52 protein-coding genes and 1 tRNA gene (1 of these 53 running past the window's edge) are annotated in these 57,671 nt (G+C 62.1%); 19 read left to right on the top strand and 34 right to left on the bottom strand.

The window, feature by feature from the left end; translation table 11 throughout:
* The 4 genes from ACFCU0_RS04715 to ACFCU0_RS04700 all read right to left on the bottom strand — a co-directional run.
* Positions 1-160, bottom strand: part of the annotated coding region (locus ACFCU0_RS04715; protein ID WP_434972513.1) for a tetratricopeptide repeat protein (this coding region is incomplete at its 3' end). The annotated region extends 502 nt beyond the left edge of the window; 160 of its 662 annotated nt are in view.
* Between the two features lie 64 nt (positions 161-224).
* Positions 225-581: a hypothetical protein gene (locus tag ACFCU0_RS04710; protein WP_434972512.1), complete on the bottom strand. Its 357-nt coding sequence runs from the start codon at positions 579-581 to the stop codon at positions 225-227.
* 454 nt (positions 582-1,035) lie between these two features.
* The gene (gene holB, locus ACFCU0_RS04705) at positions 1,036-2,199 is read right to left on the bottom strand and encodes a DNA polymerase III subunit delta' (RefSeq protein WP_434972511.1); all 1,164 of its coding nucleotides are present in this window, start codon (positions 2,197-2,199) and stop codon (positions 1,036-1,038) included.
* A gap of 53 nt (positions 2,200-2,252) precedes the next feature.
* The gene (locus tag ACFCU0_RS04700; protein ID WP_434972510.1) at positions 2,253-3,719 is read right to left on the bottom strand and encodes an alkaline phosphatase D family protein; all 1,467 of its coding nucleotides are present in this window, start codon (positions 3,717-3,719) and stop codon (positions 2,253-2,255) included.
* 245 nt (positions 3,720-3,964) lie between these two features.
* Here ACFCU0_RS04700 and ACFCU0_RS04695 point away from each other — a divergent pair.
* Positions 3,965-4,038: transfer RNA gene (locus tag ACFCU0_RS04695), tRNA-Met, on the top strand.
* A gap of 204 nt (positions 4,039-4,242) precedes the next feature.
* A complete protein-coding gene (locus ACFCU0_RS04690; protein WP_434972509.1) occupies positions 4,243-5,103 on the top strand; it encodes a recombinase family protein in 861 nt (286 codons plus the stop codon).
* A 6-nt stretch (positions 5,104-5,109) separates the two neighbouring features.
* Here ACFCU0_RS04690 and ACFCU0_RS04685 read toward each other — a convergent pair whose 3' ends face one another.
* On the bottom strand, positions 5,110-5,244 hold the full coding sequence (locus ACFCU0_RS04685) for a hypothetical protein (protein WP_434972508.1): 135 nt from the start codon (positions 5,242-5,244) through the stop codon (positions 5,110-5,112).
* Between the two features lie 368 nt (positions 5,245-5,612).
* Between ACFCU0_RS04685 and pyrR the strand changes: the two genes are divergently transcribed.
* From pyrR to ACFCU0_RS04665, 4 genes are all read left to right on the top strand, one after another.
* Positions 5,613-6,209: a bifunctional pyr operon transcriptional regulator/uracil phosphoribosyltransferase PyrR gene (gene pyrR, locus ACFCU0_RS04680; RefSeq protein WP_434972507.1), complete on the top strand. Its 597-nt coding sequence runs from the start codon at positions 5,613-5,615 to the stop codon at positions 6,207-6,209.
* Positions 6,210-6,277: 68 nt separating this feature from the next.
* A complete protein-coding gene (locus tag ACFCU0_RS04675) occupies positions 6,278-7,240 on the top strand; it encodes an aspartate carbamoyltransferase catalytic subunit (RefSeq protein ID WP_434972506.1) in 963 nt (320 codons plus the stop codon).
* 123 nt (positions 7,241-7,363) lie between these two features.
* Entirely contained in the window at positions 7,364-7,783 is a 420-nt protein-coding gene (locus tag ACFCU0_RS04670; RefSeq protein ID WP_434972505.1) for a hypothetical protein, read from the top strand.
* 119 nt (positions 7,784-7,902) lie between these two features.
* A complete protein-coding gene (locus ACFCU0_RS04665; RefSeq protein ID WP_434972504.1) occupies positions 7,903-8,847 on the top strand; it encodes an L-lactate dehydrogenase in 945 nt (314 codons plus the stop codon).
* 116 nt (positions 8,848-8,963) lie between these two features.
* Here ACFCU0_RS04665 and ACFCU0_RS04660 read toward each other — a convergent pair whose 3' ends face one another.
* Positions 8,964-9,743, bottom strand: a complete 780-nt coding sequence (locus tag ACFCU0_RS04660; RefSeq protein ID WP_434972503.1) for an SDR family NAD(P)-dependent oxidoreductase — start codon at positions 9,741-9,743, stop codon at positions 8,964-8,966.
* A 300-nt stretch (positions 9,744-10,043) separates the two neighbouring features.
* Between ACFCU0_RS04660 and xseB the strand changes: the two genes are divergently transcribed.
* From xseB to ACFCU0_RS04610, 10 genes are all read left to right on the top strand, one after another.
* Positions 10,044-10,277: an exodeoxyribonuclease VII small subunit gene (xseB, locus tag ACFCU0_RS04655; protein ID WP_434972502.1), complete on the top strand. Its 234-nt coding sequence runs from the start codon at positions 10,044-10,046 to the stop codon at positions 10,275-10,277.
* A gap of 405 nt (positions 10,278-10,682) precedes the next feature.
* Positions 10,683-11,222, top strand: coding sequence for a DUF421 domain-containing protein (locus tag ACFCU0_RS04650; protein WP_434972501.1), 540 nt, complete (start codon positions 10,683-10,685; stop codon positions 11,220-11,222).
* Positions 11,223-11,381: 159 nt separating this feature from the next.
* A complete protein-coding gene (locus ACFCU0_RS04645; protein WP_434972500.1) occupies positions 11,382-12,485 on the top strand; it encodes a CNNM domain-containing protein in 1,104 nt (367 codons plus the stop codon).
* Between the two features lie 293 nt (positions 12,486-12,778).
* A complete protein-coding gene (locus ACFCU0_RS04640) occupies positions 12,779-13,594 on the top strand; it encodes a sensor histidine kinase (RefSeq protein WP_434972499.1) in 816 nt (271 codons plus the stop codon).
* Positions 13,595-13,665: 71 nt separating this feature from the next.
* On the top strand, positions 13,666-14,220 hold the full coding sequence (locus tag ACFCU0_RS04635; protein ID WP_434972498.1) for a hypothetical protein: 555 nt from the start codon (positions 13,666-13,668) through the stop codon (positions 14,218-14,220).
* Between the two features lie 113 nt (positions 14,221-14,333).
* Positions 14,334-15,032, top strand: a complete 699-nt coding sequence (locus ACFCU0_RS04630) for a response regulator (protein ID WP_434972497.1) — start codon at positions 14,334-14,336, stop codon at positions 15,030-15,032.
* A 226-nt stretch (positions 15,033-15,258) separates the two neighbouring features.
* Entirely contained in the window at positions 15,259-15,993 is a 735-nt protein-coding gene (locus ACFCU0_RS04625) for a response regulator transcription factor (protein WP_434972496.1), read from the top strand.
* Positions 15,994-16,246: 253 nt separating this feature from the next.
* The gene (locus ACFCU0_RS04620; protein WP_434972495.1) at positions 16,247-17,515 is read left to right on the top strand and encodes a glycosyltransferase; all 1,269 of its coding nucleotides are present in this window, start codon (positions 16,247-16,249) and stop codon (positions 17,513-17,515) included.
* Between the two features lie 47 nt (positions 17,516-17,562).
* Positions 17,563-19,131 (top strand): exopolysaccharide biosynthesis polyprenyl glycosylphosphotransferase, encoded by a 1,569-nt coding sequence (locus ACFCU0_RS04615; protein ID WP_434972494.1) that lies wholly within the window; start codon positions 17,563-17,565, stop codon positions 19,129-19,131.
* Positions 19,132-19,303: 172 nt separating this feature from the next.
* Complete coding sequence (locus tag ACFCU0_RS04610; protein WP_434972493.1) at positions 19,304-21,760, top strand: GumC family protein; 2,457 nt, start codon at positions 19,304-19,306, stop codon at positions 21,758-21,760.
* A 49-nt stretch (positions 21,761-21,809) separates the two neighbouring features.
* On the opposite strand, the gene ACFCU0_RS04605 is transcribed toward ACFCU0_RS04610, so the two are convergent.
* The 15 genes from ACFCU0_RS04605 to hepA form a co-directional block, all read right to left on the bottom strand.
* On the bottom strand, positions 21,810-23,081 hold the full coding sequence (locus ACFCU0_RS04605; RefSeq protein ID WP_434972492.1) for a glycosyltransferase: 1,272 nt from the start codon (positions 23,079-23,081) through the stop codon (positions 21,810-21,812).
* Between the two features lie 3 nt (positions 23,082-23,084).
* A complete protein-coding gene (locus ACFCU0_RS04600; RefSeq protein ID WP_434972491.1) occupies positions 23,085-24,227 on the bottom strand; it encodes a glycosyltransferase family 4 protein in 1,143 nt (380 codons plus the stop codon).
* Positions 24,227-25,375 (bottom strand): glycosyltransferase family 4 protein, encoded by a 1,149-nt coding sequence (locus ACFCU0_RS04595; protein ID WP_434972490.1) that lies wholly within the window; start codon positions 25,373-25,375, stop codon positions 24,227-24,229. The genes ACFCU0_RS04600 and ACFCU0_RS04595 overlap by 1 nt, the downstream gene beginning before the upstream one ends.
* Positions 25,376-25,429: 54 nt before the next feature.
* On the bottom strand, positions 25,430-26,614 hold the full coding sequence (locus ACFCU0_RS04590; protein WP_434972489.1) for a glycosyltransferase family 4 protein: 1,185 nt from the start codon (positions 26,612-26,614) through the stop codon (positions 25,430-25,432).
* A 43-nt stretch (positions 26,615-26,657) separates the two neighbouring features.
* Positions 26,658-28,148, bottom strand: coding sequence for an O-antigen ligase family protein (locus ACFCU0_RS04585; RefSeq protein WP_434972488.1), 1,491 nt, complete (start codon positions 28,146-28,148; stop codon positions 26,658-26,660).
* A gap of 62 nt (positions 28,149-28,210) precedes the next feature.
* A complete protein-coding gene (locus tag ACFCU0_RS04580) occupies positions 28,211-29,320 on the bottom strand; it encodes a glycosyltransferase family 4 protein (RefSeq protein ID WP_434972487.1) in 1,110 nt (369 codons plus the stop codon).
* A complete protein-coding gene (locus tag ACFCU0_RS04575; protein ID WP_434972486.1) occupies positions 29,317-30,465 on the bottom strand; it encodes a glycosyltransferase family 4 protein in 1,149 nt (382 codons plus the stop codon). The genes ACFCU0_RS04580 and ACFCU0_RS04575 overlap by 4 nt, the downstream gene beginning before the upstream one ends.
* Before the next feature lie 50 nt (positions 30,466-30,515).
* The gene (locus ACFCU0_RS04570) at positions 30,516-31,313 is read right to left on the bottom strand and encodes a class I SAM-dependent methyltransferase (RefSeq protein WP_434972485.1); all 798 of its coding nucleotides are present in this window, start codon (positions 31,311-31,313) and stop codon (positions 30,516-30,518) included.
* A gap of 47 nt (positions 31,314-31,360) precedes the next feature.
* On the bottom strand, positions 31,361-32,518 hold the full coding sequence (locus ACFCU0_RS04565) for a glycosyltransferase family 4 protein (protein ID WP_434972484.1): 1,158 nt from the start codon (positions 32,516-32,518) through the stop codon (positions 31,361-31,363).
* Between the two features lie 51 nt (positions 32,519-32,569).
* Positions 32,570-33,343: a sulfotransferase domain-containing protein gene (locus ACFCU0_RS04560; protein ID WP_434972483.1), complete on the bottom strand. Its 774-nt coding sequence runs from the start codon at positions 33,341-33,343 to the stop codon at positions 32,570-32,572.
* Positions 33,344-33,579: 236 nt separating this feature from the next.
* Positions 33,580-34,728: a glycosyltransferase family 4 protein gene (locus ACFCU0_RS04555; protein ID WP_434972482.1), complete on the bottom strand. Its 1,149-nt coding sequence runs from the start codon at positions 34,726-34,728 to the stop codon at positions 33,580-33,582.
* A gap of 247 nt (positions 34,729-34,975) precedes the next feature.
* The gene (locus ACFCU0_RS04550) at positions 34,976-36,052 is read right to left on the bottom strand and encodes a sulfotransferase family protein (RefSeq protein WP_434972481.1); all 1,077 of its coding nucleotides are present in this window, start codon (positions 36,050-36,052) and stop codon (positions 34,976-34,978) included.
* Positions 36,049-36,891 carry a glycosyltransferase family 2 protein gene (locus ACFCU0_RS04545; protein WP_434972480.1) on the bottom strand — a complete coding sequence of 281 codons (843 nt, stop codon included), beginning with the start codon at positions 36,889-36,891 and terminating at the stop codon, positions 36,049-36,051. The genes ACFCU0_RS04550 and ACFCU0_RS04545 overlap by 4 nt, the downstream gene beginning before the upstream one ends.
* A 53-nt stretch (positions 36,892-36,944) precedes the next feature.
* On the bottom strand, positions 36,945-37,859 hold the full coding sequence (locus ACFCU0_RS04540) for a hypothetical protein (protein WP_434972479.1): 915 nt from the start codon (positions 37,857-37,859) through the stop codon (positions 36,945-36,947).
* Between the two features lie 71 nt (positions 37,860-37,930).
* Positions 37,931-39,745: a heterocyst formation ABC transporter subunit HepA gene (gene hepA, locus ACFCU0_RS04535; RefSeq protein WP_434972478.1), complete on the bottom strand. Its 1,815-nt coding sequence runs from the start codon at positions 39,743-39,745 to the stop codon at positions 37,931-37,933.
* 348 nt (positions 39,746-40,093) lie between these two features.
* Between hepA and ACFCU0_RS04530 the strand changes: the two genes are divergently transcribed.
* Complete coding sequence (locus ACFCU0_RS04530; protein WP_434972477.1) at positions 40,094-40,933, top strand: DUF1206 domain-containing protein; 840 nt, start codon at positions 40,094-40,096, stop codon at positions 40,931-40,933.
* Positions 40,934-41,052: 119 nt separating this feature from the next.
* Here the strand turns inward: ACFCU0_RS04530 and ACFCU0_RS04525 are convergent, their stop codons facing one another.
* From ACFCU0_RS04525 to ACFCU0_RS04470, 12 genes are all read right to left on the bottom strand, one after another.
* Complete coding sequence (locus ACFCU0_RS04525) at positions 41,053-41,727, bottom strand: hypothetical protein (RefSeq protein WP_434972476.1); 675 nt, start codon at positions 41,725-41,727, stop codon at positions 41,053-41,055.
* 141 nt (positions 41,728-41,868) lie between these two features.
* Complete coding sequence (locus tag ACFCU0_RS04520; protein WP_434972475.1) at positions 41,869-43,032, bottom strand: AI-2E family transporter; 1,164 nt, start codon at positions 43,030-43,032, stop codon at positions 41,869-41,871.
* Positions 43,033-43,200: 168 nt separating this feature from the next.
* Complete coding sequence (locus ACFCU0_RS04515) at positions 43,201-43,344, bottom strand: lmo0937 family membrane protein (RefSeq protein WP_434972474.1); 144 nt, start codon at positions 43,342-43,344, stop codon at positions 43,201-43,203.
* Positions 43,345-43,508: 164 nt separating this feature from the next.
* Positions 43,509-43,709, bottom strand: a complete 201-nt coding sequence (locus ACFCU0_RS04510) for a CsbD family protein (protein WP_434972473.1) — start codon at positions 43,707-43,709, stop codon at positions 43,509-43,511.
* A gap of 763 nt (positions 43,710-44,472) precedes the next feature.
* Positions 44,473-44,883 carry a DUF6567 family protein gene (locus ACFCU0_RS04505; RefSeq protein WP_434972472.1) on the bottom strand — a complete coding sequence of 137 codons (411 nt, stop codon included), beginning with the start codon at positions 44,881-44,883 and terminating at the stop codon, positions 44,473-44,475.
* A gap of 979 nt (positions 44,884-45,862) precedes the next feature.
* Positions 45,863-46,402 (bottom strand): GNAT family N-acetyltransferase, encoded by a 540-nt coding sequence (locus ACFCU0_RS04500; protein WP_434972471.1) that lies wholly within the window; start codon positions 46,400-46,402, stop codon positions 45,863-45,865.
* Between the two features lie 73 nt (positions 46,403-46,475).
* On the bottom strand, positions 46,476-48,110 hold the full coding sequence (locus tag ACFCU0_RS04495) for a potassium channel family protein (RefSeq protein ID WP_434972470.1): 1,635 nt from the start codon (positions 48,108-48,110) through the stop codon (positions 46,476-46,478).
* 920 nt (positions 48,111-49,030) lie between these two features.
* Entirely contained in the window at positions 49,031-49,393 is a 363-nt protein-coding gene (locus tag ACFCU0_RS04490; RefSeq protein ID WP_434972469.1) for a hypothetical protein, read from the bottom strand.
* A 98-nt stretch (positions 49,394-49,491) separates the two neighbouring features.
* The gene (locus ACFCU0_RS04485; RefSeq protein ID WP_434972468.1) at positions 49,492-49,866 is read right to left on the bottom strand and encodes a VOC family protein; all 375 of its coding nucleotides are present in this window, start codon (positions 49,864-49,866) and stop codon (positions 49,492-49,494) included.
* Positions 49,867-50,102: 236 nt separating this feature from the next.
* Positions 50,103-51,224 (bottom strand): serine hydrolase domain-containing protein, encoded by a 1,122-nt coding sequence (locus tag ACFCU0_RS04480; RefSeq protein WP_434972467.1) that lies wholly within the window; start codon positions 51,222-51,224, stop codon positions 50,103-50,105.
* Positions 51,225-51,316: 92 nt separating this feature from the next.
* A complete protein-coding gene (locus ACFCU0_RS04475) occupies positions 51,317-52,246 on the bottom strand; it encodes a DMT family transporter (RefSeq protein WP_434972466.1) in 930 nt (309 codons plus the stop codon).
* A 123-nt stretch (positions 52,247-52,369) separates the two neighbouring features.
* Positions 52,370-52,585 carry a hypothetical protein gene (locus ACFCU0_RS04470; RefSeq protein WP_434972465.1) on the bottom strand — a complete coding sequence of 72 codons (216 nt, stop codon included), beginning with the start codon at positions 52,583-52,585 and terminating at the stop codon, positions 52,370-52,372.
* Between the two features lie 833 nt (positions 52,586-53,418).
* Here ACFCU0_RS04470 and ACFCU0_RS04465 point away from each other — a divergent pair.
* Positions 53,419-53,541, top strand: a complete 123-nt coding sequence (locus tag ACFCU0_RS04465) for a hypothetical protein (protein WP_434972464.1) — start codon at positions 53,419-53,421, stop codon at positions 53,539-53,541.
* Between the two features lie 105 nt (positions 53,542-53,646).
* Here the strand turns inward: ACFCU0_RS04465 and ACFCU0_RS04460 are convergent, their stop codons facing one another.
* Positions 53,647-54,735, bottom strand: coding sequence for a hypothetical protein (locus tag ACFCU0_RS04460; protein WP_434972463.1), 1,089 nt, complete (start codon positions 54,733-54,735; stop codon positions 53,647-53,649).
* Between the two features lie 467 nt (positions 54,736-55,202).
* Here ACFCU0_RS04460 and ACFCU0_RS04455 point away from each other — a divergent pair, with 467 nt between their 5' ends.
* Entirely contained in the window at positions 55,203-56,987 is a 1,785-nt protein-coding gene (locus tag ACFCU0_RS04455; protein WP_434972462.1) for an SLC13 family permease, read from the top strand.
* The last annotated feature ends 684 nt before the right edge of the window (positions 56,988-57,671 follow it).

Here is a 57,671-nt window from a genome sequence, read left to right as displayed (position 1 = left end):
CGGCAATGAGTTCCGGCTTGAGCTCGGGGGACGCATCGATCTCGGACGGGTCGGGCGTCTGTGCCATCGACGTGCCCGGAGACGCGACCAAAGCGGCGACGCCAAAGAGAAGGAGGGTAATCAACCGCCCGAAACGGGCAGCGGTACGGTTTAGCATCATCGGAGGATACGGATCAGTGAGCGTCGGATGCACGCTGCCCGATCCGTGATGGGCGACCGACGGATCACGCAGCGATGTCATGGCGGGCTCCAACGCGCGGAATGGCGTCTTGTGCCAGAATGCTCTGGCCAAGCAGTTCGTGCAGCTTGCAGCTCCAGACGCCGGCACTCCGCAGCAACTGCAGCGGGACGGCTGCACCATCCTTCAGATGCAGCAGAAAGTTGACATCATTCAACACCGCCCACCACTGAAAACGGTCGATGTTGTCCAGGTCAATGCTCCGAGAGAAGCGGCCCTTCCAGTTCCATCCCGAAAGTTCGATGTGATCCTCGTGGAGATGGGCGCGGGTGAACCAGAGGCTTCGTCCTGGAAGCTTGCACCGCGTTGACAGGATCGGCTCCGCATCGTAGTTGGAGGGCATGAGGGACCGGGAATGATGAGACGAATGATCGGAGGACCGGACGAACACTGCGCGTTACACCGTTACAAGGAATGTGCCGGGCTTGCCACGACAGAAAACGTTGCCGCATCACCTGCGGTCCACGTTTCGATACTGTGGCGACGCGTACGCACTAACTGGCGGTCACACCCGTCGAAACAGCGTCGTCCACCGGGGGGACAAACATTTCCGCCCCCAGCGGACAGATGAAGCTCCGGTTCTTCCCATTTCTCTGTGCCAATGGCGCGTCAGCGACTCATCTTCTGGCACGATCGGCGGACCGGTTCGTAGTATAACAAACGGAAGAACAGATTATAAACTTCATTTTCTCTGCATTCGGGTTTTTCCTCACAACCCGGCCGTCTTTCGGCGATCAACGCTCTCTGCCGGCCCGTCACGCCCCTCCCCTGTGGCATGCCGATCCGCGGCGATCCGGTCAAGCCGTCTTGGCGTCAGGCATCGGCACGTACAGACGGGCATCGGCCTTCCCGCGCATGGCGTCCCCCAGACGGTGCGCGAGCGTGGTCAGCACGAGGGACAGACGAACGTTGCGTTCTGCGAGGTGGATGGCCTGCTCGACGAGATGAATCATCGCTTCCAGATCTGCATCCGGCACCCGGCGGACGAAGTTTTCGATCACCTCATTCTGATCTACGTTCACGAGGGGTGCCTCCTCTCCGAGCTCGCGATAGAGCATCAGGTCGCGGATCCACCGGAGCATTAGCTGTAACACGGACTTGGCGCGTTCCCGGCCCTGTGATGACACCTCGTTCACCTGGTCGCTCAGCTGGTTAACGTTCCGCGCATAGGAGGACCGGAAAAAGTCGATCACGAGGGATCGGCTCGTCATCAGGTCGTCGCTCTCCGCAAGTTCGAGAGCCCGTGTGTACGACCCGTCGGCCATCCGGGCGAGCATGGCAGCCCGCCCCGAGTCCATTCCCTCTCGCTCCTGCAGTGCATCCTCGATGGACTCCACCAGGAGCGGGTCAAAGCGAAGACGCTGGCACCGGGAGACAATCGTGGGAAGCAGTTGCTCGGGACGACTCGTCGTCAGAAGAAAGACCGTCTGCGGGGGCGGCTCCTCCAGGAGCTTCAGAAAGCCGTTGGCCGCCGACTCATTCATATGCTCCACGTCGGTGATGATCGCCACCTTATACGCTCCTTCGGCTGGGCGGTACGACATCGGGCGCAGCAGGTCCTCGTGCACCCGGCTGATGTGATACATGACCTGCTTGTTGGACGTCTCCGTCGGGTCGTTGAGCGACGGACGGCGGACGTAGTCCACGGCGGCGTACGGATCTTCCCCCAAGCGCTGGATACGCTGGGCAACGTCGTCCTCGTCGGTCCCCTTCGGATACGGAAACAGGACGTGGACGTCCGGATGCACCATGCGCCGCGTTTTCCGGCAGTCAGTGCACTCCTCACAGGGGACGGCCTCGTTCTGCGTGCATTCGAGCGCTCGCGCCATTGCCAGCGCGACGGCACGTTTCCCCACACCGTCAGGCCCGTGAAAGAGATACGCGTGCGCCACCCGGTTCTGCGTAAGCGTCCGGCGGATGGTTTCCACCACGCGATTCTGATCAATGATGCGGTCCCACATGACGGATTGTGGATGGAGAATGGAGGATGGAGGGTTGAGGATTGGACACCCGGTCAATCCTCGACGGTGAGGTCTTGGGCGCGGATGCTGCGAGTCCAGATCGGTTCGCCGTTCACGCCGTAGACCGTCACGGTCAGGATCCGGTCGCGACGCGGTCCAGAGAACGAGAGCATGCCGTAATTGCGCTCGCCTGTGACAAGCGTACCGTCCATGCGGAACGGGTTCTTCTCCCCGCTCCCGTCGTACGCCCCGGCCGTGAGCGGCGAGACCGTGATCTCATACAGCGGATAGTCGAGATCGACGTTCACGTCGGCGGTCGCCGCGGTCATACGGGCCATTTCCGAAAAGTGCCGGTCGCCCGATAGCAGCACGACGCCCTCGATGTCGCGCTCGGCAATCGCGTTGAGCAGGCGTTCGCGGTCACCAGGAAAACGCGCGAGCGTCTCGTGCTCCGTGGACGGATTCAAAAACTGTCCGCCATTCACGACCACCTTGAATGTCGCCGTGCTGCTGGTCAGCCCGTCAATCAGCCACTGCACCTGGGCCTGCCCCCACTGGGTCTTGTCCTCGTCCCGGGGTGCCGTCGTGGGTGACCGGTGGTAGCGGTTGTCCATCAGGAAGAACTCGACATCGTTCCAGGTGAAAGACCCGAAAACGCCGGGCACATCCGGCAGACCGTACGTTAGGTTGGCCCAGTAGCGCTGGAAGAGGTCCAGCGCGGCACCCTTCAGGGGATAGGATCGATCAGAGTTGTTCGGCCCATAGTCGTGATCGTCCCAGGTTGCGTAGTGATGCGTACGTCCGAGCAGCGCCTGCAGCTCGGGGAGCTTCCGCGTATGAGCGTACCGATCGTTCATCGTCGCGGGGTCGGCCCAGTCCACCTCACGGAGATAGGTGTTGTCGCCGGTCCAGAGCATCACGTCCGGGTTCGCCGCCGCAATGGTCTCGAAGATCTCGTACTCGCCACCGTACGGTTTGCCGGGTCGATCGTAGATGCCCTGATTTACGTAGGCGCAGGACCCGACGGCGACGTCGAAGGCCGGCGGGTCGGTTCGCCATTGCCAGAGGGCCTGCGATTGAAACTCAAGCGGATACGGCCGCTCGACCTTCGAACCGTCGACGAACACCTGGTACCGGTACGTGTGGCCCGGCTCCAGATCTGTCAGCCGGATCAGACCGATTCCGTCACGACCCGTGATCATCTGCGTCGTAGTACTGGTGTCCGGGTCGGGGATGACGCCCGCGCGGGTCGTAACGGAGTCCGTCGGCGTGACAGACCAGTAGCGGAGATGGACCGGCGCAGGCGCAGTGGTCTGAACCCAGACGGCCGCCGTTCGGTGCGTCCCGTAGCCTACCATCGGTCCGGCCTGTAGCGCAGGCGGAGCGGTCGCCGGATCGGACGGAACAGCGGTGGTGTCCGAGGTCTGAGCCCGGACCGAGGTCGGGCGCGCGCAAACGAGTGCAACGCCGATCAGGCACGCGGTGAGCAGAAACCGGACGTACGGGCGGAACGAATCCATAGGGGGCGACGGAAGGAAAGGGCACCAGTAGACCCGTAACCTACGACTCGGCCGCCCCACCGTCATTCCGATGACGTTAACCGGACTTGAAAACGACGTGACGAGGAGACGGGACGGTCTTCGCCGATCGGTTCCTTTCTTCTTCACCATTTAAACGGAAACACAGTCGCATCACCCGAGCATATAACGCGGGTGCTTGGATGAGATGCGCAACGGTATCTCTGTCTGACATACATAGTACATCTGGCGTGGTAGCTCAGTTGGTGAGAGCGTCGGATTCATAACCCGGAGGTCGAGGGTTCAAATCCCTCCCACGCCACTGTCCGCTGAATACCAGCGGGCAATTAAGCCGTCCTGCTCATGGTGGAGTGGGGCGGTTTTTTGTTTGTAGCGGCTCATGTTGCATCCCTGCGAACAACGTGCCTGGGGAACCAGCAGGCGACCGGCGCACCTGCAACCCGATGCCGGCAGGTCGGTACGGCATCGTGTCCCCACGACCCGGCACCGAAACTGCTGCTCCGTTATGCCTGACGACCCCTTCGGCATTCGTTCGACGCCGACGCGCACTGAGTCTGCCGGGCCTGCGGGCTACCTCCGAACCGACGCGTCCGGGCAGGCGACATCGACCGGTCAGGCCACGCTCGCCACGCAGCGAAAGGTGCTCCAGCGGTTTGCGGACGCAGAGGATCTCGGCGACCTGCAGTGGTTCTCGGACGCGGAGTCCAGCGGATCCAACGTGAACCGCATCGGCCTGCGCCGCCTCGTCACGGCCATTAATCGGGGGGACGTCACTCACCTCCTCGTTTACCGGATGAACCGGCTCGCTGCGGTTCGGCGGCGACTCGTCCACCTGTACGATGCGTACCTCGTCCCCCAGGCGGTGCCCCTGATCTCCGTCACCGAGCACATTGACACGGATTCCCCGCGCGGCGCGGCAGTGATGGAGATGCTTCGCTCCTTCCAGGACCCGGCCCCACCGCCGACCGATCACGAAGCGCAGCAGCGGTCCCGCGAGAAGCAGCGCGAACTGGCGGCTGCGGGGGCGTATGCCGGCGGCCGCATTCCGTACGGGTATCGCCGGATCGAATCCGCCGACCCCGACGGGGACGCCCGGTTTCTGCGGATTCATCCGGACGAAGCGCGCGTTGTCCGGCGCATCTTTGACCTCCGCCGCGAAGGCGCCTCCCTCCGCCGAATCGCCGGCGCACTGAATGATGACGATATCGCATCCCCAACAGGCGGATCCTGGTACGCTTCAACGGTCCGGTACGTCCTTTCCAATGAGACGTACTTCGGCTACCGGACCTACACGGTGGAGGGTGAGACCATCACGCAGGATCTGCCGCACCTCCAGATGATCGCCTCTCCACGGGAGGACTCATGATCCGCGTCACAGAACCAGCCACTGAAGAAGCATAACGATGCTTCCGAATACGGCGATCCGGTAGAATACATCGGCCAAATCCATGCGCATGTCATCAATGTGTGTGTCGGGGAGTGGGGTATCGGGGGAGGTGCTCGACATGGTCCGTGGAGGGGGTTGGTCGGGGGGAGCGCAGGGGGCCGGCCGGCGTACGTCCTGATCCTGTCGCGCCGGGTGAAGGAGGCAAAAATGCGCCGGCATGCCTCGTGTAGATGAGACGAGAACGCGGTCTCCATCCCGACATCCATCCCTCTCATCCACATCCGGCACGCGCGACGCCCCGCAATCGCACAGAGTCGTCGCCGTACCGGCTCTGGAATCGATCGACCCGCACGTACGTCGATGTCCCGAGGGCGCCTCGGGCCTCCTTCCGACATTCGTTTTTCATCGACGTCAGCATTTTGTTTACTGTATCGGCGCGGCATCGCGTCGCGGACCGGCCCTACTTTCTCTCCCCGCTGCTCATACCGATGGAACCGGACGATCGCATCAAAGCACAGCTCATGACGGAGCGTGACCTCGGCCGCACGCTCGACCGCATGGCGCAGCAGATACTCGAACTGACGGACCCGGATGCCGGCAACGCCGCCGACGCATTCACGCTCGTCGGCATGCAGACGCGCGGCGTGCATCTGGCACGCAGGCTGGCCGCACGTATCCGGGAGGGCGACGACGTGGACCTGCCCGTTGGCGTGCTGGACGTGACCATGTACCGCGACGATATCCGGCTCCGACTGAACCAGCCGCAGATCCGTGAAACCCATATTCCCGTCGACCTCACCGGCCGCCACGTGGTGCTGGTGGATGACGTCGTCTACACCGGCCGAACGGCACGCGCGGCACTCGACGCCCTGATGGACCTGGGCCGACCGGCCTCGATTCGCTTCCTCGTCATCGTGGACCGGGGCCACCGCGAACTCCCCATCGCAACCGACATCGTCGGACGCCGCGTCCCGACCCTACCCGGCGAGGAGGTCCGCGTCCGCGTACACGAGGTGGATGACCGCGAAGGGGTGTGGCTGGTCGAGACCCCACGCCCCCGCGGCGATGATGCCGACTCCGCCTGACCCGCGCACCTCGACGAGCGTCGCCCGTCCCCGTCCCTCCTGAACCTGTTCGTCCGACTCTTCCACTCATGGCTCTCGACGCCCCGGACACGCCTTCGTCCCTTCCCCATCGCCACCTGCTGGACCTGTCCGCGTACAGTGCCGGCGACATCCGCCTCATCCTGGATACGGCACGTGAGTTTCGCTCCGTCCTGGACCGACCGATTAAAAAAGTCCCGACGCTGCAGGGCACGACAGTAGCGAACATGTTTTTCGAACCGTCGACCCGGACCAAGCTCTCGTTCGGCCTCGCGGCGCGACGCCTGTCTGCTGAAACAATCAGCTTCTCCAAGTCGGGATCGTCGGTCAAGAAAGGCGAAACTCTCCGGGACACCGCCGAGAACATTCTCGCGATGAAATGCGATATGGTGGTCATCCGCCACAGCTCGCCCGGCGCACCGCACTACCTCGCCCGGGTCACCGACGCCGTCCTCGTGAACGCGGGCGACGGCGCTCACGCCCATCCCACGCAGGCGCTCCTCGACGTGCTGACGATGTCCGAGCATGTCGACACGTTTAACGGCCTACACGTCTCGATCGTCGGCGATATCACCCATAGCCGCGTTGCGCGCTCCAACATTCAGGCGCTGACGACGCTCGGGGCGGAGGTCACGGTGTGCGGCCCACGCACGATGATTCCGCCGGGGATTCAGCATCTCGGCGTGCACGTCACTCACCGCCTCGAGGACGCCCTCGACCGGTCGGATATCGTGATGGCGCTTCGTATTCAGTTGGAACGGCAGGATGAAGGCCTCTTTCCGAGCCTCCGCGAGTATCACGATCGCTTCGGCATCACGAGCGATCACATGGAGGCGCACCCGGACTTGCTGGTCATGCACCCGGGCCCCGTCAATCGAGGGGTCGAGCTCGCCCATGACGTGGTCGACCACGAACGTGCGATCATCCTGAGTCAGGTGACGAATGGCGTCGCCGTCCGAATGGCCGTGCTCTACCTCCTGGCGCCGGGGCGGTCCGCCGGACTCAACGGGTAGCATGATCGTACCAGATTCGCCCGCCCGACCGGATGCATGATCCAAACGCCACCGGGAGAACAATATCTTTCTTCACAGATTTTATATATGAGAACATGGATGCATCCATGACTCCACGGAGATATGCCGTTCTCGTATATGATTGATCGAGGCCGAACACTTGCCGTGGCCGGACTGACCGGCCGGGTGGATGCATCCGTGTTTTCTGATGCCATGTACGACCTCTACTCTGACGACGAGTGGTCGGAGGGCATGAAGTCGCTCTGGGATCTCCGGTACGTGGATGAACTGGTCATCTCCCCTGACGACATTCCCGCCATGGTCAATGTCGTCGGGTCCCTTCGGGAAAAACTCGGTGACGGGCGAGCGGCGTTCGTGGCTCCTCACGAACCGGTCCATTCCATCGCGCGCCTTATCCTTTTGCGCACGCGCGTCCCGGAACGAGAGCGACGCGTCTTTCGCCAAATCAACGATGCCCTTGACTGGCTGGATGTGAGCCTGCCGGACGACTACACCCCGGGAGCCCGCGCGCACAACGGCTAATCGATTGGCCCATAAAGACTGCGTGATGGAACCGCTTACAGCGCGAACCCGGTCCGCCGAATATCGTGACATGTGTCGGTCCCCTCTTCGATCCTCGCGACACAGTCACGACGCGAACCATGATCCAGCGACGTACCGTGGGCATCGTCGGCACCGGGCAAGTCGGTACGGCGGCAGCGTATGCGATTTACAACCAGAACCTGGCGAGCGAACTCCTCCTCGTCGACCAGGATCACAAGAAGGCGGAAGGCGAGGCAATGGACCTGATGCACGGCCAGCTCCTCGTCGGGCGGGTCACGTGCCGCGCCGTCGACTACGACGCCCTGGAGAACGCGCAGGTGGTCATCCTCTCCGCCGGCGCCAGTCAGGCCTCACCGGATGAGTCGCGGCTGGAGTTATTGAAACGCAATGCCGATATCTATCGGCAGATCATTTCCGAACTGGACCGCCACGCGCCGAATGCTATTCTGCTGATCGCGACCAACCCGGTCGACGTCCTGACCTACATATCGCAGGAGTTGAGCGAACGCCCGCAGGAACGGATTATCGGGACGGGGACGCTGCTGGATACCGCCCGTTTTCGTGCGCTGCTCGGCAACCACTACGGCGTCGATCCGAAATCGGTGCATGCGTACATTCTCGGGGAGCACGGCGACTCGGAGGTCCCGATTTGGAGCAACGCGACGATCGGCGGTCAACGCATCCTGAATGAGACCGTGCTCGGCCGCCCCTGGGATCAAGAGACGATGGACGGGCTGTACGAACAGGCCCGCAACGCGGCCTACGAAATCATTGAGCGAAAGGGATATACGGATACGGCGATCGGGGTTGTCATCGCCCGTATCCTGCGCGCCATTCTGGAGGATCAGCGTGCCGTCATGCCCGTGAGCGTCCGGCCGAACGGCGCCTACGGCATCCACGACGTTGCGCTGAGCACGCCGTGCGTCGTCGGCATCGAAGGCGTAGCCGAACACGTGTCGCCTACGCTTTCTCGGGAGGAGACCTCCGCCCTTCAGGCATCGGCGGACGCGCTCCGTGAGAGCCGGGCCGGACTGGACATTTAGACTTCCCGTCTGGCCAAAACGAAGAGCCCCGGCCGGAGGCGTCCCCCGGTCGAGGCTCTGTATGCGTCGTGCCATGATCATGGCGAGGCGCGTCTTGCCGAGAAGGTACGGCCGCCTTAGATGAGCGAATGAGACTGGCCACCGTCAACGTTGATGCAGGCGCCCGTAATCAGGCTGGCACGCTCGGAGGCGAGGAATGCAACGGTGTCCGCCACCTCCTCGACGCGACCGAAGCGGCCTATCGGAAGGTTCTCAGCGATGAACTCCTTCATTTCCTCCGGCTGCTCCTTCACGCGCCGGTCCCAGCTTCCTCCCTCGAAACGGATCGACCCGGGGGCCACGGTATTGACCCGGATCCCGTCGGGCGTGAGCTCCTGCGCCATCACCTTGCCGAGGCTGATCAGGGCCGACTTCGTCGTGTTGTACAACGAAAGCCCGGCTCCGCCCAGCTCTCGACCGAAGATCGACGAGATAAACGTGATCGAGCCGCTGCCGGCCTCCCGCATGTGCGGAACCGAGGCACGAGCGACGCGCACATGGGACATCAGGTTCAGATCAATCAAGTCCCGCCAGTCTTCGTCGGAGAGTTCCGCAAACGTGCCGCGGCGGTTGCCGCCGACATTGCCAACGTAATGATGCACGGCGCCAAACCGGTCGATTGTATTCTCCACGAGCCGGCTGGTCTCCTCCGGATCCGTGACATCCATCGCGATCGCGAGGACATCGGCCCCCGTTTCATCGCGGATTTCGTCGGCCGTTGCGGTCAGGTCCTCCGCACCCCGTGCGCAGATGGCGAGAGAGCACCCCTCCCGGGCCAGGGCGTGAGCGATGCCTTTTCCAATGCCGCGGCTGGCCCCGGTGACGATGGCGACAGTATCGGTGAGTCCGAGATCCATAAGAGGTCTGCGTTCAATCAGTGGAGGAATGGTGCGGCTGAACATCACCGCATGACTCAAAGGATTGGTCGGGCGCGACTTTTTCCACGACCCGACGTCCTTTTCGTGCAAACTTTGACGCATTACAGCACTTCTTCGGCTGGGTGAACACGATGCAGTTGACAAATTACTGCCCGTTCCGCACCCTTCATTCACCCTCCCGCTAATGCCTTGTCCGACGACGGACGCACCATCCCGCCGGTCGGATGCCGACCGGCGTCTGTCATCTCTCGACCAAATACCGCTTCTGCCGCCCGCCTCATGTCCGACCCGTCCCCCACCGAAGATAACGTACAGGCTGAGAACGTCGAGGACCTTTCCTTCGAAGATGCCCTCGAACGGCTGGAATCGATCGTCGAAACATTGGAAGACGACCCGCCAGCGCTCGATGAGTCGCTCAATGCGTATGAAGAGGGCGTCTCTCTCGCGAAGTCATGCCTCGAGCGCCTTAACGAAGCCGAACAGCGGATCAGCGAACTCGATGTGGACGAGTAGAGCTGCTGCCAACGTAAGGCGATACCTGCTGGTCGACCTGTCCCGCAGCGCCGATTCCGCCGCCGGACCGCATGCCCCGACGTTCCCGTCGGGGCATTTGTTGTCGGTGCCTTCTTCAACCGCTTCTGTATTCACTTACACGCTTTCACGCGCCGTCCCCGGTAGCGCGCAACGGCGTCAGACCCCGATACCTGCAACCCGATCCACGCACTACGTGAAGCTCGCGACATATTGGCCAACAGATACACCGTTCATATAGGAAGGGATTTCGTAACGGGGGACGTTTCTACTTGCGATTGGACGCGGATCCCGTTCACACTGAATACTGGAAAGGTTGTCGGTTCCGATGAATATACCCCGGACGTCTTCAGCCTCGCGATCTCTACCCTTCTCTCAACACCGGAGATGACCTGGTCCTGGCTGACGATCAGCCTGTCTGATGCCCTCATCGTACTCGGCAAAGCTGTCGGCATATACGTCGTGCTCGTCGCCTTCACGCGGCTAGCGGGACTGCGGAGTTTCTCGAAAATGTCGAGTTTTGACTTTGCCGTCACCGTGGCATTCGGCTCCATCCTGGCCGGGACGATCATCACGAAAAAACCGCCGCTCGCGCAGAGCGTCGTTGCCCTCGCCGCACTTTTCGCCATTCAGTACGCCGTGTCCGTCGCCCGCGTGCACTCGCCCCTCGGTCGGACCGTGGTCGACAACAAGCCGGCGCTCGTGATGGACGGACCCGAGATTTTGACCGAAAACCTGAAGCAGGTCCAGATGAGTGAGTCCGACCTGTTCGCCAAGCTCCGGGAAGCCAACGTGACGCGCCTCGAGCAGGTGCGCGCCGTGGTCGTGGAGTCAACCGGCGACGTATCAGTCCTTCACGCCGCCCCGGACGCTCCGCCCATCGATGAGGCTCTGCTGGACGGTGTTCGAGATGCACGTCAGACGTGAGCGTGCGTCGACACCGAACTCCTTTCCACTTCTGCGCTGGCGTGCGCGCTTGGATGCGCCGGTTGCCGTGGTACGCCCGTCGTTACGCCCGGCGTGACGTCGCACGCCCGACAACATATCTCGATCTTTCAATCGTTCCTGTCCCATCAACCCCGATTCATGCCCGCAATCGAGCTTTCGCTTCGCCTTTTTTCTGGCGTTCTACTGACGCTGGCAAATGCGTTTTTCGTGACCACCGAGTTCGCGCTGACCCGTCTGCCGCAGTACGACCGCAGCGAAATGGAGGGGATTCCCGGACTGGAGCGGGCCTGGGAGATGACCCAGGAACTGGAGATTTACCTGACCGGATGCCAGCTCGGCATCACCACGTCGAGTATTCTTCTCGGCATCGTGGCCGAGCCGGCCGTGACGGCCATCATCGAGCCGGCAATAAAGATTCTGAGCCTGGGTCCCGGCACGACCTCCGTCGTGTCCGTCGTGGTGGCGGTGGTTTTCATCAACCTGATTCACAAGATCTGGGGCGAGCAGGCACCCACGTACCTCGGCGTGGAGAAGCCGCTGCTCATCTCGCAGTACGGTGCTCCGCCTCTCTACTGGTGGACGATGCTTACCTATCCGTTTATCCTCCTGGGCGACGGCATCGCCAAGAAAACGCTCGGCCTCTTCGGAGTGACCATCAGCCGGTCGTGGACGGACGCCGAGACCGAAGATAACGGATCCGATGAAGTGGGCAGCCGAACGGAATTGAAGCGGCGGATGGCCGCGCTGATGCGTTCTCAGGACATCCCCGTGGAACGTCGCCAGGAGATCATGAACGCACTCACGATCGGCAAGCGACCGGTAGAGGATATCATGATTCCGCGAGAGGATGTGATCGTCCTTTCGCAGCAGAACTCGCTGGAGGAAAACCTACACATTGCCGCTGAGAACGTGCACAGCCGGTACCCGCTTGTCAACGGCTCTCTCGACGACGTAGTGGGGACGATCTACGCGGCGTCCTTGCTTCGCGACTGGGAGGCGCTCCGCAATGGGGAAAAAACGCTCGAGGATCTTGCCGCATCACCCGTCACGGTGTCGTCGAAATCCGCCATCAGCCAGGTGATCGACTACCTGCAAGAGCGCGAGCAGGAGCTGGCGATTGTGGAAAGCAACGAAGGGATCGTCGGCCTCATCACAATCACCGATGCGTTCGAAGCCATCGCGGGCGACGTCCAAGACCCGCTCGACGATGTCCAAGACGGGCAGATGGCCGCGCGGTTGTAGCCGGCCCTCCTGGCGTGTGGGCTCAAACATCTAAAGGTTACAGAAGCCCCTTGCCTGCTTCACGGCGAGGGGCTTTTTCATTTTAGGACGCACGATCATCGGGGTCCGTAAATGCGATCCAGAACGAGATTCAAATTGGTTTGGGCTTCCAGAGGTCATTCGCCAGATTAAGGCTGGTTATGCCACAGGAATCCCTTCTGGCCTCCGATCTATGACGTCGCTCATCACCAACGCCGGGGTGACCGGCATCCGAAACCCCTTCGCGAGACGTTTCACAAGCGGCTTCCAATATCATGAACCGTCTCGAACAGATCCTTGCCGACCTGCACGATCTTAAGAGTCCGCTCCTCGCCATCAAGCACTTATCGACGGCTCTCCTCGACGACGACATGCCCGACTCGAGCAAGCGCAAGCTTGAGCTGATCCAGACCTCCGCCGACGAGGCGATGGACACGCTGAGGCAGCTTGGCGAGAGCGACCCAGCTCAGCAAGATGCGATCTCCGATACGGACGAACCGATCGACCTTGCTCGGCTCACGCGCGACGTCGTCCGGAGATTCCATCCCCGCGCCGAAGAAAAAGAACAGACGCTGTGCTATTCGGTCGCGAGCGATGCCTGCTACGTCGACGCTGACAAAGGCCTCGTACGAAAGGCGATGGTCAACCTTGTAAGTAACGCAATCAAGTTCTCCCCGAAAGGGGCTCGCGTCGAAGTGCGCGCGGGACGCCGGAAGGACACCGTCTACTTCGCAGTGAGTGACAACGGACCCGGTCTGAGCGAAGCCGACCGCGAACAGGTATTTCAGGCGTTTGAGTCGGCCGGTCCCCACCCCACTGGCGATGAAGAGTCCACCGGCCTCGGACTTTATCTCGTTCGCCGTATCGCGCGTGAGCACAATGGGGACGTCGCCGTCTCTTCGAGCGAAGGAACGGGCAGCACGTTCACGCTCCGACTCCCTGCAACGCAATCCCGCGGCGTGGATGCGTCTTCTCGCGCGGCATCGATGTCCGAGCCGTCCGCTCCGTTACCGAACCGAAGCACTGACCCCGGGGGAGAGCGGCAGGCTCGGGTCGCCCGCCGCCACGTCGGCCAGCACCGATCCGGCTGAGCGTGCTGCACACTGTGGTCGTCCGCGCTCCGGCATCACGCCTCGATCACTATGACCTGACGATCTCTCTTATGCGTCATTTTAGGTCCGCACTCGACATGGGTCATCGCCTCGCGCTCTGGCGCCCGCAATGTCTCACCATCATCCTGGTCGGCCTCCTCGTGGCCCTGGCTCCACCTGAATCCGGCGCACAGGAGCCGACGGCCGAGGCGCCCCGCTCCAATTATGTGCACACGTATGCCCGAACCGGTGAACCGACGGAAACCGTCTACGTGTGGGGCGCCGTCGCGACACCGGGCGTCTGGGAGGTCGAAACGGGGACCGGCTTAATGGAGCTCTTTTCGGTCGTGCAGCCGACCGGCTTCGGTACGGACCCACCCGGAACGGACCGAAAGATCCGGCTGCGCATCCATCGCACGGAGAAGGGCGAGACAGTCGTCGCGCATGAGATGGAGTTGCAGGAACTGCTGGACCGACGCCCTGCAGCACGGCCGTCACTCCAACCGTACGACGTGATCGAAGTCCGAACCATTGAGACGCGAACATTCGGCTTACGTACGATCGGCTCCGTCGTCGGCACACTCTCCTCCGTCGCCCTCCTTGTGATCCGTATCCTGGAATTCTGACGCAGCACCGAAGCAAACCCTGCCACCGGGGCACGGCCGGGGCGAACCTGTGATCGACGTCCCGGTGGCGTCGCGACGGACCTCATTTGTCCTTGTTAGCCGCCATCAAGCCTATGAACGAGCCCACGGATACCGACAGAACGCGCGTCTTTTTGGTAGACGATCATCCCGCGATCCTCGAAGCCATCCGCGATCACGTCGACGATACGCTTGACCTGACGATTTGCGGCACCGCACCTTCCGGCACAGAGGCGTTCCGGGAGATTGAACGCACCGAGCCTGATGTGGTCGTAATCGACATCTCGCTGGACGACAGCCACGGGCTCGATCTCGTACAAAACCTAGACTCCCAGCTTCCCGACGTCGAAATGATCGTCTTCTCGATGTACGACGAGATGGTGTATGCAGAACGGGCGATCCGCATGGGCGCATCCGGGTATCTGATGAAAGACGAGGCTCTCTCCGAGCTGGCCAAAGGCATCCGGGTCGTAAGTAACGGGGAGGTCTACCTGAGCGAGGAGATGGCCTCCCAGATCTTGAACAAGGTGGCTCGCGGCCAGTCGACCGAGCCGGGATTCCCGATTGACGAACTGACCGACCGCGAACTGGCCGTGTTTCAGATGCTCGGTGAGGGACACAGCATCAGCGACATCGAGGATCGACTCAACATCGCTCGAAAAACCGTGGAGGCGTATCGCCGGCGGGCGAAGGAGAAACTCGGCTTCGACTCTGTGTCCGAGCTTCTTCAGTACGCCGTTCAGTGGGCCTCTGCCCCAGGTGACGGTGCCGAACAACTTCGCGACGATAACTAACTCTCGGGGCCGGCACGCCGATCGCCGAACGCGCAATGCCGGCCGTCGTTACACGGCACCTGATCCCGTGGACGCGGGCGCGATGCACCGATTCTGGCCGGTGATTCTCACCACGGGGAGCATGTGTCGTCGGATACGTTATGCGAAGTAGATGCCTGGCGGCGGTATCGATCGCGGACCGCCCGTGCGTCCGTGCTCTCGCATCAACCTCCCAGTTATCGGAGAAATGAAAACGATCAGGCGAGACATCGCTTCGCGGTCGGGTGGTCCGACCGCGCTCGATGATGGGGTAGAGTCCAGACGGGACGATATCGGCGTGGTACTGGTCGACGATCATCCCGCCATCCGTCAGGTCCTCCGCGAAGCCATCGATAACGCGCCCGACATGCGGATCGTGGGAACGGGTGGTTCTGCATCGGCGGCATTACCGTTAATCGAAGAACGGTGCCCCGATGTCGTCGTTGTCGACATCTCACTCGATGGGCTAGACGGCCTGACTCTGACGCGTCGCATCGGGGCGAGGGTGCCTGACGCACGGGTTCTTATTTTCTCGATGTATGAAGCTGCCACCTACGCACAACGAGCCGTACGCGCCGGGGCCTCCGGTTATCTGCAAAAGGACGCCTCTCTCGACAAGGTCATCGCTGCAATCAAGACGGTTTACGAGGGCCGGATCTATCTGACCCCCGACGCACGCGTCCACGTTCTAACGACGCTACTGGAGGAATCATCACAGCCGTCCGGCATGGCGGCCCTGACACGACAGGAGATGGCAATCTTTCAGATGCTCGGGGAAGGCACAGAAGTGCGCGAGATCGCCGATCGCCTCGACTTGAGCCGGAAAACCGTGGAGGCACATCGCCGTCATGCGAAGGAGAAACTGGGCTGCGCGTCGGTGCACGACCTGCTTCGCCAGGCGATTCTCTGGACCCGGCACCCCTCCGCCGGTCCTGAGCCATGAGCCGCGCATCACACGGCCCGCATCCTGCGCCTTCATCCGTTCACATCTTGAGCGCACCGCGCCTGTAGCTTTCAGTGCATGTGGGTCTACAATACGTGGCGCGCAGGATATGGGGAAACCCCGTCGAACCCGGCGACCCGGCCAATCCCGCGCGTGGAAGACGTTGCGTCCAATTCCTCGGTATCGTGCAGATGACTGTGCCAGCGGCATGACGCCGCTCGTGATCTGCTGAAACGCCCCGCTCACCGCATTTATGCAGCATCCCCACGACCGAAATAGCAACCCCGATGCCCCCGGCGACGGGGTACGAGCCGGCGCCCGGGCCTTACCGGAAGATGTCGGCTTTGTCCACGACTGGCTACCGGTGTACGCCGGCGCCGAGCGCGTTCTGGAGCAAATGATCGAGGTATTGCCGGCAAAGAAAGTCTATACGCTCGTCGATCTCCTTTCGGAGGACGAACGGTCGTTTCTTCAGAGTACGCCGGTGGAGACGTCTTTCATTCAGCAAATGCCCTTCGTAGAGCGGGCCTACCGGTATTACCTTCCCTTCGCGCCGCTTGCCGTTGAGCAGTTCGACGTATCGGACCACGATGTCGTCGTTTCATCGAGCTACGCCGTCGCCAAGGGGGCGCTCACGCGGTCCGACCAGCTCCATATCAGCTACGTGCATAGCCCGATTCGCTATGCCTGGGATCTGCATCACGATTATCTCGACCGCGGAAGCGGGGTATCGAGGCATCTGCGCAACCTGTTTGCGCGGCCCATCCTGCACTACCTGCGGATGTACGATGTGTGCTCGGCACCGCGCGTCGATGTCTACGTCGCCAACTCCAATCACGTCGCCCGACGGATCTGGAAACGGTATCGCCGCAAGGCGCATGTTATCCATCCTCCCGTCGACATTGATCGCTTCTCTGTGGAATCCGAGAAGCGAGACTACTTCGTTGCGCTGTCGCGTCTCGTCCACTATAAACACGTCGACGTCGTCATCCGAGCCTTCAATGAGATGCCGGACAAGAAACTGGTCGTGATTGGGGACGGTCCCGAGCACGAGAGACTCGACGGACTAGCGGGACCGAATGTGGATCTCTTGGGGCACCAGCCAGATGCGGCCGTGAAGCATTACCTGGAGCAGGCCCAGGCCCTCGTGTTCGCCGCAGAGGAGGACTTCGGCATCGTCCCCGTGGAGGCACAGGCCTGCGGGACGCCCGTCATTGCCTACGGCCACGGCGGGGCAACGGAGACGGTACGGGCCGGCATCACCGGACTGTTCTTCGACCGGCAGGACCCGGACGCCGTCCGGGACGCCGTGCGTCGCTTCGATCGTCGAAGCGATACCTTTCGGCCCGAAGAAATCCGTGCGCAGGCCGAGCGATTCGATGTCGAGACATTTCGATCTCGCTTCTCGAATCTCGTCCGGCGGGCCTACGGGACCGCTCCGATGTCCGACGACGGCGCGGGCGTACCCAACACAGCGGCCCCATCCGCAGCAATGGCAGAATCCACGGATCGTCTCCTCTAGCGTTGCGCCATACGTAATCACCTGCTCTCCAAACGCCTGAGCGCATCATGGACCTCTCTGCCGACGTTCGCCCGTCCGCGCAGCGCCGGCGAAGTGCCACGGGCGCAGACAGTGCGCTCGAGACGTCGGCCCCACGAACCGACGCGCGTATCGACGGGGGACTGCCGGATCGTCTCCAAGTAAACGGTGCCGTGGACGCGTGGCCGACAAGGATGAGCCTACTCGCGAGTGACCTGTTCGGTGCGTTTCTACTCCTCATGAGCGGTTGGCTCGTATCGCTGAGCCGACCGGATGGCGGCCTTCACGGTACAGCGCCGATTGAAGGGCTTCCCACTGCTCTCCTTCTCGCCGTCGTGCTGGGTACGGGCTATGCGGTGTCCGGGCTGTACCGGCTGCGATTCATGCACCCGGCCACCGAAATGAAGCAGATGGCCAAGGTAACGGTGACCGCCGGTGCGGCGGTCGTCATAACGCTTCTCTTGACCGCATATTACTCCGCCGCTGTCTCCGTGGCGATTCTTACCGTCATCGCCGTCCTACTGATGCCCGTGGCTCGGACGGTCGTGCGTGTAGCGCTGTCGCGTCTCTCGTGGTGGGGGATTCCCTCGGTCATCATCGGGCCCTCGAAGGCTACATCGGCCGTCGCGGAGACGCTCACAACATGGCCAGAGATCGGCCTTCGCCCGGTTGCGCGCCTCATCGACGAGGATCGACGGTCCGCCCCCGAGACGAGCGGGGACGGACATGCGGCGGTGGAGACGGGCCAAAGCGACGGCGCACCCGCGTGGGCTGCTCACCTGAGCAGGGAGCACGACCTACCTGTTGTCATCATGGCCGACGAATCCGCACCGGGCAACGACCAAGCGCGGGAGTCCATGCACTACGCGCGATTCTTCGACCGCGTCGTTCGCGTGACGCCTCCCCACCGCCCCGCGGTGTGGAGGACGGGTCGAGCCGGGAGAGGACTGCAGAGTGATGTGGTAAACGATGGCGCCAGCCATCCAGTCCCTTCTGCCCTGAAGCGCATGGTGGACATCACCGGTGCGGTCCTCATCCTCACCTTGATCTCGCCGCTCCTCCTCACTATTTCCCTCCTCATCCGCCTTGACTCCGATGGGCCGATCCTTTACCGACAGGAGCGCATGGGCAAGACTGGCCGCACATTTACGCTGCTCAAGTTTCGAAGCATGTACGACGACGCCGAGGGTCGCCTCGAACAAGTCCTGAAGAATGATCCGAAGCGACGCCGCGAATACGAAAAGTACCGCAAGCTGAGGGACGACCCGAGGGTCACGGATGTCGGACACGTACTCCGCCGATACAGCCTCGATGAGCTGCCACAACTTCTGAACGTTTTGCGGGGAGACATGAGCCTCGTCGGACCCCGAGCGTACATGCCGGAGGAGCTTCCGAAAATGAAAGGACTTGAGCGTGTCATTCTGCGCACGCCGCCCGGGGTGACCGGGCTCTGGCAGGTATCCGGACGGAACGAACTGACGTTTGAAAAACGAGTCGACCTGGACGTTCACTACGTCCAGAACTGGTCGCCGTGGCTGGACCTGTACCTTCTCATTCGCACGGTTCCCACCGTCCTTCTCGGGGAAGGCGCGGGATAACCACCATAACCGGGCGTCCACCCGTGGGCCTGTCCAGAAGAGCAATTCGGATGTATACGCAGGCGCACCGTGCCCGTGAATTCGATCGATTATTCTGACCTGCAGGCGTTGCGAGATTCATCGCCTCGCTCCTCCTGTCCCGCGAACTGCCTGCACCAATCGACCTGATCCGATGTCGCACCGGAATCTACCCAGTGAGTCGTCTGAAGGAGATGCGTCGCCGGCCCCCAACACTGGAGGCGCCTCGTTCGCCAGCCGAACGCGGGCCGGTCAACCCGAGGACGCGCGACTGGATCTGTCGGGGCTTCTTGCCACGCTCCTGCGCCAGCGATGGATGATTTTGACGACGTGCCTGGTCGTCACCATTGCGATTGCCGGGTACACGTACACGCAGGCGCCCGTCTACGAGGCATCGAGCCTGGTCCGGGTCGAACCCGACGGTAGCGCATCCAGGGCAGTAACGGAACCGATCATGGAGGACGCATCCATCCAGTCGTCCCGGAGCCTCTCCGCTGAGATCGGCGTTCTGCAGAATTCCGTTGACATCGCCCGGCGTGTCGCTGAGCGACTTGCAGACCGATCTGAAGGCAACGCCCGCGGCTTTCCGGCTCTCGAGGGAACCGGAAAGGCCTCCGGTGGGGCGGCACGGCGTATTCTCGACCAGGTCGACTTTCGTCCTCGACCGGACCGAAATATCATCGAAATCACCGCTGAAAGTCGCGACCCCGAGGAGGCCGCAGCCCTGGCAAATCTGTACGCGCAGGCGTACCGTGCCCACAGCCAGAGGCGTGCTCGCTCCAGCCTGAAGGCCGCCCGTGCATTTCTCAACGATCAGGTTCAGGAGCAACGCGAAAAGGTGCGGCGACTTGAGGACACATGGCAGTCGTTTGCACTCAACAACGAACTCGCGCAGCGTGGACAGGAAGGTAGCCGGCTCGCAGCTCAGTATAACGAATACACGTCCCGACGCGACCGGCTCGCGTTCGAGCTCGAAAAAACGCAGACCGAGCGCGAAATGCTGCGCAGTCGGCTCGAAGAGGTTCGTCCGGACCTCGAACAGAGCGTCATTGCCAATCAGAAAACTTCCCGGCTGAGGACGGAGATCGAAGCATTAGAAGAAACAATCGCTCGCCTCCGCGCGGAGGAGGCATCCTACTTCGCGTCCAACCCCGACCTGAAGGGCGACAGCACGCGGATCCGGCACGAATTTCCGGACCTCGCACGTCTCCGCACGCGTGTCGCATCGCTGGAGAAGCAACGGCAATCGCTGACGAAAAGCCTTGTGCGCACAGCATCGGGCGACAGGAGCGAGGGGGTCGATGCGGACCCGATCGGAACGGTCGCAGAGCTCCGCCAGCGCATCACGGAGAAGACGATCGCCGTAGACCAGTTGCAGGCGCAGATCGACGCACTCGATGAGCGAATCGCCGGCTACGCCGCTGAACTGGACGAGGTCCCGCAGCAGCGCGTGCGCCGAGAGCAGATCGAGCGACAGATGCAGCAGGCGCGCGCCTTCCACGAAACCATCAAGAGCGAACTTCAGAAACTGACGGTCGCCCGGGAGTCCGAGCTTGGCTATGTCAGCGTTGTTCGGAGCGCCTTCGTTCCGTCCGCTCCCGTTCGACCGGATCTGCTGCAAAACATCGTGCTGGGTCTTCTACTCGGTCTCGGCTTTGGCATCGGACTCGCCTTCCTTCGCGCCTCCATGAATACCCGCATCCGCAAGCCGGAGGACGTTCAGCACCAGGGCTACAACTTGCTCGGCGCAATTCCGAGCATGGCGCCAGAGATTCGGCGGGACTACGACGGACGTGACTTCATCGACGTGGAAAACCGCACGCTGAGCACGCGCCTCATGCCACTGCTCAACCCGTGGTCATCCGTGACGGAGAACTACCGGCTCGTCCGCGCAAACATTCAGGCTCGAGACGATGCGTCGGATACGCTGCTGGTCACCAGCGCACGGAAAGGAGAAGGAAAGACGGTCACCGCCGTTAATTACGCTCTGACGGCCGCGCTGAGTGGGGACCGGGTTCTCCTGATCGATGCCGACATGCGAAAACCGACCGCTCACAACGTCCTCGGCATGCCCCGCGGCCCCGGGCTGTCCGACATGCTGTCTGACACGGGCGACGCGTCTCGCGCGCCTTCCGATCACGCGGGATTGGAGCTGTCAGGCGAGTTCCCGGAAGACGGGTCTGCGGTGTCGCCGTTTTGCTGGCGTACGCCGGTGGAAGGGCTGCACTTCGTTCCCGCCGGCGAAGCGACCGATGCGCCTGCGCGGACGCTCGAGTCGGATAGCATGCACCATCTCATCGCTTCCGCGCGCAACCAGTTCGATGAGGTCGTTATCGACACACCGCCAACGGAGGCGGCGAGTGATGCCGTCGTGATCGGTTCGCAGACAGAGGCCAGTGCCGTTGTCGTCTCCGAAGCCGAATCGGATGCCCGCGCGCTGCAGGCGGCGGTCCGCTCGCTCCGTTCCGCTCGCGCAAGCGTCGCCGGCGTCGTCGTCAACCGCTTCTGCGGCAACGGGGAGTGGGAAGACGCATCGTTTGCCTCTTCGTACTACGACTACGACGATGAATACGCCAAATACCGCCTGGCGGCGTCTGAACGAACGGAATAATTGGCGCATACGGATGCGGGTCACGGTCCGAACGGCTCCTTCCGGGTTCCTACCGGTGGGGGTCCGGCAACCGCGGCGCGTGCTTCCCTGCGGATGGTGCCGGCCGGTTTTTCGCCAGCACGTCTCGTAGGTGCCGATCCACATCCCGGAGCATGGCCACGCGTGAAAAACGCACCTCTGCCTCTTGCCGCGCCCGTTCGACCAGATCGTCGTCCCTCGCAGTCAGCACATGATCGACCGCATGCGCAAGAGCCTTCGGGTCTCCTGCCGGGACGAGACGACCGGTTTGCCGGTCGTCGATGATTTCATCCGGTCCACCGCCCTTCGTCGCCACGACCGGGGTGCCGGCCATCATCCCTTCGATGATGACACGACCAAACGGCTCAGCAGACGTGGACGTGTGAAGGACTACGTTGACGGCTTTCATCAACCGGGGAATGTCGGTTCGAAAACCGAGCAGGTGCACCCGGTCTGTGACGGCGCGGCGCGCGGCCATGGACCGCAGATGTTGCTCGTACGCATCCTCCCCGAACATGGCGTCGCCAACGAGGAGCAGGTGCGCGCCTGGAAGGTGATCGACCGCTTCGACTGCGACGTGCTGCCCCTTCCACGGCGCCAGCCTGCTAAACACGCCCAGCATCGGCGCATCGGCCGGAATACCGAGGTCACGCCGCAGCGCATCCGGTTCACCGACCGCCTCATCGAATGGCGCGGGGTCGATCCCATTATAGGCGAGGGCCGTCCGGCTCCCATCTCCGCCTGCTTCGATGAACGCCGCACGCGTGGCTTCGGAGTTAACGAGGACGCCGCTGGCAAACAGGTTCGCCCAGCGGGTGGCAACCCACCGATTAAGACGGCTAAAATGATCCTCCGTTAGCAGATCGTGCAAGCACCAGACGAGCGGGGTCCGCGTCCACGCGGCCGCCGGGCCGGCACAGATCATTGCCTTCTGTGAGTTTGCAAAGACCAGGTCATACGATCGAGCGTGACGAGCGATGGCCATGGACACCTTGACGAGTGCAGGTACCGCCGCGACGGCTCGCCTCAGCGAACTCCCCTTTCGCACATTGTGCAGGGCCGCCGGGCCTTCGACAAGATGGACGGGGATGCCACGATCTTCCAGGCGGGGGCGCAGGGGGCCATCCTGGAATAGAAGCGCGGCTGCCGTGGCCTTGTACGCTTCGGCAACGTCGCTAACATACAACTCGGCGCCTCCGAGAGCGGCGGTATGGTCGACAAACAGGATTCGGGGACGGTCCTCTCCCTTCCGTCCCTGGCCTCTCGTAGTACGTGACGTCGGCGGTTTGGTATACTTAGACATATGCTACGTGGCTTTCTGGTAAACGTCGTGCACCTGCCGGGCAATGACAGGCCAGCTATACCGCTTGCATGCATACTTCCGGCATGCCCGTGCATCCGGGATGTGGCTTCGACCGACAAGAGCGAAACGGAGTCGATCGGCCAAAAGCGCCGGTGCGGCATCAGGAACGATGAGGTCCTCGGATAGATCGCCCACCACCTCCGGCAGCCCCCCTACTCTCGTCACCACGGGTGGCGTTCCCGAAGCAAGCGATTCGATCGCCACGAGCCCGAATCCTTCGTGCGCGATCGTGGGCACGACGGACAGGTTCGCCGCTCGGTATGCGAGCGGCAGCAGGTGTTCGGGAACGAAATCCAGAAACTCGACGCACCCGGACAGACTGCGTGCTTCGACGCGGGCCTGAAGGTTGTCTTGCTGCGGTCCGGTCCCGGCGATGTAGAGCTGAACGTCCGGGACCTTCTTGCGCAGGTGCCCCATGGCGTCGATGAGGCGGTGCACACCGGTGCGCTTGACGAGGCGGCGAACCGTCACGAGGATGGGGCGATCCGCCGGCCACCCGAGCCGTTCGCGGGACTCAGAAACCGACCGGCGCGGCTCGAACCGGTCCATCTGGACGCCGCCCGGAACGACGTCGATACGATCCCGCGCGATGTCGTACCGTTCTGCCAGTTCATCGCAGAAGGCGGTGGACAGCACGATGAACCGGGTGCCACGAGCGTACGCCCACTCCTCTACCCAGCGTTTCACCCGCACCTTCCAGGCCGACTCACCTTCAAAATCCGCCTCTCTCGCCCATGGCCCGTGAAAGTGAACAACGACCGGACACCCGTCGGGCGCCTCCGGCAAGGACGCCGTGTACAGCGGAAAGTGCGGAGCCAGCAAGTCTACGTCACAGCCGGAGAGTCGGGTCTGTACGTGTCGCCGGAGCGACCAGATGCGCATGGGCAAGGCGTCCGAGGCCTCGGCGAAGGCCGTGACCTGCGGTGGGGCGTCCGGGAGATTGTCCGTACCCGTGACGAGACCAGAGACGCGTATTCCTTCACCGGGAAGGTGGCGGATCAGGCCGTGGACCATCCGCCCCACGCCGCTTCCAGGCGATTCCGGCAGCCACTCCATTCCAACTTGCAGAGCGTGCATCATAGACATCAGCAGTGTGCTCTGATCGTTTCGACGAACCGGTCTGCGAGGGCCTCGTGGGTGTGCGTGTTCAGGACGTACCGACGCCCCCGGGCGGCCAGACGATTGCGGAGTGACTCCTCCCTGACGAGTCGGCGGAGGCGTTGTGCACACGCCCGGGCGTCCCCTTCGGCAAAGATAAGGCCGCCTCCCGTACGGTCGATCAGGCGCGGGATCTCGCCGGAGTCCGATCCAAGCACCGGCGTGTCAGCCGCGAGCGCCTCCACGATAATCCGTCCGAACTGCTCCTTCCAGTCGGGCTGGGTTTCCGAGGGGAGCACCACCAGGTCGAGACTAGCAAGGTACGGCGGAATGTCTGCATGGTCCACGTAGCCAAGGAAAGTCACCCGGCCGTCGATGCCGAGGCGCGTAGCAAGGCGGCGGAGATCATCCGTGTGCGCGCCGTCGCCAATCAACACGAAACGCCATGGGAGGTCACGGCAATGTGCGAGCGCCTCCAGGCACGTGCCAAGGCCTTTCTCCTGGACAATGCGTCCCACAAAGCCGATGACGACCTGCGCGTCGGGCAGCTCGACAGCGGGCAGTGCGCCGTCTCGCTCGTCGGCGTCCTCCCCGCTCACCGGCTCAAACCGGTCGGGATCGACCGCCGCCGGGATAATAGGCGCTGGACCTGCATACCCCTTTTTTCGAAGCACATCCCGGGCGCTCTCAGAGCCTGAGACGGCGAAATCACTTTCCCGGAACACCATCTCTTGCATCTTACCGAACGGGGGAGGGTACGTCTTCCGGATATTCTGCCAGGTAAAAAAGCCGATCGGGCACCGTGCCGTGAGACGGTTCGCAAGGTAGATCTGCCCGGTCGCGGCCGCATAGGGTTCATGATGGACGTAGATCGCATCCGGGTTGACATCGCGGAGCAGCGAGAAAAAGGTCGTGCGGTAAAGGTGCAGCGGCACGTTTCCCGATAACCAAACCGGTACCGGGTGGAGGCCCCCGTCAAACGCCGGCCACCGCTGGATTGTCTGTTCGCCGTACGCCGTTTCCCAGGTTGACGGCGAAACAAGCGTCACATCCCATCCCGTCTGCCGCTCCACTTCCGCGTAGAACATTTGGTTGATCGGAGTGACGCAGGCGTGACTGACGACCAGAAGGTTCATTCGAATCGATGGGTCTCGAATCGGGATGCAAGCGAGAACGGCAGTACAGTCGACTTATGGAATGACAACCGTCGCTTCACGACCGGGTGCATGTCCGTCCCGGACAGTTGCGTCGTTTGGTGCACCCAGGCGTGCGATCAGGTTGAGGTACCGTCGCGCCATCCGACTCCAAGAAAGCTCGATCGCCCGGTCCCGGGCAGCTGACGCCATCTCCGCTCGCCGGCTCGGGTAGTGCACAAGCCAATGGAGGGTGCGGGTGAGCCTGTCGACGTCGCCAGGATCGGATAGAATCACGCCCGCTTCTCCGTTGACCAGTTCGGCCCCTCCGGTTGTCGACGCCGTCACCACCGGCAGCCCGGAAGCGAGTGCTTCCAGCAGGACGAGTGAGCAGGCCTCGTATCGAGACGGAAAAACGAAGAGGTCCGCCGCGCGCATAAGATCGGGGACATCGTCTCGAAAGCCGAGAAACCGCGTCCGATCCGCGACGCCCAGCTGTTCGGCCTGCTCAGGAAACGGGCTACCCGACGTGTCACCCGCGACCGCAAGGTGAAGATCATCTACGCGAGCCAGGGCAAGGAGGACGGTGCCCAGGTTTTTTCGCGGCGTCCGGATGTCTCCCGCGAAGAAGGCAAGCGGGACGTCTTCCGGGAGCCCGAGCGCGGACCGATCGGCGGACCCAGGCTGAAATGCCTCGAGATCGACCCCGTTGTGAATAACCCGAACGTGCTCCTTCGAGAGACCCTGATCGATGAGTTCCTGCTTGACCTTCTTGGAGACCGCCACGATGACGTCCGCCCGGGGCAGCATCCGTTTTTCCACACCGGCGTTGAATGCCGAGTACACGTACTGGTACCATCCGTAGGGGCCGTCGTAAGCGCGCGCGTCATGAACAGGTGAGCATCGCCACGCTGAATGGACGAAGTGGACGATGTTGACATCGACGCTGTACCAGGTATTGCATCCGTTCCCCACCACGATATCAAATGATTCCCCGTTGCGTCTCAGCCACTGCGTCGTCCGCGCTGCAAAGCGGATCCCGCCGGGAAGCGCAGCAGGTTGGTTTTCGTTTGGCATCTGGACGTGGGAGACGTGCGGGTGTGCGCGCAGTTCGGCGTCGACCGTATGGGCGAGGCAGGTCACGCGGTGGCCGGACTCGGCTGCGTGCCGCGCGATTTCAGCGTTTACGCGCCCCTGCCCTTCTCCGGCAATGAGTCGATTGGTTACGATGCAAAGATCCATAGCGTACAGATTGGTCAGCAGATCCAGCGGCACTGGAAACGGTTCAGGCGCGAGCCGGCTTCGGTGATCGCTCGCTGGCTTCGATCGAGGCGCTCGGTGGGCCGGACCCGTCCTTCCGTGCGGCGCTGTACATGCGGTCGAGCGCGCCCACACAGAACCAGAGAAGCGGCGTGGCGACGTAGTGTCCCGGTTTTAGCCAGCTAAAGACCGAGAAGACGAGCACACCGCCAATCATCAGCCCGGCGATGCTGCGCCGTCGCCGCCAGTACGCGATCGCGAGGTAGGCCGTATACCCCAGAATCCCGAGGTACACGAGCCCGCCCGGAACCCCCAGGGCGATGAACATATCCGTCATGTCTTTCTCACTTGAGAAACCGGTCCCTCCGAAGCGGGACGCGGCCAGCGTGACGTAGCCGACGCCGTGACCGAGCGGCTCTTCCATGGTCCGGACGCCGGCGATCCGGAACAGATTGAGGTGAACGGACGCGGGCCCGCCCGCCTCCCCTTCCGGGATCAGGTCGGCCTGACGCTCGATGGTGTGGTGCGCCCGGGTGGTGCCGTCCACCTGGCTGACCTGCGTGAGAATGTAGACGAGCCCGAAGAGGCCGACCGTCACCGCCACGGCAAAGCGGGGAATCCAGGCGCTCACGTTCCGCCCCATCACCGTCCACATGATGCCGGCGGAAACGATCAGGAGCAGCACCGGTCCCCGGGTCCCGGTCAAGAACAGGGCAACGAAGAGAATACAGATTCCCGAGAGGGCCAGGATCGGGGATTCTCTCTTTAGGACCAGAGCGAAGAGGGCGACGATGGCAAAGCCGAGATACCGACAGTATTCCGTGATATTGGCAAAAACGGATAAGGGCCGGAGGTACGACTCGCTGGGGCCGAGCGCCGAGTAGCCAGCCGTTCGATACCACTCGAGCTGGTACTCTGGGTATCCGTGCGCGACCTGAAAGAAGCCGAAGAGAGCCGCGACGCCGGCCAGCGGAACGACGAGGCGTAGGAAGAGCGTCTGTACGAACGCGTCGCTTCCGAAAGCATTTCCGACACAGTACCACAGGAGCGGAACGATCATCAGGCCGGCACCCGCAACGCCGACAAGGAGTCCACCCTGACGGGGGTTGAAGATCTGAGCGACCATGATGCCGATCAGAAGAAGCATCCCCCTGGATAACGGGGTGTCGAATCGGAGCCGGTCGTCGGTAAATGCCGCCGCTGTGAAGAGGATAGCAGCGACCGGGCTGACGACCAGCAGGGGATCCGCCCCGGACCAGGCGTCGAACGCGAGGACCCATCGGCGCAGATCGCCGAGCACCGTGAGGTATCCGAACGTAGCCAGGATCGCCCACCGCACGCTGAGGCAGGCCAGGCCGGCAATCGACGAAAGGGCGACCACGGCAAAGGCAAGTCGCACCTCCCCTATCACGGCGAGGATCCCGAGGGGGATCGCCCCGAGACCCGCGACGCCGTACAGCCATGGGGCCGAGTCCGCATTCGTCGTCGGTAAATACTGCCGGAGAGCGGTCAGCATGAAGGCCAACCAGATTCATGAACCGAAGAGGACAATGAGCGGTCGACAGCCGGACAACGGGTCTATCGGATGATCCGCTGCAGCGTAGTTGTGAGCTGACGAGCAAAATCGTGAGCCGAGAACGCCTGCGCGCGCTTCTGACCGGCGGCCCCAATGCGCCGGGCGGTCGCTGGGTCGTCGAGGAGGGTGCGAAGATGCCGCGCAAGGACCCGTGCGTCCCCGTACGGGGCCTGCAAGCCGTTCACTCCGGGGTCGATGATTTCCGCCGGTCCACCTGACGCCCCGGCAACGACCGGTTTGCCGAGGGCCATCGCTTCGATCACCACCATTCCAAATGGCTCGGCGTCAGAAGCATGAATCACGACATCCATAGCCTGCATCCACCGGTGCACATTTGACTGATGTCCGACCATAGATAGAGAGCTACCGATGGCGCGATCGTGCACCCGACGCTTCAGAGTGTCAGCGTAGTCCGCCTCATGCGGGTGCCGGCCGCCGACGATGACGCCTCGCGTTTGCGGATGCGTTTCGAGAACAGCTGCCAGCGCGTCGACGAACGTGTGCATTCCCTTCCACCGCTGCAGCCGGCCGACCATGCCGACGATCGGACCCTCAGCAGGGAGGTCGAAGTCCCGTCGGACGGAAGTCGGGGACGGCAACGCGTCCGGGTCGAACGTCTCGAGATCGACGGCGGGATGAACGACATGCGTCGGGCGATTGGGCCACAGCGACGACTGCATCTCCGCGACGTGGCGACTGCATGCTATCACTGCATCCGCGGGCTGTAGCGTGACGAGCCGATCCATCCACCCGAGGGACGGCGCGCCGTGCTGATACCATGCGGCCGCACATCCCGCCCATTGGGCCGCCCATCCGCCGTAGATGTGCGCCTTCGGCATCCAGCTGAATATCAGGTCGGTCTCGGTCTCATCCGCAATCGCTGTGACCGAACGAACGGCCCGTAGCAACGCGAACGGCTTCTTCAACCGGCCTGCTTCTACGACGCGGGTCTTGATTCCGCGCTGCTCCAGATCCCCGCGAAACGGGCCATCTTCCAGAAACAGCACGTTCCATTCCGGTCCCATATCGGTGGCGTGCAGCAGGAATCGGTTCAGGAGCTCTTCCGCCCCTCCCCGCCTCGACGCCACCGGCATCAGAACCAGTACGTTCATGTCTGAACGGTCTCGCACAGATGATTGAGGAGACGGTCTGCAATGACATCGAAGGTATAGTAGCGATCGTATACGGCGAAAGCCGCTTCACCGATAGCCTGCCGGCGGTCCGCATCCGCCATGAGGTCGCGGGCGGCCCCCGCAAAAGAGGCGGGCTCGTCTGCCGGGGCGAGACGCGCCGCCTCACCGTTGATTCGCTTCAGTTCAGGGTCGGTCAGCGGGCCGACGGTCGAGACGGTGGGGGCGCCGTGTTGCAATCCCGTCATGAAGGAGCCGCGTCGCGTCGAGACGCCGTCCACGAAGGGCGCGAGGTACACATCCATGGCTTGAAAATGGCGAGATACTTCCTGGGCCGGCAGACACCCCGCCGCATGCACGCGCCGATCTCCCATCGCGTGCTCGAAGTCGGTTCCGTCGGGACCGATGTAGAGCAGCAGAGGATCCGGATGGGCAGCCGTAGAATCCGAGCCGTCGCCGATCGCATCGTACGCGGCCCGGATGTGCGTGAGAAGCCGTGACGCATGCAGCGATCCGAAGACGCCCACCACGGGCGTCCGAGACCCGATCTTGATCTCTTGTCGGATGGTCCGTCGGTCACCCTCTACTCGGGGGATGTTCGATCCGACCGGCAGGTGATGCACGGGCGTCGATGGAAACCACGAGCGGTACCGGTCTGTCCAGGGACGAATGGAGAAAAAGATGCGATCGGACAGCGCCCCAAGGCACCAGAACTGAGCCCGCTGCCAGGTCGTCATCACCCCGTTCGCGATCGATGTTACCGGGACGAAGTCTTCGTGGAACAGCACCGCCAGCTTCATCGATGGGTGCCGCTGTTTCAGGCGGTAGAGGGCGAGAGGAAGGAACGGGTTCAGTCCCCAGCGCCCGTAACTGAATTGGTTGAACTGTACGATCAGCCAGTCCGGCGGCATCGTTCCGACGGAATTGACGATGTCGAGGATGCCCCTCCGAGGCGGCAGCTGGAACGCATTCACCACCTCGACGCCCGGCACGGCGTCGGCCGCATTCTGCGACGTGCGAACACGCACATCCACGCGCTGTCGGAGAGCCGCCGCAAGCCGCGCGGTATGATCTCCGATGCCGTCCGTTGCAGGAGGCATCTTGGGAAAGACAAGATCAATCTGCATGTGCGAGATGCATCGGATTCGCCGAAGCGAGCGTAGTGCTGCGAGCATGTTCAGGTCGCGGTAATCTCGACCACCTGCCGGTAGCTGTACCGGCGCAGGGCCGGCACCCAACGGTGGAGCATGTCGTCGAGCGTCCTGAGACTGGTAGCCAGTTCCTCCGGCGACCGCGCGGGGGCGAGCACGTAGGGGATCAGCATTTTGAAGAACACCATTTCCGGAACGTGCACCTGAACGTCGAATGGGCGGCGCAAGGCCTGTACCTCGCGGGGTGAGAGCGGGTGCTCGTCCTCGTCGCCGTATTTCGGAATCCCGAATCGCCCCGCCAGATGCCGTCGGCACCACATGAGAAGATCACTCCGGGCGGAGTTTTCCAGGAACAGGCCGCGTCCATTCGGTGCCAGCACCTCATCGAGGGCATCGACGAGGTCCTCGAACGGTTCGACATGGTGAAGGACGAACCGCCCGGTGACCTGGTCGAATGAACGGGAGAGGCGACCGATATCCAAAGCGTCTCCCTGCCGAACGGTGACGTCTGCCGCGACGTCGTTGTGTCGAGCGTTCTTGCGGGCGACTTCGACGGCTTCGGGAGACACGTCGATGGCCGTCACATGGGCACCCTTCTGTGCAAGATAAACGGCGAGGTGTCCGGGACCCGACCCGAGCTCAAGGACGTTTTCGTCCTCGACGTCGTCGAGCCTAGACACGAAATGCCGGTGCGTAGGCCCGCCCCGGTCGACGAACGTCGTGGGGTCGATGGTTTGGGGCGAGCGATCGTCCCAGACGCTGTTCCAGTGCTGTCTGGCTTCCGGCCGCTCATCGGCGACGGACGTGAACTGCGCGTTGACCATGGTGGGGGATCGACCAGTTCAACTCGTGACACTTCCGAGAGAGATGCTCAACGGCGCATGAGCCCGTTCGCCGTTGTGACGGTGGATCGGTACAGGTCCATGATGTTGGATACAAAGTCGTCCATGGAGAATCGGTCCCGTGCGATGGCTCGAGCTTGCTGCCCCATGGAGGCTGCCCGTTCTGGGTCCAAGGCCAGCCGGTCGATGCATTCAGCCAATTCGTCGACGTCGCCGGGGGAGACCTGCAGGGCAAACGGATCGCGCGCATATTCCGAGATGCCGCCGACCTGACTGGCGATGACAGGTCGCCCGACGGCGGCCGCCTCCAGCGTCACCAGCCCCGCCGGCTCATGCCAGAGGGACGGCACGACCACAGCTCTCGCCTGCTCGATCAGCCGGTACACGTCGGCCTCCTCCACCCAGCCGTGGAAGGTAATCCGGCCGGTGAGACCAAGGTCCTCTACGAGAGCCTTCACCTTCTGCATGTAGGCGATGTCGCCCGTCCCCGCGACGTCGAGGAATACCGGAACATCGGTTTTCGGCAGTGACCGAAGCAACCACTCCACGCCCTTCTTCGGCTCGATGCGCCCGGCGAACAGCATCCGGGGAGGATCCTTGTGCTGCAGCGGAGCCGGCGGCCGATTCAGGTCCGGCGCCGGGGAGTGAATGACCTTCAGGTGGTCCGGCATGCAACCCGAACGGATCATGCGCTCTTTCACGAAGCGGCTTACCGTCGCAGTTGGGATCTTGGCCGCAAGCTCATGCTCCGTTTCAATGCGGCGGAAATTGTTGACCACGTTTCCCGGTCGGCGGCTTCCGCAGTGGTCGATGAGATGGCCCCAGAGGCATCCGGATACGCTGTAATCGCGGTTACACGGCCTTCCGGACCGCTTCAGGAAGCGGGAGCCCGAGGGACAGGACCCTTGGTTGCCGTGCATCGTCCGCACCGTGGGTACACGATGCTCCGGCAAGTGGCGGATGCGACGGTGGAGATGAAGCACATCCAGCCTTCGTTGCTGGGCGGTCTCGAACAGATCCACGTCTCCGTTCACCTCGCGCACGGACGGCAGGTCACTCCCCTCACCGTTCCGGCACAGATACTCCACGTCGTGCCCGATGTCCGCCTGGGCGTTCCCCAGACGACGCACGTACGAGGCGATCCCGCCTCTGGCACCGGGTTGATACGTATAGTGACCGATCTTCATGGAACGAACGTCTTGCCGTGAGATCCCCATCCACCACACGCCGCGTGCGACTCATGCCGTCCAAGTAGCGTCCTCCTCATAGCCGAGCTTCAAGAGGAGATCGTTGTATCGGTCCTTAAAGGCGCTCACATGCTCGTCCGTGAAGTGGTTTTTCCAGTCACCAGGAACGCCTTTCCGAAAGTGGCTGGTGACATCCTCTTCGCCTTTTTCGCGTCCACCGCTCAGCCGTTCGAAGCTCTTTTCTTCTAGAATGGTTTGAAGGGTTTCAATTGGCAGCGTTGGCCAGGAGTCGACACGCGGCGCCTCCTGCGTGGACGGCAGAACGTGCCGCCCCCGGTACAGCCACCGGTTGACCGCCATTGCAATCGATTTCGTCGTTCGATCCATCCCGTACGTCTGGGAACGGTCAAGCATATTCATGAAGGCAAAGATGTCCCTAAAGCCGGACTCCGGGCTCGGACTCAGCGCTTCGAGATGTACCTCCATAACATCGCGTCGATCGTAATCCCACGTGTACATGTCGTCGAACGTAGGCTCACTAAACACCATCTCCCGCATCAAACCCTCTTCTTTCGACATGGACTGCAGCCGGTATCGATGCTCCACGAGTTTGGGCCAGTTTTCCGTCGGATGCGAATGAAGGTGCGAGAAGTAGGCCGACACGAGGACGTCGCGCGGATCCCGCACCACGTGGAATGCCCGCATCGGTGGTAGATCGCGAACGTGGTCGACATTGGCGTTCGTGTACGCCAGCACGTCGACATCTCGTTCTCTCACGAAGTGCCCGAGATCATCGTGGTCATCGAAGTCCGCAGGTCCGTGCACGATCTCGAGATGCTGCCCTAGGCGAAAGCTGGCCTCCATTAGAATCTCCGTGATCCAAGAGGTGGCGCACTTATGGTGTCCAAAAAAGACGCACACCGGCGGATCGGCGGATCGATGGGGTGGGGATGAGGCAGATGCTGATGCTGCTGCGGGAGGGGTGGCGGAGTCGGCGTCCATCGGGGGCTTCTTATCTTCGGGCGACGCAAAGGATGGAGAATGCGGACGTTCGTCGTACGTCAGCCGGTGAACGGCACCTCGGTCAGTGAGCGAGCCGTTTGCTCGGAGCGTTCCCTGTCGTACACCGGAGGTAGCAGCGACGCAGTCGCCGGAGGGCGACTTTCGCGTAGCCGGAGCAGACGGTCAATCACTGGATCGACGTCCCCCGTCGGGACGACGTATCCGTTTTCTCCTTCGACCACATACTCCTTCATCCCGGTATCCTCCGTGACGATGACAGGCACGCCGCAGGCCAATGCCTCCACCGGCGCGTATCCGAAGCCGTCCTCATACGTCGGATGCAGGAATACGTCCGCCCGGTGATACGCGGGCAGCGGATCGCCCGGCGCCAGATGAATACGCGGGTCGCCAAGCCGATCCTGCATGTAGGATCGCATGCGTCGGGTGGTCCAGTTGCCGACAAGAATGAGTTCGCGATCATCCACTGGGAGACGCTCGAATGCGTCGAGGAGCAGCGGAATCCCTTTCGTCGCCTCCATGCGTCCGACGTACACGATACGGAAGGTGTCGTCGTGCGGTCGATCGGTCGGCGGCTTGAATCGGGGGTGAACGTGCAGGTAGTGCCGCCGCAGGCGATCACCGGGCACACCGGCGTTCAGGAAGGACCGTCGGACGTACTCGGAGTGTACGTAAATGGTATCCGCAACCTGGTATTCACGGGCCGTCTTCCGCTGCTGTGCAGCATTGAGCCAGCTATCCCCGAGACCGTGATGTTCGTTGGCGAGGCGGTGCCGCTCCCGTACGTTGTCGACATGACTGTTGGCCGCGACGAGCTCGAGGTGGACGGCATCCTGTTCCTTCACGGCCCTGAACGTCCGGAGAGCCTTCCCCACAAACCCCATGAACCGGTCCATTCGGCGGTTCGCGGAACACTGCACTTCGACCAGGCGGCGGGCCATATGGCGATCGAAGAGTTCATTGGTCAGAAAGCTGCGCCAACCCGGGCTGTATCGGACCGGCGTATACGCGATCAGCCAGTTGTGCCACCGCCGGTCTTCGAGCCGGACACCCGCATCGTCGCCAGACCTGACTGCCGGCGCGTAGTATCGCAGCAGGCGATCGTCCGCACGCGACATTTCAACGAGCTGTGCGAAATGCTGCCCCACGCCGCCCTGGCCGTACGACGAGTTGCAGGCAATTACGCGCATGAAGGGGAAAACCTGTTGTTAGGGGTTTCAGAACATTGGAGCGGACGAAAGGCACCGCGTCCGTCACCGCCCTACAGGGTTGGATGACGAAGCAGGATGTGATGCATCCTTTTTCGTCCTTTCGATGGTAGATCTGGATGATGCACGGCCGCTCCTCCCGCACACGCACTCAGGGCGCCTCAACGATCGGGCGCTGAAACGGTACGACCGGGTCTTCACCGGTTTCGGCCTCAATCACATACCGGAACTACCCCGAAGAGGACGTGGACAGCGCAAGGGAATCCGTGAGCCGCTCCCGCGTGCGAGCAAGCAGCCGGTGCTTGACCGTGTAATGCGGCACGTCGCGGTGCCGAAAGCACTGGTACCGCCAGTAGAGCTGCCTGACTAGAACACCGGCGTGGTGCAGCGGAGCAAGCGTCTCCCCCACCCGCTCGTACGCGTGTTCCTCCATGATGGGACGGCAAATCGCTTCAACCACGGCGACCTGCCGGCCCGACAGCGCGTCGGTCCACGCGTCCACACGCTCGTCCGTGATGGCATGCGTCGCCTGCGTGTTGTAGTCGTCTTTCGCGTCGTCTTTCATGTAGCGTCCGGCCTCTCGATGAAAGTGCAACATGCGGGCGCTGTACGGTTCGTCGAGAAAGGCGCATAGGGAGCGGACTTCCGACTCGGGCCGCCGGACAAGATCCTCGTATCGGAGCCTCGTTCGCTGAGCTTCAGGCACGGCCTCTCGCAGGTGCGCGCGCCCTCGGATATCGTACTTGCGGCGACTCAGCGCATTAAACACCGCATCGTTCGAGAAGAACGAGACGCGTTGCATCGATGCGACGCCGGCGCGTGGATCCCGGACGATGTACACGAAGCGAGCGTCCGGAAACATATCAACAAGGACATCGGCGTAGAAGAGATTCCCCGGCGTCTTCTCCCCCCAACGGTCGGCGTCGTGTCGTCGCGCCCAGGCCCGGAGTGCACACCGGAAGGGACGACGCAGGTCTCGGGGACCGTCGAGGATGTGGTCGCGCAGGGCTCGCAGGTTAACGCCGCTCAGAACCTCCTTCCGGTTCTCGAGGAAACGGTCCACGAAGAGGGCGTACGCGGCCCGGCTAAGCCCCGGTGCCCGCCACGCATCGATGGGAACGTCTGCAATGGAGGCGTCGAGATAGATGAACTCATCGGGAATGCCAATCCGCGGATGTGCATTCAGGATCAGGCGGAGGAGCGTGGTCCCGGAGCGATTCGCGCCGACAATGAAAATCGGGGACTCCACAGTCCGGTAGGGATTCGTGTTTCGGAAGAACGTCGCACTCAACAGCAGGGGCATCATGAGCGCACGAATACGTCATCGCCGCGGTCCAAGTACTCCAGGCCGTGCTCCGCGAGCGAGATCTCGATCATTTCTTTCTCCTCCCCGTAGCGGGCGTCCGCATACCGGGCATTTCGGCCGGGAAGGTGATACACGCCGAAGGCGTCGGAAAAGGCGACGTTCAACCCCGCCTTCTTGCAGCGGTAGAAAAACTCCCAGTGTTCCCCCGTCGGGCTCAAGTCCGGGTGCCACCCGCCCACCACATCGCGAATCAAGCGGGTGCGAGCAATGAAGAAGTTTAGCGTGAAGTCGCACCGGTACGGTGCCTGTCCCTCCCGGGGACGCGGGCGAATCGCAACCCCCCCGTCGATCTCGACGAGGTTCGCCGCCCGCGCCGACACCGTCCACGTGTTTTCGTACCACTCGATCGCTTCCTGCACCCGCCGAGGCAGAAGCGTCGTCGCGTACTCTTTCTCCTTTTCGAGAAGATAGCCGCCGAGGAGGTCGAGGTCCGAGGCAATCAGTTCCCGGTACGCCGTGCCAATATCGGTCTCCTCGCCATACACGAAGTCGTCATCGTGAATCACGAAGTAGTCCGTTTGCACGCGGCGAAGTAGCTCGTTGCGCCCGGCGGAAACCCCGATTTTGTGAGGCAACACGACGTATTCGTCCACGACATCAGAGAAGGCATCAAGGGTGCGATCCCGGGACGGAGACCGGCTATCGTCGGCGACAACAACGGGGCACCGATCGTAGTCGTGCGCCCGGATCGATGCGAGGAGGCGCGCCAGACAGTCCGGACGCTCGAACGTTTTGATGATGAGGGATACGTCGGTGAGGGGATCAGCGTCGTGCTCCATGAGTCGGGCGTCTACGAGCAATTCGAAAGGGAATCGCCGAGAGCTGGGGCCGGTCAGGTCGTCCCACCGATCGGTTCGCGTCCGAGCACTGAGCGAAGGGTCGACACGGCTTTCCAGGACCGGCTCCCCTCGATGGCGCGAAGGCGAGCCTTCATCGGTTTGGCGTTACGAACGAGGCGGTAGTTGTCCGCCATGCGTTGGACCGCACCCGGCTCGTACCGCGGCTCGGACGGCGTCCACGTACATCCGAGGGCGCGTGCCTGCCGTTCGGCATAGCTGTCCCGGGGCGGTGCGATCGACGGCTGAAAGCCTGCGAGTCTGAGGATGCTGTTCCAGAAGTGCACGAACGGAGAGGAGTTAGCGCCCACCTTCTTCTCAATCTCCTGGCGGCGATCCGGCACATAGAGCGACGGAGCCTCCTGCCACGGGACCGGGTACGCGTACCGTACCGGTGCTGCCACGTCCATGCGGCCGTGCTCGCGAAGCACCTTCGTGACAAGGGCCGGGCCGGCCTCTCCCCACGTCACATCGCCTCCCATCTCCCCGGCACGCTCCATGCAGTCCCGCATCACCGTGCTGCCTGCGGGAAACTTCAGAATCGCATTGCAAATCGATCCGTCGGTCTCCCACCCCGCGAACACGTCGACCTCGGGGACGGCCTCGCCGGTGTACAGAATATCGGCATCGACCCACCACCCGCCGCGTTCGTAGAGAAGACGGTACCGAAACAGATTCGAAAATGCGGCGACGTTGCCCTGACCGATCCCCTTCTCGTAGAAAAATACGTCGTCCTCGTCGTAGAGCTCGGACGCGTCTCGCCGGACGACTCCGTCCGGCACGGTAAGGTCGGGATCGAACGTGTAGACCTCGATCGAAGCACCTCGCTCGACGAAGGACGTGAGACACAGCGTTTCACGGGGGCCGAGCTCGGATCCGTACCAGAATGTCTGAAAAACCGGGTCGGACATGGTGACCGAATGGTTTCTGTACGATCAGACGAACCTCCGGGACGGGCGGCGAACCCCGGCGCCGAGTGCGACTATGCGACCTCGTACTCATACTGCGTTCGGTGGTAGTCCCAGAGCTGCCCTTCGTGGTCAAGCAACTCGTCGTAGGTTCCCTCCTCGACGATGCGTCCGTCTTCCAGCACAACGACCTGGTCGGCGTTTTCGATCGTAGAAAGCCGGTGAGCGATTGCAATCACGGTCCGCCCGCGCATGAGCGCCTCCAGCGACTCCTGAACCCGTTGCTCCGAGATGCTGTCGAGATCGCTTGTTGCCTCGTCGAGGATCAGTATCTCTGGGTCTTGCAGGAGCGCCCGTGCAATCGCCAGTCGCTGGCGCTGCCCGCCCGAGACGCGCACGCCCTGTTCGCCCAGCACGGTATCGAACCCCTCGCTCATCTCTTCGATGAACGCGTATGCATTTGCCCGTCGGGCCGCGGCACGAACATCTTCCTCCGTCGCCTCCGGGGCGCCGTACGCGATGTTGTCTCGTGCCGTCGTGTTGAAGATGTGCGTCTTCTGACTCACGATGGCAATCTGCTGACGAAGCGTCGTCACGTCGAACCTGCGCAGGTCCGTCCCGTCGTAGAGGATGCGACCCTCCGTAGGATCGAAGAAGCGGGGGATCAGATCGACAAGCGTCGATTTCCCCGCACCCGACGCGCCCACAAGCGCGGTCGTGGCGCCCTGCTCGAACCGGACGTTTATATCCTTCAGGACGGGAGCATTTTCCTCGTAGGCGAAGGAGACGTCGTTGTAGATAATCGCATCCCTGAGCGGGGCGGCTGGTTGCTTCCCGTTTTGCAGATGCGGCTTCTCATCGGGACGGATCAGGTCGGCCACGTTGGATAAGGCCGCACTGTTCTTCGCCCAGGTACCGCGCTGGCTGTTGATCGCGTGTATGTTCGGCATCATCCGAAAGAGCGCGAACAGGAAGGTCAGCAGGAAGGCCATGCTGAGCACGCCCTCAAGGACGAAGTGCTGGACGGCGACGACGACCAGCAACACGAGCACCGTGCTGACCACGGCCTGAGAGAGCGGCTGGATGAGGCGACTCTGCTTGTTGGTGCGGATTACGGCGTCCGCCGACGCTTCCGCCGCGGCGTGCAGTTTCGCTCGTTCCGCATCGCGCATGGTGTAGGCCGTCACCGTTCGAATGCCCGTAATGAACTCAGCGATTCGATCCGTAAAGCTCGCGTTCGTGCGCGTGATCTCTTCCCCTCGCGCCCGGATCCGCCGGAGCAGCAGCGTGAGCGCCCCGGACAGAACCGCGAACGCAGCGATAGCGATCAGGGACAGCGTCCACGAAATCCAGAACATGAGGGCGAGGTACATGAGCATCAGCGCCCCTTTGGTAACGAATCCGAAGAGGGCCGTTAGCGCTCCGGCCGTCCGCGACACCTCATTCGTGACGGTATTCATGACGTTGCCCGTGCGCGTCGTCGCATAGTAACTGAGTGCCACACGGGCAAGCCGATCCGTCACCCGTCGGCGGAGGTCTTCGACAATCCGCGCCCGGCTGATTGTAGTGTAAACCGACGAAAGGTAGCTGAGTGTGGACCGGCACCACGTGGCGACGAGAATCAGCGCACAGATGCGGTACATGCGCTCGACGTTGCTCCGCCCGGCCCCGAGGAGCGCCGTGTCAACCCACTCCACGCCCGTCTGAAACGACGCGGTATCGTCCGTGATCGTCTGCAGAAACGGCACAAGCATGCCAATGCTCGCGCCCTCGAACACGGCCGCTCCGATCGAGACACCGACCGTCAGCGTGATGGGGACCCAGTGTTTGCGAAAACTGGGGAAGAGCGTTTTCCCATCACGGGATAAGATCCGGGAGGAAAGCGGCATGAAGGGGGCGGGCGGAGAATACGGGCCTGGGAAGATAAGAAAACCGCTCGCCGTCTGGCTTCACGGTCCGACCCCTATGATTTCGATCCCGGCACGAGTACGGTACCGTCTTTGGATGATCCCCGACCCCAGTTCTGGTGGGGCCTTCACGTCGGTTGTCCGAGCGGAGGCCGGGACCGAACGGCTTACATCGGCGGTTGGACGCGAGGAGCGCCCGCTGCATACCGCTGTATCAGATGTAATAAGCAGGTGTGTCCCCCCCGGATTCCGGATTTCGCCCCACACATCTCCCCCCATCTCCTGTATGGCTCGTACGCCATTCTCGGAATAGCACACGGGTACAACAAGATGAGCGTCCGACGAACAACACATCGAAGCGCCGGCAACCTGTCCTCCGGCGGCTGGACCGAAACGCTGGGACGGATTGGGTACATGGCGAAGGGCGTTGTGTACGCGATCGTCGGCGTCTTGACCGCCCAACTCGCGGTCGGGGTCGGCGGCTCCACAACGGGCAGCACGGGGGCAATTCGAGAGATCGGGGCGGCGCCGCTCGGTCAGATCGGCCTGGCCTTGACGGCGATCGGACTCGTGTGCTATGGCACATGGCGCTTCATCCTTGCAACCATGGACCCTAAGCGAGAAGGGACAGACCCCGAAGGGCTCGTCAAGCGAATCGGCTACGTCGTCAGCGGCGTCGTCAACCTTATTCTGGGACTGTTCGCCGGACAACTTCTGATCGGAACCGGGTCGGGAGGTGGCTCCAGCAAGACCGGTATGACTGCTGAGCTGATGAACCAACCCTACGGGCTGTGGCTGGTCGGGATCACCGGATGCATCGTGGTCGGAGTTGGCATCTACCACTTCTACCGCGCTGTGAATGCCACGTTCATGCGCAATTACAGCGTCGGAGACATGGATGCCGACACCCGCCGGCTCGCCAGACGCATCGGTCAGTGGGGACTCACGGCCCGCGGCGTCGTCTTCGCCATCATCGGCATTTTCCTCGTGCGGGCCGCCCTGCAGCGAGATCCCAGCGAAACAAAAGGCCTCGGTGGTGCCCTGGACGTTCTTGCGAGCCAGGCGTACGGTCCATGGCTAATGGGCTTCGTCGCGGTCGGGCTGATCGCGTACGCCGTCTACTGCTTCTCGTACGTTCGGTATCGCCGATTCGCCGAGCCGGCCGGATAGCATCCGCTCTCCGTTTGTGCCGTACCAGGGAGAGCTATGACAACAAAGCGATAGGCGGAGATCATCGTTCGATCTCCGCCTATCGGTATGTCGGGCGGCCCCGAAAATGATAATGCAGCTTATGTCGCTGGCGGCAAGTCGTCTCCTCCGCCACCGAGAGGCACATTGGCGAATGCACGACGAGCGCGCCGTCCGACCGACCGCGTTTCCACTCCATCGCTTACGGCACCGATGGCGCCGCCGAGGAGCGGGAGACTGCGCGATCCGTGGTTGGCGCGTCGCACCGTCTGGTACCCGAGGCGAAACGCCTGCTCTCCGAGGAAGCGGATCCCGCGCTCCCCCAGCTTCGTGGTGAATCGTTCGATGAGGCCGAGTGCCTCGTCGTCCGAGTCGTCCGCGTCACGCACCGAACCCTGCGTATCGGATGAAGACGGTACAGTGGCGTCGGTGTTGTCCTGCACCTCAACATCTACGTCATCCCTCGATGCCAATACACAGCGGATCGCTTCCCTGCGAACTGTTTCATCACGGGGATGGTGATCACACAGCGCTGCAAGCGTCGCGCACATATTAAACTGGATGAGCAGGACGCCCGCTATGTTCGATGGGACCGTCACCGGCATCGTGACGTAGCCCGGCAGTCCCATTACGAAACCCGTCGCGCCACTGAGGACGATCGCGCGTCGAATCGCACGGTTTTCTGCCGTGTCTCTATCCATGGTCTGCCTGAGCCGGCGCGCCTCATCTGCCGGCGTGCCGACAACCGGCAGGCCTTCGACAGACTGATCATACAACGTTCTGAGCACTCGTAGATACATGATGGATTTCCGTGTTGGAAAAAAGGATGATGCCGTGCGTGACCGTCGATTCCTCACACGAAGCAACGGGCGTCCACGTGCCGTGACCGCAACCGGCGGACGGGACCGGGTGGAGCGTCACCGCCCCATCAGTATCGCGATCGGCCGGAGCGGCTTGATGCTGCTGCAGAAGATTTTCATGGTCGCCATCAGGGGAACGGCCAGCAGGCCCCCGGCGATGCCCCAGACCCACGTCCAGAACGTCAGGCCGATGAAGATCACGATGGGGTTGAGCCGTAGCTGCCATCCCATGAGAGCGGGCGTCACAAGGCTGCCCTCGATCCCGTTGATCAGGAGGTAAACGACCGGAACGAGCAGAGCGTAGCTGACCGCTTCAAAGCTGACCAGAGCGACGATCGTCACGATGACCAGGTTGACGAGGGGACCGAGATATGGAATAAAGTTCAGCAGGCCGCCCATCGCCCCCCAGAGTACCGGGTTCGGCATACCCAGGAGGTACATGGCTGCGGTCAGGGCAACGCCAAGACCCACGTTGATCAGCATGAGCGTTGCCAGATAATGCGTCAGATGATCTTCCGTGCGTCGAATGATGCGAACGGCGTTGCGTCGATGCCGGAATCGAGGCAGCACCGCGACGACTTTGCGCAAGAAAAGGTCGCCGCTTGCGAGCAAGAAAAAGAGCAGGAACAGCATGATGAGAAGGCCGGACACGAATTCCTGCGTCTGATTCATCAACATCTCGCTGGCAGACGACTCCTGCACCTTGACCGTCCGCGTGGCTCCTTCCCCTTCGACCTCCGTGGCCTGGTTCACCTCCTCTGCGGCCTTCTGCATCTTGTCCAACGGCTCGGTCAGCCCCCGAAGCTTGTACTCCGCCACCTGAAGGTCCCTGGGTGCCGACTCGACCCACTCCATCGCCGGTCCCGACAAATAGTATGCGCCGCCCCCGATGATGCCCGCAAAGCCGAGTAGAACAAGCGCGGCCGCCGCCGGAGTCGGTAAACCGATCTTTCCGATCCATCGCACAAGTGGCGACAGGAGCCGATCGAGCAAGTGCGCGACGATAATCGGGATGATGAACGCGGCGGCGGCGTCCAATGCAAAGACCAGAGCCAGAACGAAAAGACCGATCACGGCCGTCTGGACCGCGCCGAGAGAGTCTTTTACGGTTCTTCCGAGAGAAACAATGTCTGGAGGCGATGACGCATCGGTCTTCGTGCTGGCCTGCGCCTCGACGGGTGCAGAATTCGCGGGCTCCGAGGATTCGTCGGTGGAAGACATGTACGCGTGTTAATGTACGGTGACCACGAGAAGGAGGCGCAGTCCCTGTGGTCTCGGTCGGGTCTCCAACCATCCACAGGCGACTGCGCCCGGTATTTCAATTCAAGATGCATGGGAGCCCGCGCACCGACCGTTCCCCGGTCGCCCTGCACGCTTTCCCGGTTCGGCCTACACGCCTCTTCCCCGCGCCAGGTTGACGATCAGCACGATGAGTGCAATCACCAGGAGGATATGAATCAAATTCCCGCCGACGCCCCCGATGAAACCGAAGAGCCAGAGGATTAACAGGATGAGGAGAATGGTCACTAACATATCGGTGGTGCGCTTTATGAAAGATCCGTCGTCGTGGAGGGCCGCAAGCTACTGCTGTTCAGGGCGGACCCGGCCCGCGAACGCGTGACGTGGATCACCGCCGCATACGATGGACCGCATACGATGGACGGCGACCTGTGCCCGCTCGCGGGTCCGGACACCGTCTACTTCGCCATCTTATCGAGCTTACGCCGAACGTCCGCTCGTGCCTCGCCGGTTTTTTCCTGAATGTGCCCGGCCAGTTGATCGAGCTTCCCCTCGTACCTGTCGAGGTCGTCGTCGGAGAGAACGCCCCAGGCCTCCTTCAGCTTTCCCTTGAACTGCTTCCAACTGCCTTCGGCTTGCTGCTCGTGTGGTCCTGTCATTGCGTCGAGCCTCTTTGTGAGTGGTCGTGCGCGTGCTTGCACAGAATGAATGCGCGCAAAGAACGGGGAACTGTGGTCGCGGCGGGTCGCGATGCGACCGATCCGCCCGTTTGTTCTTCTCCGTGCACAGGGCGACAGGAATGATCGTTTCTTTCACAGCCGCAATGGCTGTTACATATTGGTGAATGTAAATAATATTTTTACGTAACGAACCGCTAATTATATGTGTATTTTATAGTAGGGGAGATGATGTGGACATTGTCAATGATTCCAGGCAAGAAGGCTCTCAAGCCCATACGAATAGACGCTAACGCCTTTTGGACGCAGAGAGACTTGAAGACCTGCCAGTATAGCAAACGCAACCACATAGTTCCGCCTGCCGATCGATACGCCAGTTCGGCTATTTTCTAACACACGCGGGATGCGCTCGGAGAGGAAATATGCAGGCCGATATTGCGCCCCCATAACGAGGAATACAGTAACACTTATAGATTCCGTTCTTCTATTCTCTTCCTTACATTAATATATATTTATATAAAACCCACATACCTCTGCCATCTGGGGACGACCGTCCGGATGACTGGACAGACTGGGGCAAGTTTCTCGTCAGACAATGACGAAGATGAACCCTACAACTCACGCCCCACGCACCTGCGGTGCGCTAAGCGGGGCCTCAGAAGCACGATCACACGCAACTAGATCGTCAGCGGAGGCGACGACGGGAGTACGTGCGCAACCGGTCTGCCTCCGCCCGACCGGCTGGCTATTCAAATGTAACTACGTCGGCGCGGATCGAGATCTTCGGCTGCGTGAACACGATCAGGTTCAGTGCATCGGCGTCGTACCGAACGTTGACGAGCGCCAGTTGACGGCCCTCCGTCGAACCGTGCTCCGCTTCGAAGTTTGCCCACAGGTCTTCGAACGCGGCGCGGTACAGAAGGGGATCGCCGCCGACGCGCGCCAGAGCCAGCGTCTGCGTGGCCGGCCCCCATCCCGCACTCACACCCAGGATGTATGACGCTGTGGCCTCGCCGGACACGTTCGTCGCGACGAGGCTGTAGTTGGCCTCGCTGAGTTCGACGTTCGTCAAGTGAGCGGACTGAAAGGACCCGGCTGAGACGCACCCGGTCAGAAAAAGAGACGCAACCACAAGCAGCCAGATCGAATATCGCATAGCCGAAGTCGTCGAATGAACGGAATTTCCCCGACCGGCGGACGCTTCCGTAGAGCACCGTGCCGCGACCGGTAACCGCTACGTAGGCTATAAAGACACCCGAATGCCGAAATGGGCTTCTTAAACTGTTCGGATGTAAGAAAACACGCCAGTCAGGGTAAGCCCGGTCGGCACGATCACTTCTTTGCATCGCTCACCGCTCCGGCTTCGCTCACAGCAAGGTGTCGTGGATCCGATCGCGGTTGCGTACGCGTCGCTCTCCGTGGCGTCCGTCGGGCCCCACGTATCGCGGTTCGTATTCAACGGGTGGATTGAATTGTTGGCGCGCGCCATCGATCGTCAAGACCTAGACCGCACTCCGGGGCTCGGGACACGAACGTCCGATTCCAGCCGCGAACATGTACATCCATGCTCTCTGATGGGAGCAGAAGGCAGAGTACGGGCACCATCCCTCTCAACGTGACACTCTCGATCGTCATTCAGGTGGATGATTAGGTGCTCCGCGCCGTTTCACCCCGTTCCCGAGTCCGAGGATGATCGCGGTTCGCCGACGCGCTCCAGGAATTGGGCAATGTCCTGAAGAGCTCGTTACGTGTTTTCCTGTGCATCCGCGATCCGCTGAAGCGCACGGACGAGGAACACAACCGCGGCAATCGCGGCGCCGAACACGCCCAGATACAGCAAAAGCGCGGCGATTCCGAGAATGCCGATACCGGGACCGATCGTAGATACTCAAGGGTGGAGTTGAAGGACAGAACGGCGCTCTTGGGCGTGCTGCCGGGACATAGATGCCTGCTTACATGCACGTCTCCAAGTAAAGCTTATCAAGCGGAATCTCGGCCGGATCGGCTCTTGGATGCCGAGGTCGCCGAACGCGGGCGAAGCACGGCCGCCATGGCGATCGACTCTTTCACGTTGCTTCCGCAGGACGTCTGCTTCCGATGTGCAGGTCCCGTCTTCTTTGACGGTGTCAGGTTTCCTACCAGTATACCGGGTCGTTGAAGGCGTCGACACACCTTGCAGGACGGCTCAGCGACGGAAGATCGTCGCTCGTCAATGACTGAGCCAACCAGCCTTCCGGCTGGGAGAGCACCAGCGGTGGTGGCAGCGTGTCCGGCGACGCCGGCTGAAACCCCACCTTGGCGTAGAAAGAGGGATCTCCGTACGTTACGACGACAGCAATTCCCCGCTCCTTCAGTGCCTGAAGACCGGCTGTAATCAGCCGTTGCCCGACGCCCTCACCCTGTCGGTCGGGATGAACGGCCACGGGGGAGAGCATGAATACGTCCACATCCTCCGGGTATTGAAGACGCGAAAACAGAATCGCCCCGACGATAACATCCTGACCCGCTGCGACGAACCCGAGAACGTCGTCCGCGGGGAGGGTGGCGGTAAGGTTCTGGACCAGCGTGCCGATCCGACGGCCCTCCGCCGCCCCTTCCGAGGCAGAAAATACGGAGCGGAACAGGTGCTCGATCGCGGTCGCCTCATGCGGGCGGTGCGCCCTCACGTGAATCATCGGGGATCGGACGGATAGGTGGATGGATCGTACTGGATCATCGCAGAGATTGGACGCGCAGGATGGGACTCGGTTATCCGAGATAAGAGGTTTCAAACCGCCGGATGTTTTCCGTCATCCCGGCGATGATCAGGGCGTCGTCCTTTTCGATTTCGAACGATGCGGGGTCGATATCCACGTGTGTCTCTTCCCCCCGCTGCACGGCGAGCACGACGACGCCCGTTTCGCCCTTCACGTCGGCCGCGTCGAGCGTCGTACCGGCAAGACGTCCTGCCGGCAGGCGAACGATCTCGACCTGCTGCTCGAAGGACAGTACTTCCTCATCCTCGAGGACCGTCGATGCCAGCATTCGGCCGCTCACCGTGGCAAGCGACTGGACGTAGTTGGCCCCCGCACGGTACAGCTTGTGCTCGTCGGACTCCTTGTTCGCGCGAACGATGATATAGAGGTCCGGGTTGAGGTCGCGCATGACGAGCGTTGCGAGGATCGCCGTCGTGTCGTCATCGACCGTGAGAATGGCCGCCGAAGCTTCGCGCACGCCTGCCCGCTTGAGGGCATCCGGGTCCCGCACGTCGCCGACCACGTCGACCGCGTCGGATGCATCGCGATCGAGGACGGTGAGGGACGTGTTTGTCCCCTCCAACACAGAGGCCGCTGCCTTCCCCGCCCGGCCGTACCCGGCAAGCAGCACCGCCCGGGGCGCCGCGTAGCCGAGCGTCGCGGCCGCCTCCTCCTGCAGCGCCTGAATCCGCGCGGAGGGCCCGGCTACCAAAAGACGTACGCCGGCGTCAAGGGTATACGCATCTGGAAGCGGGCTCGTGAACTCTCCATCCTGCCATGCCCCGATCACGTCCGTCCCGTGCCCGCCCTGATTCCGTAGATCGCGGACCGACTTGCCGTACAGCTCGCCGTCGGGTTCGACTTTCAGCTCCACGAGTTCGATCGCGTCCCCGATCGGCACACCCTCGGCGATGGTGGTTCGCATCACGGAGGGAACCTGTCGCGCCAGGCTCTCGCCGACGAGTTGGCGCGGCGAAAGCACCTGATCGGCCCCGGCGAGGCGATGGTACGTCGCCAGCGCGGGATCTTCGACGAGGGTCACGACACGAATGTCTGTATCCAGCTCGCGGACGGACAGTGCGATGCTTGCGTTTACGTCGTCCTCTGCGTCGGCCACGACGGCAATGGCTTCGGCGATGTTTGCTTTTTCCAACACGTCGACAGACTCCGGGTCCCCGACGACGACCTCGTAGCCGGCGTCGTACAGCGTCCGGGCCACGTCCCGATCCTGTTCGATAATCACATACGGCTGGTTACGAGCCGTGAGTTCGGAGATGAACGCGTCGCCCCGAGCCGTGTGCGTGCAGAGGATGATGTGTCCCGAGGTGTCGGTCGACGTGGGCGGGTGCGACCGCACGACCTCCCGGAAGAGCGGCACGAGGAATACGGGGACGGCCAGAAAGACGAAGAGGACCCCCGTCAGATTCATCGCCAGCACCATCGCGTTCAGCGCGATACTCTGCCACGGGGCATGCCCGCCGAACCCGGCCGTCGTGATCGCCTCAACCACGACCTGCAAGGCCTGAACGTACGAAATCGACTCGGCCTCGAAAACAGCCATGCCCCACTGGTACACCACGGCGTACAGCAGAATGACTGCCGACACGGTGCTCATGGCATAGAGAAGCCGTCGCGTCCAGATGTTCATCGAGCGTCGGAGAAGGGTCTTTGTGAGTACGGAGCGTCGCTACAAGCGATGCACAACCGCAAGCCAGCGGCGGCGAGTCGGTCGTGGCGTGCCGCATCTACCCTTAGAATAGGAGTTTGCGGCCCGACAAGAAAGGCGCGACAACCGGAGTGCCAGCGACCAACACCGCCATGACATGACGGCGGCAGTGGACACGCTGGTCCTGCTTCGATCGAAAACGCCACTCTGTCGCACGGGATCTCTCCGGCCTACTTCGACGCCCCCACACCGAATCGACGGGCACGCCGCTCCAGGACGATGGTCGACCGGGGCAAAACCGCGACGATGACGATGGACACGGCAACGAATCGGTGCTCGGGAAGCAGGTACCAGACGGCAAGGATCAGGCCCGCACGCGTGACGACATGAAAGAGGCCGACTTAGTACTGGGTGAGCCCCGAATACGGCACCCACATCATGCCGCTCAAGATCCTGGCGAAAGGGGAAGCCGCGTGATGCCGACCTGTGCGAACGGAATGGCGATCGCGAAAACGAGGAGCGCCATACCGACGGAGAGCAAGAACTGCTGGTCGAATAACCCGCTTTCGGCGGCGTCTCCAATCAGATTTTCTCCCGTGAATCACGCGACACCTGCATGTATCCGGGGGCTCCCGGCTCGAAGTCATGCTCCACGTCTACTCCGAACCCCATAAATGCCCGTAGAAGCGCTTCGGCCGGTCGACGTCCGTGAAGCGGAGAATCAGAATCCCGGCAAGGTCGAACAGACTTATCGTTCCGGAAAGACGAGACGGCTAAATAGAAAAGGAGCCCGGTCAGCTCCTCTCGGAAATAGATGATGACTCGGCCGGTGGGGTCATGGGTCCATCATGCCGCCCGGCCGCTGCGTTCGCTGTAAAGCGCGACATACGGACTCAGGCGCCTCAGGGGAGCGAGACCTCGAACGAGCCTTCGCGGTCTCTCGTCTTCCAGCGCACCCAGACGTACGTGCTGGACTCGTCGTAGAAGTAAACGTTCGTCAGCGGGACCTCTCGTGTCTTGCCCGGCTCGATGGCAGGCCAGGATCTGTAGTCGCCGAACGCGACATCGAAAAACGGACCCTGCGGACCGGCGATCGTGAAGAAGTGAGCGATCTGGCCAGTTTCGTTTTCTATCACTAAAACAGGCGGATCCGCATCTCCAACCACCTGTCCGTCTTCCGAGCCGAAGAGAGAGCACGAAGTAAGTACTACGGCGACGAGGAAAGCAAGTGCGGCCGTGCGACCGACTGATTTGCATCGTGTCATGGTGCGCCTGCAGCAATGGAGAGGATGGCCCTCTGGGTGGAATGGCTCTCTGGGTGGGCCCGCATCTATGACGAATACACGTGGTTCGATCGGGCTAACTACTCGTCGATCGATTGTGCAAAGTGAATGAGCACGCCGGACGGGTCCCATACATAGGTCACGATGGCTCCATACGGTTCCTTCTTCGGCGATTGGATCTTCGCTTGAGCATAGTCGTCTGCTTCGATTACGTTACGGGCGTGCTCATACCAGGCCGCAGCATCGTCCACAGTAACGTAGAGCATCCAGTTTTGCGCCCATTCGTCGACGTAGAAGTCCTGCAAGAGAATCCGGGCGTCGGCGACTTCGAGTTCCGCCAGCCCGTCCGCTTTCCAGTTGAGCCTCCACCCAAGCGCGGTGTAGAACCGGAGGGACGTCGCAAAGTCTAACGCCGGGACAAAGGGTTTTGCGTCGAATACGTTCGGAACCGTCATGACCGAAAAGGATGGTCTTCGTCTGGGTGGGGCGCATCGCGCGTTCCGATACTCGGGCGGAGAGAGTACGTTATTCCAGGAGTCAGTTCCCCATGACGCGACACGTGTCGGAGACGGCACGGTCACGCGTTCGCGTTGCTTCCACGGCTTGAATGGTGTACGGGAGAATCTGACGACAACGACTACACCAGCCCGAATCATTATGGGGCCTGGCCCCTGTGTCTCCACGGCTCGATTTACAGAAATTGGGCCGCAATCTCGCTGGCGATGGCGTTCGGTTGCGCGCCGGACAAGTTGGTTAGAACAATGACCGTCAGATCAACCTGCGGATAATAGACCAGCGTCGAGTGTCCGCCGCCGGAATGCCACTTGCGCGGCCGTTCGTGATCCGAGTCCACGACCCAGCCTATGCCATAGCCGACGGTGCCGTCGCCCCACCCCGCCATTCCTCCCTCCTCGTGTCGGACCGGTGTCCACATGGCGCGTTGGGCAGACGGCGAGAGCAACCTTTCGGTTCGAAGCTCGGTCATCAGGCGAGCGAGATCTGTCGTCGTACTAAAGATGCCCATCGCGGTCGGAATATAGTAGTCGTACGAGGTCGACCATTCGTGGGCGATTAGCGATCCGTTCTCCAGGTCGTAGCCTGTCGTCACCCGCGACGAGTCCGGCGGGGCTTCATGCAGAAAATACGTGCTCTGCATGTTCGCAGGCTCCAGGATGCGTTCGTGCACGAAGCGTTCCCACGACTGATCGGTGATCTCCTCAGCGACCCGGCGAATGACCTCCCCGCCCATCTGGCTGTACCTCCATACCGTTCCGGGCTCCTCGATGAGCGAGTCCTTCTTCGCTCGTTCCCAGGCCGTCGCCCGACTGCCTCCGGGAAAGTTGCCGTTCTCATCCAGCAGCGGTGGCAGGCCCGAGGTGTGCGAGACAACCTGTCGAACAGTCACGCCACTCCAGGCCTGCGGCAGGGACGGAAGGTGCTGGTGAATGGAGTCATCCAGCGCGAGTCGGCCCTCATCGACCAGAATCATCAGGCCGATGCCCGTGATGATCTTCGTCACGGACGCGAGCTGGTAAATCGAATGATTCGATGCCGGCTGCATCGAAACGAGGTTGGTGATGCCCGATGCGGACTGGTGCACCATGCGCCCGTTCTGTGCCACGGCGACGGAAAGGCCGGGGATCGGCTTGGCAGACATATGGGCCTCGACGATGCGCTCCACAGCGCTCGCACTGGTGGGAGCATCGGTGCGGTCAGAGCCGGTTTCTCCGAAGGTCTGCGCACGCGATGGATGAAGAACGAACAGAAGACCGGCGATGAGAAGGCTGGAGATCACTCGCGTAGAAACGGACATGCTGGATCGGAGCTTATGTACCTGAAGACCTGGTACACGGGAGACGTGTCACGTCGCCCCTTTGTTATGCCATCCTTGAGTTCTGCGGAGGTCTATCCGGAAGGCGGGACCTTTGCCGCATCGGACCGGGTCTTTTCCACACGCGACTGCATGCTCAGCGCCGTGACCGTCACCAGGATGAGTCCCATCCCGACGACCTGCACGCCGTTGAGGGTCTCGCTCAGGATCAAGACGCCGAAGAGCGCGGCCGTGACGGGTTCGATCATCGCCACGACGGACGCCACCGCCGGCTTCGTACCGGTTAGCCCGATGATGTACAGAGCGAATGAGAGGCCCGCCCCCAGGACGCCCAGCGCAACGAAGAGTGGCCACTGCTGCGTGCTCAGAACGTCGAAGATCTGACCCGTATCACTCGGCACCGCGAGTGTAAGGGCGAGAACGGTGAATGCGATCGTGAGAATGGCCTGTGGACTTCCGTGAGGAGCGGCGTACGAGAAGCCGAAAATGAACACGGTGTACGACAGTCCGGCAAGGAGTCCGGCTCCCACGCCGACCAGCGTGAGTCCATCGGCGCCGATGTCATAAATTTGAGTGAGCAATACGATCCCGGCCATGACGACTGCGATCGCGAGCGCCTTCCACAGGGTGGGCTCTTCGAGCCCGAACACAAACGAAAGCAGGTACACGAACACGGGAGCCGAGTACATCAGTGTGGCCGCGATCGCGACGCTGCCTTCCGCGATGCTCACGAAGTAAAACGAGAAGTTGCCGGCCACACCCAGTCCTGCGACGACCGACCAGAGCCAGAGCCGCCGGCTGCCGAGGCCGCTTTCACCCGGACGCAGAGCCAGCCAGATCAGCACGCAGCCCAGCCCGATGGCGCCGCGGGAAAGCGACACGACGAAGGGATCCCATCCGTCGGCCAGTAAGACCCCGCCAATCCCACCCGAAATGCCCCAGAAGAGCGCCGCCAGCACGACATAGAGAGCCTTCACGTTGAAGTGCCGGGTAGATCGTTGCATCGAAAAGGATGGAGTAGACGGCCGAGGGTTCATACGTGATCAAGCACGATCAACGTATCGAAGACCCACGGGAAAGACTGTGGCAGAGCTGTAAATGCCCCGGACAGCGCACGGTCCCGCCACCTACTGCCGGTGATCTGCCGCCTTTTCCCCGTGGTCCGAATGCGATCTGCGGCGACGATCGAAAACCGTCAGAAGCCCGGCCGCGATGGCAGCAATCGACACGATGCGGAAGGACTCGGACGCGAGATCGAACGAGCCCCCGAGCGCGACGCCGATCAATTCGTAGATCATGACGCCAAGAAGGAATCCGACGAACATCTTCAAAAAGTATCGCATGAATCCACGAGGTCTGGGTTAATAACCGGCCGAGGTCACCATGCGGAGGTGACAGAGCCGGGCAGGCGGGCGGCGTCAAGCTATCGTACCCGGTAGCTTCTACGCATACGCCGCTGGATTAATCGACAGGCGCCTTCATCCCGTCCGGCCACATCCGACAGCGCATCGAGATTTGATCCGACCGTAAGCACAATTCTGGAGGCTCTCCAAGATAACATCGCGAAGACAGAAGACACGAGGCGATCCGACCGTGAATGGCACAACCCAGTAGAGCGAGGGGGCGATCTGCCCTCCCGCCCACGGGCCTGTCGGGGTATCATGGTTGTAAGGGCGAGGTGAATGGCCTATTCGGGACGGCGGGCTCGACGAAGCGGGATCGACGCCGGTCTGCAACGCGCTCCGCGGTGCCTATTGGTAACCGATCGCCGAACGAGGAGAGTAAAATAGATGATTTACATTGACGGTATAGAGTGTCATTTGCGATTATATATTAAGCGCGTTGCGTACATTCTGCTTGGTGTCCTCATCTTTATCTTTTTATGTTCACCGATAAGATTCGGTGGTCGGTTCCGTTTCCGGCCTCTCCTTCTGTGATCGATATGTTGCGACCCGTCGACACGTTCTGCATCCTCACCCTTGCCGTATTTTCCGCTCCTCTCTTTCTCGTCGGCTGTGATACTACGGTCTAACCCGAGCCGGACGCCACCGGCATTACGGTCATTGAAGCGCCGCCGGGCCACGTGACCATTCGACTCTGGAGCGTCGGTTCTTTCAAGGTCGGGCGCCTCACTTCCTCGGTGGAGGACAGGGCAATGAAAGCAAACATCCCCGCGGTGCCGCCCCCTACCTCGTATGCGTGCCACCTGAGCCAGTACCGCGCGGACGATCCCGGCGGGGCGGGCTACTACGTTCAGACGCTGTATTTGCAGTTCCCCGATCCGGTTGTCGAAGTGTAAGCTTCCCCGAAATTCGCCCGGTCGGAAATGGAAAACATCCTTATGTTGAGCAGACTCGCACCAACCGGAACATCACCTCGACACTCCGGCCAGCGAATTCGTGGGTTAGAAGACGATCTGGCCCTGAAGCTTGAAGAGATGGCCGATGTCGCTATCCGAGGTTTGCCGGACCAGGTATGATGCGGTGATGCGAAGGTCGCGGTAGTCTCGACCCATGGCGGCGGCAGGACTGAAACTCGCTCCGAACGTGCCGTACATCTCGCCCCGCTCGTCCACATCTTGCCAGAACCGGTCGCCCCGCACGAAGACCTCGCCGTGGCCGAACGCGCGGATCGCACCGAACACGCCCGTGCCCACCGACTGCTGACGAAACCCGTCCACGGCCTCGTACTGGGTAGCAACTGCCTCGACTTTGACGCGGACCGGCTGGCTTCCGGGGCGTTCTCCATAGTATAGGTGCGTTCCTGCGCTCAGGTAGCCGCGACGCGCATCGCCGACAACGGTGCGCTCGTTCCCCCGGGCGTTTCCACTTGCGAATCCGCCGAACGAGAGCCCCGTCGGCCCACCGTGGTGAACGGACGCGCTTACCGCCAGCGCCGTATCGTCGGTCCCTCGCGTGACCGAAGACGCCGATCCACTCTCGCGAAAGTTGTCCGTGTCACGAGAAAAGCCGCCAGTCCCGTTGTGGAGCGTGACCTGCACCTCCGTCCGGCCCAGGTCGGCGGTCAGATCCAGCGAAATGTCGCGTCCGGACGACCCGAGCGTCCCGGCCGCCCATCGCTCATCGGTAGGCGACCGGTCTACGGCATCGATCCGCGTGTACGAGGTCGGAATGAAACCGCGCGCCTGCGCCGGGGGGAGGCGTCCTGCGCGTACCTGGACGGTCTCACTGACATCGTAGAAGGCAAACAGGTCGACGCTCCGGAGATCGCCCGGCGTCGTGTCCACGTCGTACTCCATGCCGACACGGTCGAGGAGCGTCAGGCGAAACTGAAGCCGCGCGCGGCGGAGGCCGAGGCCGAGTCGTTCGGTGTCATCTGCCCCCTCAACGCCGAATCCAACCCGCGGCTGGATGCCGCCCGTCAACGTGAGCGTAGCGTCCTCGGCGAGATTTAGCGGTGTCTGCGCCGCCGCGGGTGTAAGCAGAAAGGCCAGGGTCAGAGCAAGGATAAAGGAAATCCGGGGACCGATCACGAGTGCGAGTGAAATGACATGAATGGACGGTGGGGCGTGTCGCCGGAGACCCGGACGAAGGGCGTCCCGGGGGGATCGGGGCGGACATGCAATGCGGCGGACCGGCTTGTGCCGGGCCGGGTCGCGGCTAACCTACGAATGCCTCGGCTTTTGTGCACGCGGTGCAGCTGGCGAGACGGCGGCTACGCACTGCGCCTCATTGCATTCACTGCCCTCACGCGTTTCGCGTTCGCAGGCTGGATGTCTCGATGCCCCCCGTCTATTCGACCGCCTTTGGTTCTACGACGCGGTTTACGGAATGAGGGATGCGCCCAAGGAATGAATGTGGTAACGAATCACCGAACGAGTTTCATCTCGACGCGGTTGACGGCTATACTTTACTTCACCCACCCCTTTCTGACGGCGCTCCTGTGCTCGATCCTGCGCGCCGGTGGGATTCGTTTCCCCGTTTCGAAAACCCTCAGCCTGTGGATCCGCAGCTCCTTATTGTTCTGTCCATCCTCACCCTCGTCGTCGTACTGATCATCACGGAGGTGGTCCGCATCGACGTGGTCGCGCTCCTGGCGATGCTTTCGCTGGTATGGACGGGCAGCATCACTGCAGAACAGGCGCGCTCGGGCTTTGCCAGCAATGCCGTCCTGGCCATCATCGGGGTGATGATCATGGGGCGCGGCCTCTACAAGTCGGGCATCACCGAAACCATCGCCCAGTTCATCCTTCGCGTGGCCGGACATGGGAGGCGACGGATCATCTCGACGGTATCCGTCACCGTCGGGCTCCTATCCGCATTTATCCAGAACATCGGGGCGGCAGCGCTCTTCCTCCCCGTAATGATGGGCATCTCGAAGCGAGAAGGAATCTCCATCTCGAGCCTGCTGATGCCGATGGGCTTCGCAGCCCTGCTCGGCGGCACCCTCACGATGGTCGGCACCAGTTCGCTCATCGTCCTCAACGACCTCCTCAGCGCCCGGGGCGTGGAGACGTTCGGCCTGTTCGCCGTTACCCCGATCGGCATCGTGCTCCTGCTTATCGGCATCGGTTACTTCTTCGTTTTCGGTACCACGGTGCTGCCGGACGAATCGGCGGCCCAGGCGGACACGTCGCCGGGACAGAAGCTGCTCAACATCTGGGGGTTGTCCGATTCGATCTTTACGTTTCGCGTGCCGAAGGACAGCCCCCTCGTGGGACAGTCGGTCGAAGAATCGAAAATGGGCGCCACCTACAGCGTGAACCTGCTCCGGGTGTTCGACGCGGACACCGCCGACTACGACATCTGGAAAGACTACAACTTCGAAGCCGGCCAGCACCTCATCGTACAGGGACACGAAGACGACGTGTGGCGCTTCGCCGACGTGAACGGACTGGAGTTGCTCCAGGCCGACGAGAAATCGGTCCCCGAGGGGCGGGACGGCTACCTCGAAGTGGTCATCCCCGCCCGTTCCAGCCTCGTCGGAAAAACGATTCGCGAGGTGCCGCTGCGCGAGCAGTACAACGCCCAGGTCGTCCTCTTCTTCAGCAACAGCGAGGTGGTCGAAGGCGACCTGGCCGACCGGGTAATCCGGGCGGGCGATACGCTCGTGCTTCAGGGCCGGTGGAAAAGCCTGCAGTTCTTTAAGGAGAGCGAAGACTTCATCACGGTAACGCCCTTCGAGTATGAGCCGAAGCAGCCGGAGAAAGCGTGGATGGCCGTCGGCAGCTTTATCGGCGCCATCCTCATCGTACTGACGCTGGGCCTGCCGATCTCGATCGGATTTCTGACGGGCGCCGTCGCGATGGTCCTCGGCGGCGTCTTGACCATCGAGGACGCCTATCGCGCGATCGAGTGGAAGGTCATCTTCCTGATCGCGGGGCTCATCCCGATCGGCCTCGCGATGGAAAGCTCCGGCGCGGCCGCATTCATTGCCGAAACACTCGTTACATGGATTGAGGGCGTTCCCGCCTTCGGCATCCTGTTCATCCTCGGCGTCTTGATGACGCTCTTCTCCCTCATCATGTCGAACGTGGCGGCCACCGTGCTCATGGTCCCGCTCGTCCTGGAAATGGTCGGGATCGGTGGACTCAGCGCCCAGGCACTGGTTCTCCAGGTCGGGCTCTGCGCGGCGAACTCGTTCATCCTGCCCACCCACCACGTCAACGCGCTTCTCATGACGCCGGGCGGGTACCGCGTGGCCGACTACCTGAAGGCCGGGAGCATCCTCTCGCTCCTCTTCGTGACCGTCTCCACGACGGTGCTCTACTTTTTCTACGGGTAAGAGAGCCGAGCCCCGCGACGAGGCGGAAGCTCACGTCCGAAGCGCCCCGACTCCGGCAAGCGCACCGGCGACCAGCCATCCGACGAGCCCGATGGCGAGGAAGACCTCCCCGTTGGGATACCCCAAGACGAGCATCCCACTGCCCATGACCGCGGGGATTCCGAATCCGGCACCGACCAGGACACCGCCGCGGCGTCGCCTCGTCGACAAAGCGGAGTCCCGGGTATGCCTCCGACCACCGTCGGGGCCAGACGGCCGCTACCGGCTCTCCTTCCACCTCCGCGAGCACGCCGAGGTCACCGTCTCGGCTCATCCATCCGACGACATACCGGGCCAGGTCGGGCTCATGAACGATTTCCGGTGGAGAGGCGTCCGCGCCCGGCGAGACGTGGAACGCATGATAGAGCGCCGTCCACAGGAACGCTTCGTCACCGGGCGTGATCGTGCGGATGTGCGCTTCCATGACGTGATACGCACCGACCGATGGTTCCTCTCTGTGTGTCCCGGTCCCCCGTTTACGTCCGTCCCCCCGCGGTCTGGAACACACGTCGAAGCCGGGGTCTACTACCCGGGCGAAGCCGCACGGCAGTAACGGTCGTTGCCTCAACCACGATGTCGGCCCATGGCGGATAACTCGGGGAGGGAAATGACCACGCCAGTGGGAGCCGTCCTACCGGGTTCGCT

Origin of the sequence: Longibacter sp. (assembly GCF_051155795.1) — a bacterium.
Lineage (GTDB): Bacteria > Bacteroidota > Rhodothermia > Rhodothermales > Salinibacteraceae > Longibacter.
Note: the sequence above shows the minus strand (reverse complement) of the source record. Positions and strands in the feature narration are given on the sequence as shown.

Excerpts from the sequence above, each read along its gene's own strand:
- ACFCU0_RS04710 (WP_434972512.1), bottom strand. The coding sequence starts at position 581 with ATGCCCTCCAACTACGATGCGGAGCCGATCCTGTCAACGCGGTGCAAG.
- holB (WP_434972511.1), bottom strand. The coding sequence starts at position 2,199 with ATGTGGGACCGCATCATTGATCAGAATCGCGTGGTGGAAACCATCCGC.
- ACFCU0_RS04700 (WP_434972510.1), bottom strand. The coding sequence starts at position 3,719 with ATGGATTCGTTCCGCCCGTACGTCCGGTTTCTGCTCACCGCGTGCCTG.
- ACFCU0_RS04690 (WP_434972509.1), top strand. The coding sequence starts at position 4,243 with ATGCCTGACGACCCCTTCGGCATTCGTTCGACGCCGACGCGCACTGAG.
- ACFCU0_RS04685 (WP_434972508.1), bottom strand. The coding sequence starts at position 5,244 with ATGTCGAGCACCTCCCCCGATACCCCACTCCCCGACACACACATTGAT.
- pyrR (WP_434972507.1), top strand. The coding sequence starts at position 5,613 with ATGGAACCGGACGATCGCATCAAAGCACAGCTCATGACGGAGCGTGAC.
- ACFCU0_RS04675 (WP_434972506.1), top strand. The coding sequence starts at position 6,278 with ATGGCTCTCGACGCCCCGGACACGCCTTCGTCCCTTCCCCATCGCCAC.
- ACFCU0_RS04670 (WP_434972505.1), top strand. The coding sequence starts at position 7,364 with ATGCCGTTCTCGTATATGATTGATCGAGGCCGAACACTTGCCGTGGCC.
- ACFCU0_RS04665 (WP_434972504.1), top strand. The coding sequence starts at position 7,903 with ATGATCCAGCGACGTACCGTGGGCATCGTCGGCACCGGGCAAGTCGGT.
- ACFCU0_RS04660 (WP_434972503.1), bottom strand. The coding sequence starts at position 9,743 with ATGGATCTCGGACTCACCGATACTGTCGCCATCGTCACCGGGGCCAGC.
- xseB (WP_434972502.1), top strand. The coding sequence starts at position 10,044 with ATGTCCGACCCGTCCCCCACCGAAGATAACGTACAGGCTGAGAACGTC.
- ACFCU0_RS04650 (WP_434972501.1), top strand. The coding sequence starts at position 10,683 with ATGACCTGGTCCTGGCTGACGATCAGCCTGTCTGATGCCCTCATCGTA.
- ACFCU0_RS04645 (WP_434972500.1), top strand. The coding sequence starts at position 11,382 with ATGCCCGCAATCGAGCTTTCGCTTCGCCTTTTTTCTGGCGTTCTACTG.
- ACFCU0_RS04640 (WP_434972499.1), top strand. The coding sequence starts at position 12,779 with ATGAACCGTCTCGAACAGATCCTTGCCGACCTGCACGATCTTAAGAGT.
- ACFCU0_RS04635 (WP_434972498.1), top strand. The coding sequence starts at position 13,666 with ATGCGTCATTTTAGGTCCGCACTCGACATGGGTCATCGCCTCGCGCTC.
- ACFCU0_RS04630 (WP_434972497.1), top strand. The coding sequence starts at position 14,334 with ATGAACGAGCCCACGGATACCGACAGAACGCGCGTCTTTTTGGTAGAC.
- ACFCU0_RS04625 (WP_434972496.1), top strand. The coding sequence starts at position 15,259 with ATGAAAACGATCAGGCGAGACATCGCTTCGCGGTCGGGTGGTCCGACC.
- ACFCU0_RS04620 (WP_434972495.1), top strand. The coding sequence starts at position 16,247 with ATGCAGCATCCCCACGACCGAAATAGCAACCCCGATGCCCCCGGCGAC.
- ACFCU0_RS04615 (WP_434972494.1), top strand. The coding sequence starts at position 17,563 with ATGGACCTCTCTGCCGACGTTCGCCCGTCCGCGCAGCGCCGGCGAAGT.
- ACFCU0_RS04610 (WP_434972493.1), top strand. The coding sequence starts at position 19,304 with ATGTCGCACCGGAATCTACCCAGTGAGTCGTCTGAAGGAGATGCGTCG.
- ACFCU0_RS04605 (WP_434972492.1), bottom strand. The coding sequence starts at position 23,081 with ATGTCTAAGTATACCAAACCGCCGACGTCACGTACTACGAGAGGCCAG.
- ACFCU0_RS04600 (WP_434972491.1), bottom strand. The coding sequence starts at position 24,227 with ATGTCTATGATGCACGCTCTGCAAGTTGGAATGGAGTGGCTGCCGGAA.
- ACFCU0_RS04595 (WP_434972490.1), bottom strand. The coding sequence starts at position 25,375 with ATGAACCTTCTGGTCGTCAGTCACGCCTGCGTCACTCCGATCAACCAA.
- ACFCU0_RS04590 (WP_434972489.1), bottom strand. The coding sequence starts at position 26,614 with ATGGATCTTTGCATCGTAACCAATCGACTCATTGCCGGAGAAGGGCAG.
- ACFCU0_RS04585 (WP_434972488.1), bottom strand. The coding sequence starts at position 28,148 with ATGCTGACCGCTCTCCGGCAGTATTTACCGACGACGAATGCGGACTCG.
- ACFCU0_RS04580 (WP_434972487.1), bottom strand. The coding sequence starts at position 29,320 with ATGAACGTACTGGTTCTGATGCCGGTGGCGTCGAGGCGGGGAGGGGCG.
- ACFCU0_RS04575 (WP_434972486.1), bottom strand. The coding sequence starts at position 30,465 with ATGCAGATTGATCTTGTCTTTCCCAAGATGCCTCCTGCAACGGACGGC.
- ACFCU0_RS04570 (WP_434972485.1), bottom strand. The coding sequence starts at position 31,313 with ATGGTCAACGCGCAGTTCACGTCCGTCGCCGATGAGCGGCCGGAAGCC.
- ACFCU0_RS04565 (WP_434972484.1), bottom strand. The coding sequence starts at position 32,518 with ATGAAGATCGGTCACTATACGTATCAACCCGGTGCCAGAGGCGGGATC.
- ACFCU0_RS04555 (WP_434972482.1), bottom strand. The coding sequence starts at position 34,728 with ATGCGCGTAATTGCCTGCAACTCGTCGTACGGCCAGGGCGGCGTGGGG.
- ACFCU0_RS04550 (WP_434972481.1), bottom strand. The coding sequence starts at position 36,052 with ATGATGCCCCTGCTGTTGAGTGCGACGTTCTTCCGAAACACGAATCCC.
- ACFCU0_RS04545 (WP_434972480.1), bottom strand. The coding sequence starts at position 36,891 with ATGGAGCACGACGCTGATCCCCTCACCGACGTATCCCTCATCATCAAA.
- ACFCU0_RS04540 (WP_434972479.1), bottom strand. The coding sequence starts at position 37,859 with ATGTCCGACCCGGTTTTTCAGACATTCTGGTACGGATCCGAGCTCGGC.
- hepA (WP_434972478.1), bottom strand. The coding sequence starts at position 39,745 with ATGCCGCTTTCCTCCCGGATCTTATCCCGTGATGGGAAAACGCTCTTC.
- ACFCU0_RS04530 (WP_434972477.1), top strand. The coding sequence starts at position 40,094 with ATGAGCGTCCGACGAACAACACATCGAAGCGCCGGCAACCTGTCCTCC.
- ACFCU0_RS04520 (WP_434972475.1), bottom strand. The coding sequence starts at position 43,032 with ATGTCTTCCACCGACGAATCCTCGGAGCCCGCGAATTCTGCACCCGTC.
- ACFCU0_RS04515 (WP_434972474.1), bottom strand. The coding sequence starts at position 43,344 with ATGTTAGTGACCATTCTCCTCATCCTGTTAATCCTCTGGCTCTTCGGT.
- ACFCU0_RS04510 (WP_434972473.1), bottom strand. The coding sequence starts at position 43,709 with ATGACAGGACCACACGAGCAGCAAGCCGAAGGCAGTTGGAAGCAGTTC.
- ACFCU0_RS04505 (WP_434972472.1), bottom strand. The coding sequence starts at position 44,883 with ATGCGATATTCGATCTGGCTGCTTGTGGTTGCGTCTCTTTTTCTGACC.
- ACFCU0_RS04500 (WP_434972471.1), bottom strand. The coding sequence starts at position 46,402 with ATGATTCACGTGAGGGCGCACCGCCCGCATGAGGCGACCGCGATCGAG.
- ACFCU0_RS04495 (WP_434972470.1), bottom strand. The coding sequence starts at position 48,110 with ATGAACATCTGGACGCGACGGCTTCTCTATGCCATGAGCACCGTGTCG.
- ACFCU0_RS04490 (WP_434972469.1), bottom strand. The coding sequence starts at position 49,393 with ATGACACGATGCAAATCAGTCGGTCGCACGGCCGCACTTGCTTTCCTC.
- ACFCU0_RS04485 (WP_434972468.1), bottom strand. The coding sequence starts at position 49,866 with ATGACGGTTCCGAACGTATTCGACGCAAAACCCTTTGTCCCGGCGTTA.
- ACFCU0_RS04480 (WP_434972467.1), bottom strand. The coding sequence starts at position 51,224 with ATGTCCGTTTCTACGCGAGTGATCTCCAGCCTTCTCATCGCCGGTCTT.
- ACFCU0_RS04475 (WP_434972466.1), bottom strand. The coding sequence starts at position 52,246 with ATGCAACGATCTACCCGGCACTTCAACGTGAAGGCTCTCTATGTCGTG.
- ACFCU0_RS04470 (WP_434972465.1), bottom strand. The coding sequence starts at position 52,585 with ATGCGATACTTTTTGAAGATGTTCGTCGGATTCCTTCTTGGCGTCATG.